Genomic DNA, 57671 nt, shown 5'->3' with positions numbered 1-57671 from the left:
CCAAAATTAATAAAGTTACCACGGTTACACTTAAATTTTTACTCCATCCCGTCGCTTGTTGAACTATTGAATATAAGGTTGATTGACCCAATAAAGCTATATTAGGCCGGCCGGTCATCACATGTAAATTAATGGAATACAACGCTGTTAACAGTAAAATACCGGTCAATAGAGCAGGGATTTTTAATTTCGTATGAATCCACCCTGCAACCACTCCGGCTAAGCCGCCTCCAAAGAAAGCCGCAATGGTTGCAAAAATGGGGTGTACCCCACTGGTGATTAAGGTAGCACAAATAGCCGCACCAAGAGGAAAGCTTCCTTCCGCAGACAAATCAGCTATATCAAGCAAGCGAAAGGTAATATAAACGCCTAAAGCCATAACGGCCCAGACAACACCTTGTGTAAAACTCGATGTAATAATTTCCAACATTTCTTTTTTCCTTCTTTCACATAGTAAATCATTCATTTAATAACTTAAACACAAAAAACGAAGCTGTTTTTATTTTTGGTAGCTATGCTATCTATAAAAAAGTTTTATATTCTATGTTTTATTGTAAATCATTTGTGGATTAAGTTTCAATATCGAATTGAGATTTTTCCTTTTATTTCATAATTCTCTCAACTTATGCACAACTTTTTCATAAAAAAGCTAGTTATACACAGGTTGTCCACAAGTTGAGAGTAAATTGTTCATAACTTATTTAATGGAATCTGGATCTACGCCAATCGCTTGTGCAAATTCCTCATTTACAATTAATTGTAACTTGTCAGCAGTCTCAATCGGCATATCAGCAGGTTTTAAATCTTCTGAAACTAACTTAATTAGCATATTTGCTGTTTGAATGCCGTAATCTTCATAAGAATTAGATAAAGTTGCTAAGCCATTTTTTTGCACCACAGAATCGGAAGAACCGATTGTTGGAATTCCGGCCTGTTTGGCTAAATCCCCCACTAATGAGATTGAACTATCAATGGTATTGTCAGTGACCATGAACATCGCATCGACTTTTTCAACTAGTGAGCCCATGACTTGAGCAATATCGTTAGTGCTAGTCACTGTCCCTACTTCTACCTTAACACCTTTGGCTTCAAATTCTTCAGTCGCTTTGTCGGTTAACACTACCGAATTAATTTCACTCGAATTAAAAATCATTCCTACAGTTTTAACATCGGGAAAATTATTGAGTAATAAAGCCACTTGTTCAGCAATCGGTGCCATATCGGTCGTCCCCGTTACATTGCGTCCAGGCTTTTCCAAAGATTCTGCTAATCCTGCTTCAACAGGATCAGTAACCGCTGCTATAAAAATAGGTTTAGTTGACTCAACCGTAGCTAGAGCTTGAGCTGCAGGAGTCGCAATAGCAAATAACAAATCATTTTCTCTTGCTAATTTTTCACTCATTGATTGTAAATTTGCCATATCGCCACTTGCGTTTTGCACATTGATTTCTACTCTATCCGCTAATTCAGAGTTATTTAAAGTTTCCTCAAACCCTTTTAATACCGCATCTAGTGCTTCATGTTCAACTGTTTGTAAAACACCAATTTTTATTGTATCCTCGGCGGTTACTCGTTGTAAGGGTAACACGGTTATAAAACTTAATAAAACTAACACCACTAAACTAAATCGACTGAAATTATTGTTTGTTTTCATCTTTATTCTCCTACTCTACTTTTAAATTTGTAATATCAATCCCTAATGCTTCCGCAACTTTTTCATTAATAATTAAATTATTTTCGCTCGCTGATTCTACTGGCACCTCTGAAACATTCAAATTTTCTTCTTGCTGTTTAACAACCATCGCTGCCGTTTGTTTACCTAAGTTATAATAATTTAATCCGTATGTTACTAATCCATTTTCATTAATCATGTCTTCTGAGCCACCGACGATTGGTAGCTTGGCTTCGATAGCTAAGTCACCTACTAAGGTCATTGCACTCGCAACAGTATTATCTGTTACAGTGAATATTGCATCCACTTTACTTACTAAAGAACCCATCACCTGACTAATATCATTAGTAGAGGTCACAGTTGCTTCTTCAACCTTTAGCCCTACTGCAGTTAATTGTTCTTTGGCGTTCTCTGCTTCTGATAACGAATTTGCCTCCCCAGAATTGTATAAAAGACCGATTGTTTTTGCTTCTGGGGCAACTTTTTGTAATAATTTCACTTGCTCTTCAATTGGGGCAGCATCGATGGTACCTGTCACATTTTTACCTGGTTTGTCTAAACTGTCAACCAAGCCAGCGCTGACTGGATCCGTTACAGCTGAGAAATATAATGGTTTATCTCCAGCTACATTGGCTAATGCTTGAGCTGCAGGAGTTGCAATCGCAAAAAGTACATCATTGTTATTCACTAATTTTTCACTCATAGATTGTAGATTAGCATTGTCAGCAGCCGCATTTAAAAAATCAATTTCAAGATTTTTGCCCTCTTCATAACCGGCTTCTTTTAATCCATCGATGAATCCTTGATACGTTGCATTTAGAGATTCATGTTCAACATATTGTAAAACACCAACCTTTAAAGTTTCTTCTGCAAGAACAGGTGAAACATATCCTAGCACCAAAGCTAAGATTCCTAATAACTTCATTAAGTGCACATAATAATAACCTTTTTTCATTTTATTTCCTCCTAAAAATTAAAAGACCTGTTTAGTTAATCTAAACAGGTCTTTTAAGACTCACTACCAAAACAAAGATGCTTGGATGCTCTCTTATTACGTCCCGCTTAGATTTTTACAACATCTATGCGGGCATCAAAATTTTTCAGCTCCCATAGATACAAACTTTCGTTTCCGGTTTGTACCCATAGTAGATACAAACACTATCTAAAGTAGCTGTAAAAATATGATACGTTTTGTAATAAGTGCGTATTCATCGTTAACATCACCTTTCTTTTGATTTCTTATCCATAGTTTATTAGATAAAATGATAAAAGTCAATAGGTTTTTAACATAAATCTCATTTTATTTTAATTTTGTTTCATAAGAGCTCTTTTTCATTCGTTAAATCACCTGAATCTCTTAAATTAAACCCATAATTTAATTCGGGTTGCGGTAATTCATATTTAAAATAGACAACGAAGAAATCTTTAACTCTAGCTAATAATTCTCGTGTTTCTCTTTCGAATCGTGTTGAACTTGCTTCATCAGCTGGTATACCAATCGCTTGCATACCAAATCCTTCTGCTAATAATAACGCTCTGGACAAATGATACCCTTGAGTAATAATGATAACTTTTTCTTGATTTAAAACATGCTTTAATCGATATAAACTGTCATAAGTAGAATAGCCTGCATGATCTAAATAGACTTTTTCACTCTTGACCCCTTTACTAACTACATACTTTTTCATTACGGCAACCTCGTTATAGTACATATCCATATGATCACCACTCATAATAATCGGATTATTCGGAAATGCCTGGTGAAACGCCACTGCTTTATCTAACCTTAACTTTAAAATAGTGCTAGGAGTGTCTGCATCAATAATCCCAGCCCCTAATACTAATACCGGAACAGATTCATCTTGCATCAACGGTTCTTGTTGAAGAGTATCAATTTCTTGAAAATTCGTCATTCCCTTTATAATGACCAAGCCATTTATCAAGATTATGCCTAATCCAACTGCTATCATTCCATATAAAATCAATTTAATAATCCCCTTGATTAATTTCCATACTGTTTTCATCTTTTTCCCCTTATTATTAAAAACGCACCTTTTCAAATAATAATAAAAGTGGGTAACAAACGAAAATATAAATTCCGCTCTCGCTACCCACTCCCTTTTTGATTAAGGCCATTTCAATAGGCATAATTTTATTCAATCTTTAAGTTTAATTAAACCAAAGTTTTATCTTTATCACTGCTAACATCATTGGAGGTGGACCAGAAGTTGAAAAGCGAATGATTTTCACTTCGTCTGTCCACCCCCGCAAAGTTGGGAGTAGACCAGAAGTAGAAAATCGAATGATTTTCGCTTCGTCGGCCTACCCCCGCACAGTTGAGTAGGCCTCAAACAAGTCGTTAAGACGCAGGTTGAGACCACTCAACCACTGCGCTTTTAATTAACGAACAATAACTTGATTGAGAATAATTTATCAAGGTTAACCCCAACCTCGTTAAGACGCAGGTTGAGACCACTCAACCACTGCACTTTTACTTAACGAACAATAACTTGATTGGATTTATCCAGTTGATGTCCTGTCTTAACTTATGATAATTTTAGCACTCACTTGATTTCCCTAAACCCTCAATCAATTCACGACTTATCGCAATGAACTGCTCTAACTGTTCTTCTTTAACGTTTTTAAAGCCTGCTTCAATATGTTTATTAAATCTCGCATTCGTCACCTCATAGATTTTACGCCCTTCATCAGAGATTTTAATAATTCCATTGCGGCGGTCTTCCTCTAAGGTTTCTCTAAACAACCATCCTTTAGCTAACAAATGTTTAATTGTTCTTGAAACGGCAGCGTTAGAAATATTCAACTCCGTTGCAACTTCAGAAATGGTTTGTTTTTCGTCTTTTTCTTCCAATTCCACTACATAATCTAATAATACAAATTCACTACGAGACATTTCATAACTACTATCAAAAAATTTTCTTCTCAATCGGCTAATGTCTAAATTTAATTTAAATGCCTCTTTAATTAATTCTGCTTTCATGTAATACCTCCAGAATTCCTTCGTCCTTAATAATAAGTTAAAAGTAGGTAAATTTCAAGTAAACTCATATATTCTGACATCAGACTGTTACATAAATGTGATACAAGTCTCGTAAATTTCTGTTAGAATATAGTGTGATACATAGATAGAAAGGTGTTATTATGAAAAAACTTATTTTATTACTGTTAACGGTTATCTTAGCCGGTGTATTATATATAAACTTTATTCCTCAATCATTCAATTCAAATAAAATGAAAGAGGAACAAACCACATTAAGCGATAATACCAATGGACCGCAGGTCGAAATTGTCTCTGACAACCAAGCAGAATCTGAGACCACTATAGCATCTACTGAAGTTGAAACGACCAGTCCATCTGAAGCTGAAACGACAGTGGATTCTTTATTTAACGAAGCGATTATTAATAATCGGGATTATCCTCAAGCAAATGTGCCAGAAGAACTGCTAAACGTTGATATTTATACCGCTATTAACGAATACTATATCGCTAATTATTCAGAAGAAGAAAAAGCTGCCAACCAAACAGCCTTAACAGACGTTGAATTAGATAACCTAACAGAAGCATTAAATCAAAAAGATGCATTAAATGGCTTAGATTTAACCGTTGACCAAGTCACTATGAATCTTGACGACGAAAAAGTTTATATACCTAGAGTCATTGTTCCTGTAACATATGAAAATGCTCAAAGGATTGCTGAGGATAATGATATTAACATCCTATCAGACGTTATGACGGAAATTGGTAATCGATTAATAATGATTGCTTATTATAATCCTCAAGAGAAAGAACTCTATGTTTATCATTTAACCAATTGGACTAAACCACTCTTTACATATACTCAAGAGTAACTCTGGATATAATAAAGACCTTAAATGTTAGAATAAAACTAACATTAAGGTCTTTTTCTATCTACTGATTTCGAAGTTTTATTTAGCTAGACTATCCACTAAACTATTCTAAAGCCTTACGATAATCCGCTACTAATTGTTCACTCATAATAATTTTTTGGGCTGCTAACTGGGACACTATTTCATTATCTGAAAGTTCTTGTGGTGAATTCTCAATAATATTAGCCATAATTTCTTTAATATTAACAGTATTAAGCCCTCCACGTCCTTGATGATGAGTAACATTAATTAAATCAGTTAATGGAATAATGCCAAATTTCATTTCAAGGTTTTTATTCGTAACGACTAAGTGAGCTAGTGCCTCGGGTATATCCAAATCTCTCGCTAAATCTTTAATTAAATAAGGACGCTTCTCGTTTTTAATTTCCGTTAAATAATCTTTTTGGGCCAATACTAGTGCTTTAACTGCTGCTAAGACTAATTGTTCGCGAACACGAAGATTATAAGCTAATACTTGAAAATTTTGTCGATGAGTTGTAATGTATTCGAATAATTGCGTATCATTTTGGAGAGCCATCTCATCGTAATATTTTTGATTAAAAATAATTCTTGGATAATATTGACGATTATAACGTAGTTCAATATCATCTTGATTATAACGAACCGAAACATCTGGGATAAGATTCACTTTATCCGCTTTGTCAAAAACGGCTGCTGGTAAAGGTCTTAAAGAATGAAAATAATTTAAGCTGGCTTCAATTTCCTCATTAGGTAATCCACTCACTTGATGAATGCCTTCAACATCTTGCTTTGAAACTAAATCAAAATACTCTTCTAATAAAAGGTATGCAATATTAGGAGCATGACTATCTTGCTCTGTTTGCAACATTAAGCATTCTTGTAAATCATAAGCACCTACACCTGCTGGTTCTAACTGTTTAAACAAAGTCATCGCATCAAGAACTAAAATATCATCTTCATTCAGTTTGGTTGCTAACTCTTGATAACGATAAGGTAAATAACCTTTCTCATCTAGATAGTCGACTAATCTTACCATAACATCACGTATCGGTGTATGGCGATACATCATAATTTGTTCAAATAAAAACATAATCAAGCTCTGTGCCATCCCAGGTGAATTACGCTCTACCTCATTTTCTATATTTTGGTAAATAGCATTTTTTATTGTGGATACTCTTGTCTCAAGTGCATAATCAATTTCTATAAAAGGATTTTCTATAATGGCTTCTTCAATATAATAGGTTAATTGTTCTGCATTCAAATCTAAAATTTCATATAACTGATCTGTATTTGGACTTTTCTCAATATTGTCTTTTAATAGCTCGTTTGTCGTGATTTTTGATAAACTTTGCCACTTTTCTTTTAATCTTTTTTCCAATCATAACACCTCTATTCCATAATTATATTTTCTCAATCAAAAAACCAGTTTCCCAGCGTTAAGGCTATCTCCCTTTCACTTGGAAAAACCGGTTATTAGCTGTTTTACACATAATAACGAAGTTATTAAATATCTGTATTAAAAGTATCTCCATGTTGGAAGTCAGCATATTCAAAACCTCTTAAAAACCAAGTTCTTCTTTGCTCTGAACTTCCATGTGTAAAGCTATCAGGCACTACGTATCCATAAGCTTCTTTTTGTAAAGTATCATCGCCAACACTATGAGCAGCTTGTAATGCTTCCTCAATATCGCCCATTTCTAGTAAACCTTCTTGTTTTACATAATCTGCCCATGCTCCCGCATAATAGTCTGCTTGTAATTCCAAACGCACTGTTAAATCATTAGCTTGTTTGGTAGACATTCTTTGACGAACACTATTATAATCATCCATCGTACCCACAAGTTTTTGAACATGGTGTCCTACTTCATGCGCGATGACATAAGCCATTGCAAAGTCACCGGGTGCATTGTACTTAGTGGTTAAATCCCGATAGAACTGTAAGTCAATATATACCGTTTCATCAGCTGGACAATAGAAGGGACCTGCTTGAGTACTACCTACACCACAACCACCAGTAGAAATGCTGTCTGTATAAATAACCAGACTAGGCTCACGATAAGTTTTACCCATTGAGTCAAACATACTATGCCAGTAATCTTCCGTCGTTGCTAGAACCGCTTGGAAAAATTGTACTTCGTCATCTGAAGCATTTAATGTCTGGCTATCCGTATTGGTACTATTGATTGAGTTATCAACACTCACTTCTTCTGAAGGTATGATATCACGATTATAAATCGTACTATTATTTAGATTTCCCAATCCACCTGACCCTAAAAACGTAAGGAATAAAAACAAGGCTAACAATATGAGTTTCATCTTTCCTGAAGTACGAGACAATAATAACCATATTAGGCCGCCACCTAATCCCCCGCCAGAAGAACGTCCTCTACTACCTGAGGTGCCTGGAAAAGAACTTCCTCTAGATTGATTACGGCGGTCCTGGACATTCTTACTCTTTCGAACATCTTCCCATTTCATATTAATTTCCTCAATTCTTTAAATATTCCTTTATCATCATTTTACCATATAAGCTAAGCGTATACTAACTTTTTAAGACTTTTTCATAGATAAAGTCATTCATTATATACCCTTCGCCAATATCTACGTATCGTTCACCCACTTTAGTAAAACCACGATGCTCATATACAGCAATAGCCAAATGATTCCCTTGATTAACATTCAAAAATAATGTTTTTCCTTTACCTAATGTTTCGTACCAATCAAAAACGGATGACATTAACCCCTTACCGCGAAAAGATTGACTTAAATACAATTTACTAATATAAATTTTTTCTCCTTGGTCTTGAAATGCGGTATAACCTACGGGCTGGTTATTATACTCTAAAAAATAATAATGCACATCGTCTTGAATTTCTTGCGTTATATTATCGATTGATTGGTAGTGTCGCATCATATACGCCACCTGTTCCTTCCCAATGATTGGAGTGAATACTTCCTTCCAAATTACCGAGAGTAGCTCAAATAATTGTTCTATTTCTTGTGGTGTCTTAACTTCTTTTATTTGTAACATAACCCTTTCAAGTCCTTCCTTTGTTAGATTTCTTCTTTCAAATAATCCATAAAATAATTCACCATCACTAACCCTTTATTCGTGATCACATTCATTAAAGGATGGAGTATTCTTTCGGTTACTATTGAAATCATCATCGTGATAACAAAAACTAATATAGCTGAAAGTATTCCCCCACCTATCATTTGGAAAAAACCATTAAAACGTTGATTGTCAACGACGCCCCAAATAATTGGTCGCATTATCGGATGTTCGTGAATTAAATAGACGGTAAAGGTTAATCCACTTAAATAATTAACAACAGGCGAAATAAAAACTTTACTTTCCTTGGCAAATAAAAATAAACTGAAGCTTAAAATAACAGTGAGCAAGCCATTTTGTCGCAATTGTATGAGCACATCATTTAGCTTTTCCGGAATAAAGTGACTCACTAAGTGAAACCAAATAATTGATAAAATTGTTATTGCGAGTGTTGTTATCCCGACCATCCCCCAAGGTATTTGCGATAATTTATCATCTGTATATAATTTTATATAACTTACAGCTAAATATAAAAACGCAAACCAAGTAAAATTATTTAAACCGAAAGTCGCTAAATTTAAACTCGGTAACACTATCCACAACATAAAAAGTGTCGATAGAATGAATTCTAACCCGTTTTTCCCGACTAAACTGATGAGTTTATTTAAAACAGGGATGAAAAGTAAAAGTAAAATATAGGTTGTAGCAAACCAATAGGCATCGGGAAAGGGAAAAATAGATAAATAAACATCTTTTTTATCTAAATGAAGAAAATAAGCCGCAATCGCTAGAATCCCAATGGAATATAGCCAAACCTGAACACCAATTCTGATTACTCGTTCAAATTTGAAGTTTTTACCGACTAAAAAATAAGCACCAATCATCACAAAAACATTTGAACCTAATTTCCCACCAATTCTTAAAATATCTAAAGCTGTTTGTTCAATCGTTGAATAATCAGGTGACTCATACGTCCCATGTACTGCGAAATGGCTACCAACAATTAAGAACATTGAAAATATTCTTAATAGTTCAAAATTTGATTGTCTTTTTTGACTCATGCTATGCCTCCTTAAATCCTGTCCATTATATCAAAACTTCATTCTGATTACCTTTTAAAAGCATTCTGTCCTCAATTATGTAAAAATTAATAATACTTTTATAAGAAATTTTCACTACTATGCGTGATAAAAAAGGTCATTGCTCACTTGAGATAATGACCTTGTCTTTATTTTATGGAAAGGATTGGAATTTTTGCCCAGCCCCCTTGTCTTTACGGAACGGATTGGACTTTTTTTCTAATTGCATGACTTTTGTATTTACATTTTTAACGAAAATGGCAATGGATATCATGATCATTCAGGATACCAATTGCCTGCAAATAAGAATAAACCGTCACACTGCCTAAGAACTTAAAGCCCCTTTTCTTCAAGTCTTTCGTCACTTCATCACTTAAGTCAGACTGAGCCAGCATAGGTTGACCTTGTTCTCGAACAAGGGTTTTGCCATTTGTAAAAGACCAAATGTAATGATCGAAACTACCAAATTCATTTTGAATTTTTATAAATGCTTGAGCATTATTAATAGCGGCTCTAATTTTTTGTTGATGACGTATAATACCTTCATTGCTCATTAAAGACTGAATTTTCGTTTCATTATAATGAGCGATTTTATGATAATCAAAGTAATCAAAGGCTTGGTCAAAATTATCTATTTTTGATAAAACGAGCTGCCATGATAAGCCGATATGAAAAAGTTCTAATACTAACCAGCGAAACAATTGTTGATCATTGTGCTCTGGCTTTCCCCAAACCTCATCATGATATTGAACATAATAATCGGGCTTTCCTTCAATCCAATGACACCTTGAAAGATTATTTGTTGTCATGCTCATTATGGTTCATTTCTGCTAAAGCTTCCTCATCGAATGAAAACTGATTCGCCAAATCATCCTGTTCTGCTATTTCTTCCTCTTCAAAGCTAATCCCTAAGTTATGAATAGCTTCTTCTAGTTCACGCTTACGTTTCATTAATGTATCTTCATCTTTTAATGCCATTTTATCACTCTACTTTCACATAAAAATTTTGTAAAACTCCGTCACGATAATATAAATAATATAAAATACACTGACTTCCTTTGTTAATAATAAGATTGCCAAAAATTCTCTTACCACTGCATAAGGCCATGATATTATGGCGGTTTTTGACCCTATATACTGGGCAGGTACTTGGTATTTTCTGGCGAAAAACGAAGTGCGAGGTAAATGATAAGTGCTCGTCACAATGACAAGTGATCGGTCCTTACCCAAATGTCGGATTAACGGCTTGGTAAATTGAATATTTTCAGTTGTATTACGAGCTGATTTTTCTAAAATAATTTGAGACTTGTTGATGCCTTGTTTCATTAAATAATGGGCCATCACTTCCGCTTCAGTCATCCCATTAGCTGCTGCATTGCCACCTGACACCAAAAAATAAGTTTCATTTTGTATTACTGAAGATAAAGAGCGATAAAAAGTAATCGCTGAATTTAAACGATGTTTTAAATCAGACTTTACTTGCCCTTCATCATTAATATCCGTCCCTAATACAAAAATTAAATAGGGCTGCTTCTTTTTATAACTGACTTTTATTAGCCAACTAATCAATAAATAACTAATAAAAAAAGCTGTAAAATAAATCGCAATGGAACTATATAGACTAATAATAATTGTTAATTGAACATCACGGATATTAACAAGATTATACAAGCTATAGACAAAAAATGTCAAAATGACACTCGCTAAAATAGTACTAAGTGCACGTCCAAAATAGGATATCGATTGTTTCGTTTCCCGTAGTAAAATTAAAATGCCTAATGCTAATAAGATAAAGGGAACGATTGCTAACAAAACTGCACTTACCAAATATAGAAAGTACCTTAGTATAAAAATAGGCAACCAATTACTCATTTGAAATAATGCCATAATCAAACTTGTCAAACTAAAAATAGCACAAAAAGCAGGTGAAATCGATGATTTTTGATGAGAAAGTGCATATATTCCAATAACTAAAAAAATAAATGCATTAATCCAGTATAACACTTCCTCCCTCCTCTAATGATTGACATCTGTAGGATTATGATACGCTTGGTAGACCAATTGTTTTCTTACCCCATTTAATTTCGCAACCTCTTTAATAGCTTCCTTTGATGAAACCCCATATTCCGCTATCCATTGGTCCACTTGTTCTTTTAAAGGCAATTCAAGATCAATGACAGCAGAATCAACCACTGTAACGCCTCGTCCACCTTCAACTAATAAAACAAATTCTCCCTTTATTTCATTATGTTCTAAAAATTCCAGTATCTCAGACAACTTTCCTCGTAAATATTCTTCATATTGCTTTGATATTTCACGCGCTAACACAATTTGAGTGTCTGCTGATAAATATTCAGCTATTCTTTTGACGGTTTTTTTTAAACGAAAGGGGGACTCATAAAAAATGGCTGTTTCGTTTCTTTGGCCAATAAGAATTGTTAAATCCTTTTGTTCCTTAGTTTCACGGGGAAAAAAACCATAATACGTAAATCTTTCCGCATTAAGTCCTGAAGCAACAAGAGCGGTAATCGCAGCATTCGCACCGGGTAGCGCTATGACCGAAATATTATGTTGAATAGCTGCTTGGACGAGCGGATGACCCGGGTCATTAATTAACGGCATCCCGGCATCCGAAACAAGCGCTAAGTTTTCGCCTTGAACTAATCGCTCAATCAATTGTATGACTTGATTTTGACTACTATGCTCATGAAAACTCATCATAGGTTGTTTAATTTCAAAATGATTTAACAGTTTAATTGTACGACGAGTATCTTCAGCTAAAATTAAGTCAACCTGCTTTAATGTATCGATGGCTCGAAAAGTCATATCTTCAAGATTACCAATAGGAGTCGGAACTAAATATAGTTTGCCGCTACCATCAAGATAGCTCTTTTGTTGATTCATCTTCTGCTTCCTCCTGACCGTTAACTAAAACAAAGGTGCCATTGCTATAATCTTGTACACCTGCTGCTTTTAAATACTGCTCTTTTTGCATGCGCGTTTGTTTTTTAAAATGATATTCTTGCGACATTGCTTTCTGTTTAGTTGACCATCGTTCTGCATAAATTAGTTTTACAGGTTGCCTTTTTTTAACGCGTGTATATTTTGCGCCCTTACCCGTTTGATGTGCTAAAAGTCTCTTGGACAAATCATTTGTATAGCCACCATATAGCGTATTATCTTGACAATATAAAACATAGAAAAAATGTGTTTCATTCTCCAAAATAAATAGCCTTCATTTCTGGAGTATATTCTCCGTTTTCTTGATGAACAATGAGGGGTGGCTCAATCCGAACGCCCCGTCGTCCGCCTCGATAAATTGCTTCAATCAACACAATGTTCGCTAACGCTCCGACTTTGGGATACGCAAACTTAATCCTTTTTACTGAAAAACCATGTTGTAACAAGCCCTCCATTAAATCATCCAAACGTTCGGGACGATGGACAATATATAAACGCCCTTTGTCTTTTAATAGTTTGCTCGCTTTAAATAACCATTGATCCATTGTGAGCGACACTTCATGTCTAGCTAGATGGTGACTGGTTAAACGATGGATTTCTTTGGAATTTTCTAATAAGAAATAGGGAGGATTGCAGGTAATAAAATCATAATCCGCATTCCCATGTGGAAATTCATTTAAATCGCCTTCGTGTATCGTAATCTGATTTTCAAGTTGATTGATTTCAATACTTCTACGAGCCATTTCGACTAATTCTGATTGCAATTCAATGCCCTCTAGTGGATTAGTTGTTTTAGCACTTAAAATAATCGGGATAATACCATTGCCTGAACAAAAATCAAGATATTTAAATTGTCGCTTTTGCGGCAGATTAACAAAATCTGCTAAAAGAACAGCATCTAAAGAAAAGGAAAAAAACCTTTTGCTTTGAATGATTTTTCTATTTTCTCTAAATAAATAGTCTATTCGTTCAAATTCTTTTAATTCAACCAATCATGTCACCCTTTTGTTAATCGCATTAATACATCTTGACAGAATAAACAATCTTCTGAAGACTGACGACGTTTTCCAAATAATTCATGACATACATGAATACCATCATCATAAAAACCTTGTAGACGGTCTTTACCACTAATATGCTGTTCCTCGATTGGGGTATCTTCCTCTTGAGTTGTTGATTCATTTACAAGCTTTTGTAACTGATCTTCAAGATTATGATTCAACATCCGCAATCGATTATTCTCTTCTTTCAACTCTAATACAACTTGTGTCAATTGAAGAATATTATTTTGATATTGTTGCTGTTGGTTTTGAACATTATTAATTAATTCTTGTATATCTTGATGTATCATCATCCTCCCCCTCTCTATTTAATCAGATTTAAAACAATTCGTTCTAATACTAATTGAGATGAAACATTCGCATTTAGATATTCTTTGGCTTCAATTAACTGTTGATTAATGGCCAACAAGTCTTGTGTTGAAATCGCATGTTTTTCAATAATTGCTTGTAACCAATTCAGTGAAACACTTTTTTTAGTTGAATTAGAAAAAGTGTGTAATAAGGATTGATGATTTAATAAGGTTAAATAGTCTAAACCTAAATCAATTTTTTGAGTGGTTAAAATAGACTTCATGCGTATAGGAATTAGCGCAAAGGCTAAAGGTGATTTCGTTAGCAGTAACTGATAAAACTCATTGAGCCCCTTAAACCATTCTTCTAATTCTACTGGATCAAACTCTCTTAACACCTGACTCGTCGTCCCTGGTAATAAAGACAAGATTTTTTGATAATTTTTGGCTATTTGTACATCTGAAAAATCATCTTGAAAGTAATTCGTAAAAATTATATTTTGTGCTCGTGAGCGAATAGTTGGCAATAATGAATCCACTTCAATCACATCTAAAATAATGTAAATTTCACTATTTGGTTCTTCCAATATAGTTAACAGCGCATTTGAAGCAGACGGATTCATTAAGTCAGCTTGATGGATGATTGCTATTTTAAAATCAAATTCAACCGGACTGCGATTAAGCCAATTACGCAACTCTCTGATTTGATCAACTTTAATATTTCTACCATCTGGTTCTAAATATAAAACATCCGATATCTGGTTATCTATTACTCTTTGACATTCATTACACTGACAACAAGGTTGCCCCACTTCTGAGAAGTTAGGGCAGACCATCGCTTGAATCAAAGATTCTATTACTGTATTTTTTGCCTGTAAATTATCTCCCGAAAAAATATAGGCATGGCTTAAATGCTGCGACGATATTTGACGAAAGAAATAGTGGCTAAGTTGCTCCTCCACCTTCATTAGAAACGATGGAACGCATCAATCGGTAATACAAATACCGTTGCGCCTCCTACTTTCACTTTTACTGGATAAGATGCTGTCACATCTAAACTTACATCCAAGTTGACTGGTGAAGAAATAAATTGCTCACGCGATTGACAACTATTTTTGATAATATCTAATACATCATCCACACGATCTTCTTCAATCCCTACCATGAAGGTAGTATTTCCAGAACGTAGAAATCCACCGGTTGAACTTAATTTAGTTGCCCGAATATCCGCTTCATAAAAAGCATCACTTAAAATATTCTTATCTTGATCTTGAACGACCGCAATCACTAATTTCATCATATTAACTTCCCCCTTATTGTTTTTCGACTAATAACTTTTCAATTTTTTCTAAACTATTTTTGACAACCGCCTCTATTGTTTGAGTTCCGTCAATAACTTGAATTCGTTTGTGCTCTTTTGCTATTGTGAGAAAAGCATTACGAACTTTATGATGAAAATCGACAGCTTCTCGGTCTAAACGGTCAAATTTCTCTTCTTTACGACCTTGGTGTATGCGCTCTAATCCAACTTCTGCTGGAACATCAATTAATAAAGTCAAATCTGGTAAGTGGCCTTCGATAGCAAATTGATTAATTTCCCAAATAGAGGCCATTGCAATATCTCTGGCTAAACCCTGGTACGCTAAGGAGCTATCAATGAAACGATCACAGATGACAATTTTATCTGCTTCAAGTGCTGGTAATACAATTTCTACTAAATGTTGTCTTCTAGCTGCAGCAAATAATAATGCTTCCGTACGTTTATCCATCTCTATATTGTTAACATCAAGAATGACATTCCGAATTTGTTCAGCTATATTACTGCCACCTGGTTCTCGTGTCACCACAATATCCTGATGACCTTTTGCTTCTAGTTCGCGAACCAAATGTTGAATAACTGTTGTTTTTCCCGCACCTTCAGGTCCTTCTAATGTAATAAAATATCCTTTTCTCAATGATACTCTCCTTATAACTCTCGACGACCCTCAATAGCCCTAAACAAAGTCATTTCATCAGCGTATTCAATGTCACTACCTACTGATAACCCATGAGCTAATCGTGTCACTTTAATTCCTGCTGGTTTTAATAATCGTGATAAATACATAGCCGTTGCTTCACCTTCTGCTGTAGCATTGGTTGCCACAATCACTTCTTGAACTGTATCATCTTGCAATCTTTGAATCAACTGAGTGATATTTAAATCATCGGGCCCAATCCCATCCATCGGTGACAAGACGCCATGTAAGACATGATAAACCCCACGATATTCTTGCATTCTTTCTAATGACATAATCGCTCTTGTATCTTCAACTACCAAAATCACCGAACGATCCCGTGTTTCATCCTGACAAATCGGACATGGATCCGAATCTGTAATATTGCCACAAATACTACAATACATTAAATCACGTTTAACACTGATTAAATTTTGGGCAAACTCCGTTACTTCTCGCTCATCCATTTCAATTACATAGAATGCTAACCGTGCTGCTGTCTTCGCACCAATTCCTGGTAATTTAGTAAAACTATTAATTAATTTAGCAATAGGTGCTGGGTATTGCATTGATGACATCCTCTCTAGAACGGTAAGTTCATTCCTTTAGTATATTTACCTAAACGTGCTTCTGTCGTTTCATCAATTTCATTCATTAATTCGTTCAGTGTCACAATCAATAAATCTTGTAACATTTCTGGATCGTCTGGATCGATTAAGTCGGATGAAATTGCTAAATCCGTTACTTCTTTTTTGCCATTCATTTTAATAGTTAATAAACTATTGGCATCACTTTTTTCAAAAATAGTTTCTTCAATGTTTTTTTGTTCTTTAGTCATCTCTTTTTGCATTTTTTGGATTTTCTGCATCATTCCTTGCATATTTCCCATATTGCCCATTCCTCTTGCCATTATTCGGCCTCCTTTACTTATTAATATTATATCAAATTATTGATTATATATTGCTTTAAAACACTTATTTTAATCCAATAACGATAATATTAGTCTTCTTAAAAATTATATCATAGTCTATGACTTAATAAAATTACCTTCCGACTTAAATTACAAAGAGAACGATTTTATAATTGAATCAGCATGCAATTTATCGTTAAGCCTGCAGCCGTGCCGATAAGTAAGATTAAATCCCCTTCTTTTATTTCTCCTTGATCCATCGCTAAACCTAATGTATAAGGAACTGAGCCCGAAACCATATTGCCTAGCTCTTCAAAATAATTTATAAGTTGTCCTTTTTTTAATTTTAATTTTCTTTCAACGATGAACAGAGCACGAGAAGCTTGATGTGGAACGATTTTTGAGATATCTGACAATTGAATATTATTATGTTGCAACGTTTCCTTTAACATCTTAGGTAACTTATCTAACGTCAGCATTAGAACAGATTTTCCATCCATATCAAATAAAAAATCTTCTTTAGTGTCTTCAGAATAGAGTGAAGGTCCATAGGCCGTGAGCCCTCCTCTAATTTCAGTAGTATGAGCACCTTCAGACCATGTCTCTTGTTTAGAATATAAGATGCCTTTATTTTCTTTAGTGGTTTCGACAATAAAGGCTACTCCACTATCACTAAACAGGCGAAAACTTTCTTCTTGATTGGGATTAATAAAATGGGATACTAAGTCCCCGGACACAATTAATATTCTTTGGTATAGCTCCGTTACTAAAAAGGAACTCGCTACGTCTAGAGCAGTGATAAAAGAGGTACAAGTCGTATTCACATCCATACAAGGAATACCAGAATTAGGAGCAATTCTCTCTTGTAATAAGGCTGCCGTGCATGGAATCATTTGGACCATCCCCGCACTGGCAACAATAATCAAATCAATATCACTCATCTCAATGCCAGCCTTTTCAACCGCTTCCCGACTGACTTTTTCATACATATCTAATTGATACGAATTCTTGACACGATAAGGATGCCGCCATCTTGAACCATCCTTGAATTTTATTTCATCAGGTCCTTTAGTGTAAGCATAACTTCTAATCTTCATTCTTCTCATAAGTAATCTCTCCTCTATATTGGACTTGAGCTAATTTTTGTGATCTAATCCCTCTTTCAAAAGGATAAATCAAAACTTGTAAGGGTTGAACATTAAACTTTTCAAACAAGTTATTAAATTCTTGTTGAATCGCTTGATCGATAACCTTACATTCATTAGGTTGTTCATATTCAACTTCACAAATAATAACATTTTGATATTGAGTGACTCGATAACGACTAATCCCCTTAACAAACAACATTAACCTACGAATAAAATCAGCGTATATTTTAACTTTGTCTCCTTGTGAGTTAAATAACCAAAACGCATCATCTTCACGTCCTTCTATTTTTTCAATCACCGTCAACGGCGAGCCACATGAACAAGGTTCACCTATATGGAGGATGTCATTTAATCGATACCGAATCACTGGTTGAACTGTTCGATGTAAATCGGTAATGATTGGGATAAAGCGCTGTTTAACTAACCATTCTTTTTCAAAATAGACGATGTCTTCACATAAATGAAAACTACCATGGGGACAAGTATAGGCTAAAAAACCTTCTGTACATTGATAAACTTGACTAATAAAAGGCACTTTAAAAAATTGTGCTAACAATGCTTTTTGTTGTTCTTCTAATACTTCGGCTACGCTGATTACAAGATCTATTTTTTTGAAAGGTGATTTCCCAAAATAATGACGAATATCATATAAAACAGATGGTGGTGCAATAATAATATTAGGGTCTTGCTTTTTCAGATGCTTCATTAACAGTTTAAAATCTTTTTCTAAATCATAGTAATCTAATCTCAGACCCGGTTTGTTTAAAGAAGAATATAAATTATTATTGGCTCTCATAAAGAATGCAATATTATTGCCTAACCATTTCTTTTTAGGTAGTAATTTTGCTAGTGCATTAGCCGCCCACAAAGCTTCTTCTCCTTTAGATAAGGTGTATAGCCCACGATGCCCACTCGTTCCAGATGACAGTCCTACTGAGATTCCTTGATAACGCGATTCAAATTCACGGGTCTTTTCACCCTGTAAAGCCAACTTCATGGCTAGGTCCTTTTTTAGACCCCTAGTATTTATTTGATCAAAATGTGACATCCAGTGTTGTTTTTTCATAACTGGAAAATCAAGCAAAACACTCCCTTTATATGGTTGGTAATAAGGAGATTGTTGCGTCACTTGCTCGAGTTGTCGCTTTAATTTAGCTTGCTGCAATTGTTCTAATTGCTCACGTTTTAAATGTGACAACTGGTACCTAGTAAAAATGAATTCTTTAATATATTTCAATAACATCTTCTTCTCCTAAAACAAGCGTGATTCCGACTGATTATCATGCGTCAGCTCAATCTGATACCCCTTTTCTGACAACAGAGATAATTTTTGGTTTGTCTCTTGATATTGTTGCCAATTGTTCTGTACCATTCGTGCTGCAAATGTATATCTTTTCAATGCTTCTGATGACATCCAATCTTTGCGCCAATTAGCATCAATCGCTAAAATTAATTTTTTTTGCGGAAAGAATATTCCCATCATTTGGCGACTGTGACCACTCAAATCTAATGCAATCATCTCAGAATTTAAAGGAAAAGCATTAAAAGATACACCTTCGATCTCTAATTGCTTTGAATAATTAATGGTGGTAATATTGGAGGATATAGAACCTATCATCGCTTCTTTCATTGGTTTAATCCGTTGCCATCTTAATAATTGACGATAGGCTACCTCTGTCATGATCCAATGGGCATGGTGAAAACGATAAAGATGTCCAATATGATCTGGATGCACATGAGTTAAATAAACTGTCTTGATATCCGCAGGTGTTATGCCCAATTTATCGAAAGCACTGATAAGATCTAACTGATAAGGTTCGATCGTCATAATTTTGCGATAAATCGCCAAACCCCAGTGCCGTTTTAAAATCCCCTCACTATAACCACAATCCACCATCGACCATTGTTTTTGCGTTTTAATTAAAAAACAACTGGCTGGAAAAAATATGGGTGTGGGAGTTGCTTTGTAGCGAATAAGATTTTCTTTGACATAACAGCCACCAATATGCACTCTATAAATAGCGTCGATACCACTCACTGTACTCACCTATTCTCTCTTCTAATCTCACAATGGGTTGATAACCCAATTCTTTTTTTGCTTTTTCAATGGATAAAGTTTGCGAAAAAGCAATGGTTGATAATGTATATAATGTTAACGGCGGTTCTTTTGATTCAGGATATAACGCTTCTAACAATCTCGCTAATATCGACAAAAATTGATAAGGAAATTTACGGAATCTAGGTGTTAAATCAAATTGTTGGTAGAGCATCTCAATAAGGGCTTGAAAGGTTATCGGATTGCCATCCGTAATATTATAAATTCCGTTATCCACTTTTGATTCAAGCGCTAAAATACATGCATGAACCACGTTTTCAATACAACTCACATCCATTAAATTTTGACCACTATTAAACAACGGAATGCCTAGTTTTTTCTCAACTTTAATTAATCTCGGCACAACACTCGTATCTCCCACTCCAATCAATGCTCGCGGTCGAATGATGTTGAATGATAAATTCGATTTTTGCACGATCATATCAGCTTGTTTTTTCGTTTCAATATAATAATTTAAGGGTCTGATTGAGGTGATGTCGGTGGTTTCTTCTACAAAGGTTTGATCTTTTAACTGGGCATAAACACTAGGCGAAGAAATATGTACAAAGCGCTTCACTTGATGCTTTTGACTTTCTATCATTAAATTTTCAGTTGCTAAAACATTTGAATCATAAAATGATTGATACGTGCCCCATGCTGAACTTTTAGCAGCACAATGAATAACATATTTGATTTCATTTTGATTAAATAGAGATGCTACCTGTTGTTTATCACTTAAATCGATTGCTTGATACGGTATCATATCGTATTTCGGTTGCGTTCTTGAGATACCGAGGATGCTTGCTCCATTTTTTACTAGTGTTTTGGCTAGCTCTCCCCCTAAAAATCCGGAAACTCCTGTTATTAATATCATCATTTTGCTCCTCTTAGAATACCTTCCACTATGTTTAATAAATTCTGTTCTGTGTCATACTCCATTAATTTATTTTGAAGTTGATAAAGCCTTGTCCAATCATAAACATTTGCTTGTCGTATCGCTTGCGTCATCTCTTCTGCATCTTTTATGCGGATACTGGCACCAAAATAATCTAATCTAGCAGCAAAGTCAAACTGATCCCACACTTGAGGAAAGACAATACTAGGAATCCCCCATTTGATGCAGTCATAAGCAATCCCAATACCACCATGATGAATCACCAAATCAAATTGGCTAATATTTTCAGAATAGGATAAATAACCAAATCTAATTAAATTATCACCCATCCAAACAGGCTCATTTTCTGATAAATCTAAATTACCATCTGAAAGGACAAATAAGTATTCCGGAAACTGTTTAATGAGGGGAGCATATTGTTCCTTTAACTGATCGTTCATCCCTTCCAATATCGTGCCAAATGTAAAAAAGATGTATTTTTCAAACCCACTAGGCAATTTACGCTCGCCATTTTTCACACTCACTGAGGGAATACTCGGCCCAATATAATGAAGATACGCTGGTAAATGAGCATTAAATTCGATTTCTTTCATCCCTAGCCCCAGCACCAACTGATTTGAATAATAATTTTCACTGCCATCTGAGCGATAGACGCGCCAACCATGCTCTTTAAAAATACGCCTTCTGCCGTACCAACGTTTAATGTTTTTTAATATTAGCCAACCCATTCGATTACGTATTGTTACTAACCATCCTTTTTGTGGGTAAAGTCCTCCCAAAAAATAGGGAACATCTTGCCAAGGATTATTCGATTCGATAATTTGATGTGACGGTAAATCTGTTATAAATGGAATCTTTAATGATTCGCATGCATAACTAGCAAATAAAGTCGAAAAATCATGAATACACAATGCGGGTTGTTCTTTCTTTAATATCGTTAAAAATTCAATATAGGCTTCAATCAAGAAAGTATCCATAGCACTTAAAGTATTAAACATTCTTGATAGCGAATGTTTGATTCGCTTATCTTGGGCAATTTTGATAAGAGCATGGAACTCATCCTGAAAATCGTCTAATATCGTAACACATCTAAGTCCAAGGGATTCAATCAACTTTTGCTTTTCTTTCGTTGTGACCATTACTACTTCATAACCATCCCTTTGCAGTATTTGCGCCAATCCAATTTGTGGATTTAAGTGACCTGCTAAGGGAATACTAACAAAAAGTATTTTCGCCAAACGGATTCACCCTTTCTGTTTCTTTGTATAAAAAAAGAGTTAAGTAAATAATACCCAACTCTTAATCTAAACTAATTTTAGTCTTGATTTGTCATCTCAATATAACTAGTTCAATAAGTTTTTGACTTAAAATTGAGGTTTTTGCTTTTGAATCATTCATTATCTACTTAACATTCACTACAAATAACATTACTCAATATTCCTTATAAACTAATTTTAGCATATTATATTCATTGAATTCCAAGATTAACTCCGACCAACAAGTATCGAATATTTTTTAAGTTATTTAATTTAAAGAAAAAAATTACTTGAGTGAGATCCTAAACATTACACCTCATACTTAAATAGAGTAACCACAAATGACTCACACATCTAACCATAAAGGAATAAATTTGAATAAAGGTATATATGCAAAAATAACCAAGAATATCTCATTATTTTGAAATATGTCTCGGTTATTTTGGGACTTTTCCTAGTCTCTCTTTTAATATTATTCAGTTTATTTATCATAATAGATATTAATATTATCTTCGCCAAAAATTTGAATAGCCTGAGTGACTGAATGTGGTATTTGTGATTCCGCTTCATCTTTTGCTAAATCGTCTTCGTTCGTTTTTGTTTCTGATAGGCGTTTTTGTTTAAACGCATCTTGAATTGAAACGGCTGGTTCACCTAGTTCGGCTTCTCTTTGAGCTAATTCATCTTGGGTTAATGGTTGTGACTCCTCATCCATTTGGTCAAGGTAATGATCAACCCTCATCGGTTTCTCTTGTTCAGAACGCGACATAGTTACAGGGTCATTTTGTCCGACATTCTCTAGTGAAGATTGATTGTCAGAATCTGCTTGTAAATGTTCCACACTCTTTGATTTTATTTTGGATATGGGTTCTGAGTTCATTGAATGTTCTCTTAAGGGTTTACCACCGTTTTTTTCTCTTAAGATTTTATAATCATTGCGAACGGTTCGCCATTCACTTTCAATAATATAGACAAAAACCATTGATTCGCCTAATCGTTTCTCTGCCACATTAATTAGTTGCTGTTCTAAAGCTTGATCATGTTGTACTAAACCACAAAAAGCAATATTTGAAAAACTAATTAAGGCAACACCTGGACCTGCCGCCAGTGGTACGGTACCATTAAACTTCACTCTCTCTTGAGGAGCAATCATTGATAAAATCATCGGCCATTCCTGTTTTAATCGAGTAATATGTGCACGAGTTGCTTGGTCTAATACGTCATAAATTTTTTCTGTCATTTGCTGATATTCTTGTTGTGCTATTTGCGGACGTACTCTTGGTGCTTCAAAGCGATTTGGCTGTGGTGTTGGTAATGGCGTTTGTTTTAATTGTTGCTCTAACACATTTATTTTTTCTTCTAAGGCTATAATTTTATTGTTTAATTTTATAAACGCTTCAGAATGGGTGCCCTCATCACTCTTTATTTCAGCATTTTGAGCTAATTGAACTGTGATTACTTCTAAATATAAATCGGGTTGGTTGCTGAATCGCATTTGATTTTGTGCTTGATTCAACTGGTCAATCATTTTGAAATAAAAATTAACATCTACTTTTGCTAACAAATCCGTTAATTCTTCATTTGGCAATAGGGTATAATTTTGTTTGGTGTGAGCTGATAATAAAATATCTCGAGCAAATAAAATTAATTCCTCAATAAAACGACTTGCTTGCTTTCCTTTTTGACTCGCTTCTTGAACTATTTTTAGTGCATCATACCCTTCACCGACAAAAACATCTTCAATGTAGCGGACATACTCTTGATGACTGATGCTGCCAGATACTTGTAAGGCTGACTCGATTGTTAAATCTTCACGGTATGATAATGCTTGGTCTAATAAACTTAAACTATCCCGCATCCCACCATTCGCTGTTCTAGCAATAATTTCTAAAGCTTCAATTTCATAGTTAACCTGATTATGATTTAATATGTATTCCATTCGCGCGATTAAATCTTGATTATGAATGCGTTGAAAATCAAACCGTTGTGTTCTTGAAATAATGGTTGCCGGAATTTTATGTGGTTCTGTCGTAGCCAATATAAAAATAACATGACTTGGAGGTTCTTCTAATGTTTTTAATAAAGCATTAAACGCTCCTGTCGTTAGCATGTGCACCTCATCGATAATGTAGACCTTATACTTCGCAATCGTTGGCGCATATCGAACTTTATCACGAATATCACGGATTTCTTCTACACCATTATTACTTGCCGCATCTATTTCAATCACATCGGCCGCTTGACCTTGTGTAATAGCTTTACACACTTCACATTCATTACATGGATTCCCATTTTGAGGATTTAAACAGTTGACGGCCTTTGATAATATTTTTGCCGCACTCGTCTTACCGGTTCCTCTTGGTCCAGTAAACAGATAAGCATGACTCAATTGTTGATGATTTACTGCATTGGCCAGTGTTTCGGCTATCATTTTTTGTCCTACCAATTCATCAAATGATTGTGGGCGCCATACCCTATACAGGGCTTGATAACTCATCTATTTTCCTCCTCTTTGATTATTACACCTTCTCATTATATCGAAACAACCGTTTAATTTCTAGTTAATTAAAAAGGAATAAAGTATAATATAATCAAAAAAGGAGAGATTTAAATGACCTTATTCGAGAAAATTAAAGAAAAATATGCTCAACATCCTGAAATGCCCTATATTAGTCCAAATCGTGACTTAGCAACTTGGCTTAAAGAAGTCGAAACATCCAGTAATAAATTAGTACCCAAACGCAATATGATTCGGTTAGATGAAGGGTATTTACCAGGCCATATCATTATTCTTTGGCGTGTACAATTTGGCACCTACACCAATGAAACTGTTATCTCAAAATATTTTGAATATACATATGGGATAGATGCGAAAAAAGAAATGAATAACTTAATACATGATGGCTATGTGATTGAGTTAAGCGCAATGGATTCTCTTGATTTCCAAACAGCTGGTCAATTAAAAATCTATTTAAAGAATAAAGGCATTCACGGCTATAGTAAGATGACCAAAGCACAATTAATTGAAGCCATACACCAACACTATTCTGAAGAAGAATTAGGAGAATTATTTACGATTAGAAAATATAAATTAACTAATAAAGGAGAAAAATTACTAAATAAATACCCTGAAATCATTGATAAACACCCAAAGAAAAAGTTTTAATATAAAAAGTTTCGATTCTACTTTGAGGTTTCCCAGAAAAAATAAACTAGTAAATAATTTCATGCCTGTTCATGAAAAATCAAAGTAAATCGAAACTGTTATGTAAAAGTGCTTTAATATATTTTAACGAATAATATTGCCTCCACTAGTTTTCATAAACTGTTCAACTTGCTCAGTTGTAAACCAATTAGCATCTCCAAAAATAGTATGTTTTAGAACAGACGAAGCCATTGCAAATTCTACCACAGATTGAGGGTCTCTATGTTTTATTATACCATCAATAATTCCGGCAGCGTATGCATCACCTGCTCCTACTCGGTCTACTACGTATTGAATCTGGTGTTTTTTTGAATGGAAAACTTTTTTCGTCTCAGTATCATAATAAAAGCCTGTCAACTGGTAAGCATTAGGTGTCATTGAAATGCGATTTGTCCCAAAAATAGCTTCTACATTTGGATATTTTTGGGCTATTTGCTCCAAAAAGTTTTCTGAATTTGACTCATCTGCTATTTCAATATCCATAAAATGTTTCGCATCTAATTTATTCGCAGATAAAACATCTACATATGGTAACACTTTTACAAATGCCTGTTTTGCTTCTTCTTGACTCCATAAGCCACTACGATAATTCATATCAAATACAACTTTAATTCCTTTAGATTTAGCAAATTTTATTAATTCTAATAAATATTCATGCCAAAATTTACTTAGCCCCAGAGTGATGCCAGTCGTATGAAAAATATCGATTCCATCAAATAGACTCTCCAAATCCCATTCTCGTTCCTTCATATTAGCAATTTCAGAAAAAGCTCGATCATAAACAACAGTACTAGCTCTTAAATCTGAACCAACCTCAACATAATAACTTCCTAACCTACCACTACCTTTGGAAATAATATATTGAGTATCGACACCTACCGCATTTAATTCATAATAAATATTTTGAGCTAATTCATTAGCGGGTACTTTGGTAGCATATCTGACCTTATTTCCTAACATTGCTAAATTGTGAGCAACATTCGCCTCTGCTCCACCAAAAACAACTCGTAATTCTGATAAGTGTCGCAGGCGTTCATTGGGGGTTGTGGAAAGTCTTAGTAAAGATTCGCCCAGAGTTAACACTTTGACCATTAATTCATCACTCCTCATCATCTTTTTAATTCCATTCATTTCCTTTTTGGAAATTTATCTTTTTATAAAAAATATATGAATTAAGTATACTCAATTGTAAACGCTCTTTCAAGATAATGTATAGAAAAAGAGTGGATTGAGAGATAAAACAAATTTTACCCTTTTTCCACTCTTAATAAAATATGATTAAGATTTACTTCTATTGTGTTGAGTAATTTGGTGCTTCTTTTGTGATGCTCACATCATGAGGATGAGATTCAATTAACCCAGCACCACTCATACGAATAAATTGAGCTTCTTCACGTAATTCACGTAAATTAGCTGAACCAGTATATCCCATTCCGGAACGTAAGCCACCTATCATTTGGAAGACAATATCGGCTACGCTACCTTTATAAGCAACTCGCCCTTCAATTCCTTCTGGAACTAATTTGTTTGCCTCGTTTGTCGATTGGAAATAACGATCACTTGAACCTTTTTCCATAGCAGCTAAGCTACCCATACCACGATACGTTTTAAAACGACGACCTTGATAAATTTCAAATTCTCCTGGAGATTCATCAGTACCTGCTAACATACTACCTAACATGACAGCATGACCACCTGCTGCAATTGCTTTTACGATGTCACCCGAATATTTAATGCCACCATCAGCAATTATCGCTTTATTGTATTCTTTAGCTGCTGACGCACATTCATAAATAGCAGTTAATTGAGGAACGCCAACACCTGCTACGACACGTGTGGTACAAATCGAACCTGGTCCAATTCCCACTTTAACAATGTCAACACCTACTTCAAATAATTCTCTGGTTGCTTCAGCGGTTGCGACATTGCCGGCAATAATCGTAACATCTGGAAAGGCTTGACGAATTTCTTTAATCTTACGAATTACCCCTGCACTATGACCATGAGCTGTATCAATAACTAATGCATCGACTTGTTGTTTAATAAGGGCTTCTGCTCTTTCAAAGGTATCACTTGTAATTCCTACAGCAGCCGCTACTAATAATCGTCCATGTTGATCTTTCGCAGCGTTCGGAAATTCAATTACTTTTTCAATATCTTTAATAGTAATCAGTCCAGATAATTTCCCATGATCATCTACTAATGGTAGTTTTTCAATACGATGTTCATATAATATTTTCTCTGCTGATTCTAAAGATGTTCCAATTGGTGCGGTCACTAAATTATCTTTCGTCATATAATCTCCAATTGGTAAATCATAATCTTCAATAAACTTCATATCACGATTGGTAATAATACCCACTAACAATTTATCTTCCATCGATTTGACAATTGGAACCCCACTGATGCGATATTGTGACATTAAATTTTCTGCTTCCGCTAGTGAATGACTGGGTGTTAAGTAAAATGGATCTAAAATAACGCCATTTTCCGAACGTTTAACTTTACGTACTTCATGTGCTTGATCGCTAATGGACATGTTTTTATGGATAACACCTAAACCACCCTGACGTGCCATCGCAATTGCCATTTTTGAGTCGGTCACAGTATCCATACTTGCACTAATAATCGGAATATTTAGCTTTAAATTAGGAGCTAGCTCCACCTTTAAATCGACATCATTTGGTAATACTTCGCTCTTTGCTGGTACTAATAAGACATCATCAAATGTATAACCTTCTCTAGTAAATTTTGTTTCCCAATTGGACATTTTATACCTCCTCGAGTTTATTGTATTATAGACTATCACTCACGGATAATTTTTTCAAGACTTTTTTATCAAATAAACGAATTTTAATTTAATTTTAATGATTATCTTTCGATTTTGCAAAAACCATTTTCCATTCTATATTGAACATAATCTATAAATTTTTCTTAGCAAATACTTTCATGAGTGGGCAACAAGTTGAAAATTAAATAATTTTCGTTTGTCCACCCCAACATAGTCGAGAGTGATCAGGAAGTAAAAAGGATTCATCGCATGTTTGGATGTCCTTTTCATTCAAGCAAATTTATAGGAAACATCCATATTTTATACTTCTCACCCTCTTCATTTAAATAACAAGATGAGACCAAGCATAAACTTCTGTTTCTGCTTAGTCTCATCATTCATGCGTCTTTAGAATACGCCACCTTTAATATTCAATACTTTTTTAATGTAAAATCGCGCTATCATAGTAACGGCACCTATTGTTAATAAGGCAACAGGCGGTAAAATAGGATTAATGATACTTGGCGCAAAAGCTGTTACTAAACTGACTGCAGCCACCCAACTAATCATTGCTAAAGTTGACATTCCAAAATATTTAAAATATCCTTTTTCTCCCTTAGGTGCATCAGGTTTTGGTAAATTTCTTGCAATTAATAACATTGCAAACCCAGCTACAATATAATTCACAATTAAAGTTAATAAGCCAATCCCAGTAATACTTGGAGTTTTAGAAGTCATCAATGATAAACCGGTCATTAAGGTATAAATCGATCCTAATAATAAGGCTCCGTCAAGTCCAATTTTCCAAGGTTCAGATGGTGTATTGTCATCAACTTTTTCAGTTGGAAAATGTTGTTGTTTAATAATTTCAACACATTCGGTTGGCGTTCCATACAAATGTTTCGCAGTTTGTCCGGTTTTTTGACCTTGAATTAAAGTATCCGCAATTTCATTAATAACCGCTTTAAAAGTAGTTCCCTCTTTATCGATACTGGCCAATTGTTTTTCAACAGATAATAAATATTGTTGATTTTTCTTAGTCATTTGATTAAATGTAGCTAAGTTTATCCCCTGAATAATTGACGATTGATTTTCGTCGGTATCAGCTGATTGTTCTTTATAATCTGATGATAACTCACCATTTTGTTGAACTTCTTCCATTACTCCTGTTGGCTCTAACACTGCCTGGGAGGTGTCTTCAGTGATTGCTTCTGTTACATTTTCTTTCATTTCAGATTCTGACTTTTGATTTAATTTTTCTGTCATCGATTCTTCCTCCATTATACGTTAAAGCGGAAAAGCATAATATCGCCATCTTGGACGACATATTCTTTACCTTCCGAACGATATTTACCTGCTTCACGTGCTTTTGCGACACTTTGATATGACATTAAATCATCGTAAGATAATGTTTCTGCACGGATAAAACCACGTTCAAAATCAGAATGAATAATGCCTGCTGCTTGTGGGGCTTTCATTCCTACTTTAAAAGTCCAAGCTCTTACTTCTTGCTCACCTGCTGTAAAATAGGTTGCTAATCCTAATAAACTATAGGCTTTTTTAATTAGACGATCTAAACCAGATTCCGTCATACCATAATCTTCTAAGAAAATTTGTTTTTCTTCATCATCTAGCTCCGCAATTTCTTCTTCTAATCGCGCACAAACGGGTACAACTTCAGCGCCTTGAGTTTTAGCTAATGCCACTACTTGTGCTAAATATGGATTACCAGTAGGATCAGCTACTTCATCTTCACCAATATTTGCGACATATAACATTTTTTTACGTGTTAATAAAAAGAGGTTACGGACATATGGTAATTGCTCATCATAAAATTCGACGGTATTAGCCAACTGATTGTTTTCTAATGCCTCTTTTAATTTTTCTAAAACTTCCATTTCAGCTACGGCATCTTTATCTTTAGTTTTAGCAATTTTAGCGACTCGAGCCATCCTCTTTTCAACAGTATCTAAGTCAGCAAAAATTAATTCTAAATTAATGGTTTCAATATCGGAAATCGGATCGACTTTTCCGGATACATGAGTAATATTGCCATCATCAAAACAACGAACTACTTGACAGATAGCATCCACTTGTCGGATATGACTTAAAAATTTATTGCCTAAGCCTTCTCCCTTACTTGCTCCTTTAACAATCCCAGCAATATCTGTAAATTCAAATGTTGTAGGAACAGTTTTCTTAGGCCGTACTAACTTAGTAATATCATTCAAACGATGATCGGGCACTTCTACCATACCCACATTAGGTTCAATAGTAGCAAAGGGATAATTTGCGGCTTCTACTCCCGCTTTTGTAATTGCATTAAATAAGGTTGATTTACCAACGTTTGGTAATCCAACGATTCCAGCTGTTAAAGCCATTCTTTCACTCTCTTTCTATTCACTCACTTGTTCTTCATGTTTTTGAAGAATTTTTTTCATTTTTTTCTCAAAATCGCGTCGTGTCATCGTCACAATATGTCCACAATGTTCACATTTTATACGGATATCCATGCCTATACGAATGATTTGCCAACGATTCGTTTGACAAGCATGTGGTTTGCGCATTTCAACGATGTCTAGTTTATCATATACTTTATTTTCCATTCAATGCTCCTATAAATGAATATTTAATAAATCTAAAATTCTGATCAAATCGGACTGAGATAAAAATTCAATTTCTATTTTACCACGGTCCCCCTTTTGATGCACAGTAGCTGAAGTCCCAAAATATTCTTGCATTCTTTCTTCTACTGCTAAAATGTGTGTTGGCTTACTTACTGGCTTATTTTTTTCGTCTTTTTTTTCTGGTTCATCTTTTTTCTCATTTAAACTTTGAACCAATTCTTCTAATTGTCTCACCGTTAACTGATCTTTTACTACTTTTTCTGCAATAGCCACCACTTTACTTTTATCCTTTAAAGCAAGTAATGTTCTGGCTTGTCCCATTGAAAGTGAATTATCATTTAACATTTTTTTTACTGTTTCTGGTAGTGCTAATAGACGTAAATAATTGGCTATATAAGGGCGACTTTTACCCATTCTTTCTGCCACTTCCGCTTGCGTTAATTTCAATTTTTCCATTAACACATTATATGCTTCTGCTTCTTCCATTGGACTGAGGTCTTCACGTTGTAAGTTTTCCAAAACAGCAATTTCAATCATTTGCTCTTCATCAATTTGACGAACAATGGCAGGTATAGTTTCTTTACCAGCTAATTGGCTAGCGCGGACTCTTCGTTCTCCTGCAATCAATTCATAGCCTTTAATAGTTGAACGACGTACTATAATCGGTTGAAAAACACCAGACTGTTTGATTGAATCTGCTAATTCCTGTAAAGCTTTCTCATCAAAATTTTTACGAGGTTGATAAGGATTGCTTCGAATATCAGAAACTTTTAATTCAACGACTACTTCATTATCATTAGGTGTTTCTTCAAAAGTTGAAAACAAGGCATCCATTCCACGGCCTAACCCGCCTTTTTTAGCTTTATTAGCCATTTGCTAAAACCTCCTTTGCTAATTCGGTATACATCTCTGCTCCTCTTGAACGTGGATCATAGTCAATAATTGATTGTCCATAAGAAGGTGCTTCTGATAAACGAATATTTCTTGAAATAATGGTATTATATACTTTTTCTTGGAAATATTTTTTGACTTCTTCAACCACTTCATATCCCAGATTGGTGCGCGCATCTAACATTGTCAGTAAAACACCTTCAATACGAAAATCAGGATTATAGCTACGTTGCACTAAACGAATCGTATTGAGTAATTGGCTTAAGCCTTCCAATGCATAATATTCAGCTTGAACAGGTATTAATATCGTATCACTTGCTGTAAAGGCATTAATCGATAATTGTCCAAGAGAAGGTGGGCAATCTACCAATATAAAATCATATTGATCACGAAGGGGTTCGACCGCATTTTTTAATCTTGATTCACGGTTGGGAACACTCGCGAGTTCTAATTCTGCTGCTGCTAATTGAATGGTTGAAGGTACAATATACAGTCCTGCTCTGGATGTTGGAAGAACACATGATTCCATTGGGATTTCATCGACTAATATCTCGTAAAGACTATTAATAACATCTGCTCGCTCTACTCCTAACCCACTGGTAGCATTTCCTTGGGAGTCTGAGTCAATAATCAAAACTTTTTTCCCTAATGCAGCTAAAGCTGCTCCTAAGTTTACGGTAGTAGTTGTCTTACCAACGCCACCTTTTTGATTACCCACTGCAATCATTTTTCCCATTATGTATTTCCTCCTTTATTTAATTGGTTGTTTCAATGGTTTTCCTGGTTTTCTTGGATATTTCTTCGGCGTCTCCAAGGTTTTTCTTATTTTAATAAAGGTTCTTTCACTCTCTTCAAAAGGCAAAAGATCCTCTACAACTGTTTCTAATTTAGCACCTAAAACAGCAATGGCTTTTTGAGCTTCTTGTAATTCAGTATCCGATTTGGCCGCTTTTAATGCAATAAAATAGCCACCTTTTTTTACTAATGGTAAACAAAATTCTGATAGAACATTCAATGAAGCGACTGCTCTAGCTGTTGCGATATCAAATTGTCCTCTAAATTCAGGATTTTGTCCAAAATCTTCGGCTCTGCCATGTAAAGCTTTAACGTTTTCCAAACCGAGTTTTTCTGTTAGGATTTTCAAAAAATTAATTCGTTTATTCAAAGAATCAATAATCGTAATGTCGAGCTCAGGTTTAATAATTTTCAATGGTATACTTGGAAATCCAGCGCCTGCTCCGACATCTACTAGCTTAATTTGATAATCTGCTAATGGCATTTCCCAAAGTACCATAATACTATCAAAAAAATGTTTGAGGTAGACCTCTTCTTTTTCGGTAATCGCTGTTAAATTAATTTTTTCATTCCACTCAACTAATAATTGATAATATGTTTCAAATTGGTCAATTTGAGTAGGTGTTAATTCAATCCCTTTGTCCTTTAGCATCGCGATAAATAATTCTTGGTTCATCAAAATAACCCCTCTCTTTTCGTGAAACATTTTATGTTCCACACCATTATAACTTTAACTGAAATCAAGATGAATATCAACCTCTTTATTTTATCTATATTCATTTTAAATGTAACTATTTCTTTATTTAAAAGCTAGCTTAACTTTATATTCAAATATCGAAGATTTAAACTACAAAAATAAAGAGTCAACCATCAGTGTTCTTATCCACATAGGAGTGCGATTTAATGATTTAAATAAAAAAATAGAGAGTCAGCAATCTTCAAAATCCTTACTAACTCTCTCATTTTGTAATTTTTCTACTCAAGGTTCAATTGATATCCTTGTCTTTGAACAACACGTAATAATTCCGTTCTCAATTTTGGTGCGGATTGATATTTGGCTACCACTTGATTGGTAAAACTATCTACCCTGCGATTTTTATCACGAGTATCGTAATATTCTTGCATCTTTTGATCATAAGCCGCTAAATCAACTACTATATCATCTCGTTGTGGATACTCATTTTCACCTAATTTTAGCTTAAGATTCATTCTAGGTTTTAATTGTGGTTCATCATCTGGATAACCAAAACCAAGTCCTAATATAGGAAAAGTTAATTCTGGTAAATTAAATAAATTAACAACTGCTTGCGCATCGTTTAAAATACTTCCAAAATAAACAGCCCCCATTCCCAATGCTTCAATAGCATTGGTAGCATTTTGGGCTGCTAAATAACTATCGGCTGCTCCTTGAAAGAAAAAGTCCATTGAACGATAGCTTTCTCCTTGATATCCTTTGGCTTTGGCAATAGTAGCATTACGATAGTTATCAATTACAAAAATAAATAATTCTGGTACTTTTGTAATATAGGCTTGTTTAGTAATTTCAGCTAGCTTAGATCGCTTTTCTTGATCAGTTACTCGAATAATTGAAAAAGCTTGTAATGCATTACTACTAGCGGTTTGATTGATCACTTCTAAAATAGTATTCAATTGTTCTGGCGCTACTTGCTTATCTTTAAAAAAACGAATTGTCCGATGATTTAATTGCTTTTTAATCATTTCATTCATATTCTTCACCTCATAAAATGAGTGTAAACTCTCGCATGTTGAACTGTCAACTACAAGCGCTCCGCTATACTTATAATGTTTTTAATGGTATATTACTTGTATCAGTCATCAAAAATACTATAACAGAGTAGAGAAATTGCGTTAAGTGCTATCAGATGGAATGTTGCTGTTAGACGAAGAGTATACTCGCGGTAATTTCTCGCATTCGCTGCTTAATTGTAGCTCTCTGTCTCAAAGGAGAGTTTTTATGGAAAAAATATTTAACAATAAGCGACATCAATTGTCTGCTTTTCAAATTTCACTCTTAGGAATTATTTTAGGCCTAAGAATCGCATTAGGATTTTTACCGTCAGTGAGAATTGAACCTTTTGTTCAAATTGGCTTTGGTTTCATTGGTGCTGGTTTATCAGGTATTCTATTTGGTCCATGGTACGCCCTTATTATTGGGATTTTCAACGATATTATTGGTGCACTCTTGACCGGCCAAAACTTCTTTTTTGGTTACACACTTAGTGCAGCCGTAGGAGGTTTTATTTATGGTTATGGTTTTTGGCGTCAAAAGATCACTTTAAAACGAGTCTTTTTAGTAGTGCTTGTGATTACTTTATTCGTAAATTTAGGTCTCGGTTCTTTATGGGTTCGGATGATGACTGGAAAAGCTTGGGAAGTATTCATGGGAATGCGTATTATAAAAAATGCTATTTCTTTATTTTTAAATACTGCCATCCTTTATTCCCTATTTAACCATCCGATTATTAAAAAATATATTCAACAATATCAATTTTGACAATCTATCCGGTGACTGATAATTAACATTCAAAAAATGGGACGAGAGTAGACAATAGGTAGAAAATTAGCTGATTTTCGCTTCGTCTGCCTCCCCCGCATATTAAGTGGTCTCAAACTGCGTCTTAATGACTCGTTTGAGACCTTTTATCTTTTATGCTATCAAGTAAAGAACTGAAAACAAACAAAATTTTTAAGTTTTTGACCAGCCTTTATGATAAAATATACCTAACTATTAATAAAGGAAGAAGGCAAAATAATGAAACAAATTGCCATTGTTGGTGGTGGTATTGTTGGATCTACCGCTGCATATTATTTAACGAGGGCTGGTTACCATGTCACACTCTTCGATGAAGGGACAGGTCAAGCTACCAAAGCGGCTGCCGGCATTATCTGTCCATGGTTTAGTCAAAGACGCAATAAACCTTGGTATCATCTTGTGTCAAAAGGTGCTGAATTTTATCGTCAGCTTATAGCGGATTTATCCAGTGATTCATTTAATGTGGCTAACATTTTTGAAGAACAAGGAACGTTACTCATTCGCAAATCAGAAAAAGCCTTGAATCGTGACCAAAAAGCTGCGAAAGAAAAAAGAAAAGACTCCCCAGCTATTCAAGAAGTTAAGACTGTCTGGAATGACAATCTAAAAGATTACTGTCTCCTATTGGAAACAGATTTAAATGCTACGTTTGTGACAGGTGGCGCCCGTGTAGATGGACTTGGTTTAATCAACACCTTACATGCCGCTATTCAAAAATTAGGTGGGACGATCTACTATGAAACAGCTAAATTAAGATCACCCGATACACTCTACTCTCCTTCTTTAGGACAAAAACAATTTCAAGCAATCTTATTAGCAGCAGGAGCTTGGTTACCCAATTTATTAAATCCTTTAGGCTATTCAGTCGATATTCGACCTCAAAAAGGACAGCTCTATACGATTCATAATGATCAATGGCAAAATAATCAATGGCCTGTTATAATGCCCCCAGGAAAAATAGATATTATCCCTAATAAAAAAGGAGAAATTGTGCTCGGTGCTACTCACGAGGATGATCAAGGTTTTGACCTATCCGTTGATGATTCAAAATTAAAAGAATTAACGGCTGAAGCGAAATTATGGATACCTACTATTGATCAATATCAGATTAAATCCACACGTGTTGGAACACGTGCTTATACGTCTGATTATTCCGTTTTAGTGGGACAAGTACCCGAAACCCATACTTTATGGGCCATTTCTGGACTCGGATCATCTGGTCTCACTAGTGGTCCTTATTTAGGATATCAATGGAGTCAATTGATAATGAATGGACAATGGGATATTAATCCCAATGACTACCCTATTGAAAAATATATTACAAAATAAATTTATAATCTTTTTTTATAGTGATTGACATCCTTTTGAAATTATTTCAAATTTATGGTATACTTGACACACATTGAAATTAGGAGGGAAAAATAATGTGGAAAGAGTTTAAAGAGTTTATTGCTAATGATAATATTTTACAATTAGCAACTGCTGTTATTATGGGTACTGCTTTTACTGCAATTATTACTAGTTTAGTTGAAGATATTTTTATGCCAATCATTGTAGCCATCACGGGTCAAGCAGACGTTTCAGGTATTGCTTTAAAAATTGGTAACACTACTTTAGGTGTTGGTAACTTTATTCAAGCTATTATTAATTTTGTTTTAATCGCTGCTTTCTTATTCATGGTTATTAAAGGTTTAGAAAAAGTTCAAAGACCTAAACCTGTTGAAGAAGGTCCGGCTGCACCAACTGAAACTGAATTATTACAAGACATTTTAACCGAATTACGTAAAAAATAATTCTATAAAAAAACGTTGTGAACCATTTTCTGCTTCACAACGTTTTTTATCTTATATTCTTAAAAATTGGCGCATTGAACGACGGGCTCCAAAAATACCTAAAATTATTCCTATAATCAATATGCCGATTCCAATATATAGTAGTAATGGCATCGTTGGTAAAAATTGGATATTTACCATTCCGAAAATTTGTCCTGGTACGCGACGAACAGCTTCGTAAATAGCATAGAGTATACCAAAGGCAATGCCTGCGCCCAAAATACCGATAAAAGCTCCTTCGTAAGCAAAAGGTGCACGAATAAAGCTATTTTTCGCTCCTACTAAACGCATAATCTCAATTTCTGTCTGTCTCGCGAAGATTGTAAGACGAATCGTATTACTAATTAACAAGACCGCTACTACAATTAAAATAGCCGCAATCACAGCGAGAATATAACGTAAGACATCAATCTGCTTAAATAAATTATCTGCTGTTAAGGCACCGTAAGTCGCTTCTGAAACATACTTTAAGTCATTAATTTGATTAGCAACTTGGCTAATGTTGTCAACATCATCTACGTCTACAACGTATACATTTAATAAAGGATTTGCATCGCCTTCATGGAGAGCAAATTCTTCCCCTACATTTTCGATTAAGGCTTCTAGTTCTTCATCTTTAGTCCGATACGTAATCGTCTTAACATGCTGTATCGCTTGAATTTCTTCTTTTAACAATTTTTCATCTTGCTCATTGGCGGCAGCATCAATCATAACGCGAATTTGAATACTGGATTCAATATCTGAAGTAATCTTTTCAATATTGGTTAATAGTAAGACGAGTCCTCCTATCATAAACAAGGTTAAAGCCATTGTAAAAACGGAAGCGGTTGTCATCCAACCATTTCTAAATAAATTCCGGATACCATCACGAACATGACGGAAGAAATTTCTAATGATGATCATCGTATTCCCCCTTATAATCATCGCGAACCAAGTATCCTCGGTTCAATTCTAATACACGATGACGGTAGTCATTAACGAATGTTTCGTTATGTGTTCCCATGATAACAGTGGTGCCTAAATTATTGATATCTTCCAATAATTTCAAAATTCCTAGAGCGGTCTCTGGATCTAAATTACCAGTCGGTTCATCGGCAATTAGAATAGCGGGCTTGTTAACGACTGCCCTAGCAATCGCCACTCTTTGTTGCTCACCACCAGATAATTCTTCTGGTAGCTGATTGACTTTCGTTCTTAAACCTACTTGCTCTAACACTTCATTAACTCGATGCTTAATATCTTTACTTTTCTTACCAGTGACTTCCATTGCATAAGCAACATTTTCATAAACAGTTAGTTTGGGTAATAATTTAAAATCCTGAAAAACAACGCCTACATAACGTCTTAAAAAAGGGACCTCTTTGTCCTTCATTTTAGGCATTTGATATTTACCTACTTGAACGCGTCCTTTCGTAGGAACTTCTTCGCGATAAAGTAATTTCATAAAAGTTGATTTTCCTGAACCACTCGGTCCAACTAAATAAACAAATTCGCCTTGCTCAATACGTAAGGTGATATTGTCTAATGCTTTAATACCATTAGGATATTGTTTCGTTACATTCATTAGTTCTATCATCATTTTCTCCTTTTCAGGTATTTTCTCACCTAGTTTAACATAAAAATATTATTATCTTTTGTCAAACGAGTATCAAATCATTGTCATTCTTCTCGATGATCTTGAATACGCCATTTTAAATAGGCATCAATAAACTCATTTAAATCGCCATCCATGACTGCTTGAGTATTGCCTGTCTCATAATTGGTACGGTGATCTTTGACCATTGAATATGGATGAAAGACATATGATCTAATTTGTGAACCCCAAGCAATTTTACTTTGTTCTCCTTTTAATTCCGCAATTTCTTGGGCCTTTTTTTCTTCCTCCAATTGATAGAGTTTTGCTTTTAATAATTTCATCGCCAAATCACGGTTTTGGAATTGTGAGCGTTGAGATTGACTTTGTGTCACAATGCCAGTTGGAATATGCGTGATTCGGATTGCTGAACTGGTTTTATTAATATGTTGACCCCCAGCTCCCGATGCTCGATAAGTATCAATCCGTAAATCATCTTGATTGATTTCTAATTCAATCGTATCATCAATCATCGGTGTGACTTCAACTGAACAAAACGAGGTGTGTCGACGACTGTTCGAATCAAATGGCGAAATCCTTACTAAACGATGGACACCTTTTTCTGATTTCAAATATCCATAAGCATTATGACCTTCAATTTCCAGGGTCACACTTTTAATCCCGGCCTCTTCACCATCTTGATAGTCTACCATACTGACATTAAAACCATTTTGGTCTGCCCAACGTTGATACATTCTTAATAACATACTACCCCAATCTTGTGATTCGGTCCCACCCGCACCGGGATGAATCTCTAAAATAGCATTAGAGGCATCATGTGGTTCTGATAATAATAATTTCAATTGATAATTCGTTAAACTTTTTTTCAATTGACCTACTTGCTCAATTGCTTCTTCCATTAAATCATGATCATCAGATTCTTCAAATAGTTCGACTGCCATTGAAATCTCTTCAAACTGTCCTTCTAATCCTTTAAAAGTTTGATAAGTAGATTTTGCTTCATTCAATAAACTAATTGTCTTTTGAGCTTGTTCATTATCATCCCAAAAATTGGTGTCCGTCATTTGATGCTCATAATCTGCAATATCGGCTTCTAATGCATCAAAGTCAAAGAGACCCCCTAAAACTATTAATCTGTTTTTCGGCTTCTGTCATAAATTGTTTTATCTCATATAATTCCATCGGTAATTAATATTCCTTTCTTTAAAAAAGAGAGTGGACCAGAAGTTGAAAATCTGTGATTTTCGCTTCTATAGCCCACCCCTCACAGTTGACTCGTTTATAAAACCAGTCCAACCGAACTTTGTTTTAAGTCAGTCAACCACTGCACTTTTAAATTTTTAAGAAGGTCGTGAAAAACATAATCTTAGTATTCTCCATCTATCTTCAAATAATAATATTATTTAATCGCATCTTTTGGTGCTGAACTAGGTGCTGGACGAGCTGCAGGATTATTTACTTGTTCACGTTCCACATTTTGTCTAATTTGAGCCTTCATGACAAAACGTGTGATATCCGCTTCAATTGCAGCAATCATCTCTTGGAATCGTTCATAACCTTCAGTTTGATATTCCGTTAATGGGTTTGTTTGTGCATAAGCACGTAATCCGACACCTTGTCTTAAATGATCCATCATATCGATATGATCTGTCCATTTCGCATCTACCACTTTAAGTGTAATTACTTTTTCAAACTCATTGACTTGTTCCGGTGTTGCTAAGGTTTGAATCTTTTCATCATACGCTTTAGATGCTTTATCGTATAAATAATCAACCAATTGTTTTGGTGATTTACCTTGTAAGTCCGCTAATGAAATTTCGTCTGGATGGAATAATGAATTGTGGGCGAATTCTAATAAGCCTTCTAAATTCCATGTTTTCTTTTCACCTTCAGTAGCATAATCTACTTGGGCTTGAATCGTACGTTTAATCATTGCTTTAATATAAGGTGTTAAGCTACCTTCTTCTTGAATAACTTGTAAACGTTGACCGTAAATAACTTCACGTTGTTCACGCATGACTTCATCATATTCTAGAACGTTTTTACGGGTATCATAGTTATTACCTTCAACGCGTTTTTGAGCTGATTCAACTTGACGTGATAACATCTTACTTTGAATTGCTACATCCTCTTCTTCATCTTCAGTCATATTTAATTTTTGCCAAACAGCTTGAACACGATCTGAACCAAAGCGACGCATTAAGTCATCTTCTAAAGATAAATAAAATTGAGAAGCACCTGGATCTCCTTGACGTCCTGCACGCCCACGTAATTGATTATCAATACGACGTGATTCATGGCGTTCTGTTCCGATGACACATAAACCGCCTATTTCTGTAACACCACTACCTAATTTAATGTCAGTACCACGACCAGCCATGTTCGTTGCAATCGTGACAGCACCACGTTGCCCTGCTTGCATCACGATTTCCGCTTCTTTAAAGTGATTTTTAGCATTCAACACTTCATGTGGGATGCCTTCTTGTGTTAGTAAGCGCGATAAGTATTCACTGGTTTCCACCGCAACTGTCCCCACCAAAATCGGTTGTCCTTTTTCATGGCGTTCCTTGATGTCTTTAACGACTGCGCGGAATTTGGTTTTTAAGTTTGGATATAATAAATCGGCTGCATCATCACGAATAACTGGACGATTGGTCGGTATTGAAACAACATTCATATTATATATCTCGCGGAACTCTTCTTCTTCTGTTTTCGCAGTCCCAGTCATTCCAGATAATTTTTCATACATACGGAAATAATTTTGGAAGGTAATGGTCGCCATTGTTTTAGATTCATTTTCAATTTCGACGCCTTCTTTTGCTTCAATCGCTTGATGCAAGCCATCAGAATAACGACGTCCTTCCATAATACGTCCTGTAAATGGATCGACGATTTTCACTTTACCTTCATCAACTACATAATCAATATCATGAATCATGATGTAGTTGGCACGTAACGCTTGATCAATATGGTGAACTAGAGCCGTATTGTTAACATCATAAAGATTTGGTAAACGGAAGACGCGTTCCGCTTTATCAACCCCAGTATCAGTTAAAGCAATCGTTTTAGAAGTTAAATCAATAGTATAATCTTCTTCTTCTTTTAATCCTTTTGCAAAATAATCAGCACGTGAATAAAGGGCTGTTGAACGACCTGCTTGACCTGAAATAATTAAAGGTGTACGAGCCTCATCAATTAAAATAGAGTCTACCTCATCCACTACCGCAAAATGTAAAGGACGTTGAACCATTTGATGTTTATAAACAACCATGTTGTCACGTAAATAGTCAAAGCCTAATTCATTATTAGTCGAATAAGTTACATCACAATTGTAAGCAGCGCGTTTTTCCGCCGCTGACATACTGTTCAAGTTTAAACCAACTGTTAAGCCTAGGAAACGGAAGACTTCCCCCATCTCCTTTGAGTCACGTGTTGCTAAATAATCGTTAACCGTTACAACGTGAACCCCTTTTCCAGTTAAAGCATTTAAATAAACAGGCATTGTTTCGGTTAATGTTTTACCTTCACCGGTTTTCATTTCGGCAATATCGCCATTATGGATAACAAGTCCACCTTGAATTTGTACCTTATAAGGGAATAACCCTAAAACACGTCTTGCTGCTTCACGGGTCACCGCAAATGCTTCAACGGTAATATCATCAAGGGTCTCACCTTTAGATAAACGTTCTTTAAAGATATTAGTTTGACCACGTAACTCTTCATCGGTCATATCCTTGTAACGTTGTTCTAATTCCATTACTTTATCAGCAATTTTTGCTGTTCTTTTCAATTCTGCTTTGTCATTTTCAAACATATTTTTCAGAATATTCGCCATTAATTCATAGCTCCTTTGTCAATCAATCTTTATCTTTTATAATCTCAATTAAAATTATATATTCACTCTCTCATTATATCATTAAAGCCTTATAAATAGAAACATTTTTTCTATTTTAAACATATCTTAGCGCATCATTTAGCTTTTGGCATTTTTTATGCTTTAAAACAGATTAAATAAAAAAACTAACGATGCCAGCAATCAAATAACCGACTAAAATGATAGGAAAGTAATCTACTGGTTTACCCATAGAGTGGGTTTTACCTATATTCATCACATCATGATGATTTTGACCAAATAAAATTATAAATGATAAAATGAGACCGATAAAATAAGCCATTGGTACGTTAAGAACCAGAATTAGCCCTATTATCATAGCGAAGATAAATGTCACAATTTTCTTTTGACTTTGATGCATAAAATCCTCCTAATCTTCATTATCATTTTAAATTATAACATAAGAAAAGGATGGAAAACGAATGAACTCCTATGAATTCTTTCGTTTTCCCATCCTTAATTAGTTAATTTACTTACATTGAAGCTGTTTCAATTAAACCATAACGTCCATCTTTACGACGGTAAACAATGTTAATTTCATCTGTTTCAGCATCAGTGAAGATAAAAAAGTCATGTCCAAGCATATTCATTTGTAATACTGCTTCTTCACTGTCCATTGGTTTTAAATTCACACGTTTTGAACGCACAATCTCTAATTCAGTTTCTGATTCTGGTTTTACATCTTCTGCAACAAATTGTGTTGCTAATCCATCAAATCCACGTTCTCTAGATTTGCGATGAATTTTTGTTTTATATTTGCGTACTTGTCTTTCTAATTTATCCACAACTAAATCAATACTTGCATATAAATCTGGAGTGGTTTCTTCTGCACGCAATACTAAAAATGATAGTGGAATCGTTACTTCAGCCTTTGCAGTTTTATCAGGATAAACTTTTAAATTAACATACGCTGTTGCTTCAGGTACATCATCAAAGAAACGTTCTAATTTTGAAACTTTCTTTTCTGCATAATCTCGTATTGCTTTAGTAACCTCAATATTTTCTCCACGAACATTATACGTAAACATATAAATCCCTCATTTCATATAAAGTTACAATGAGTAAATCCATCATTTTGATTCCGCTAAAAATAGAAGCATTCTTCTCAATGATTTCTTTTACTATTGTTAAAAAGCATTGGCTAGCTTTTAACATATTATACCACATTTTTATTTTTTTTGGAAACGTAATCAAATATTTTATTGTATAGTTTCAAATATTTTCATAATATTATTGCTTATATTAAACTGTCACGTGCCAGAGTAAGACTTAAACATCGTTCAATTGAATGTTGAAATAACAATTCTTTCGCTCTAATTAAGGTGGTTCCCGTTGTATAGACATCATCCATGATTAAAATATTTTTTGTCTCTAACTTTTCTTTGTTGATTATAAAGGGTTGTACTAAATTCAATCGTTCTGTTTTATTTTTCTTAGCCTGACTTTGCCCTAGCTGATTTATATTATAATCGAATAATTCTTGATAAGGAATACCGGCTTTTTCAAACAATACCTGGATTTGATTAAAACCTCTTTTTTTATAATTTTGTGGTGAACTAGGCAAATAAGTCCATGTATAATTTGAGTATTGATAATAGTATTCTTTCATAATTGGTACCATGACTTGTGCTTGTCTTATGTCTCCTAAATATTTATAATCACGAATCCAATCTTTAAAAAAATCGTTATATTCAAAAATAGAACGATGATTTAAATAGTGTTCATCATATAACTTTAACCATTGTTGGCAATCGAAACAAATTGTTTCATCAGCTTTTATTAGCGGATGTTGACAGTAGCGACAGACTTCTTTAGTAGCACATTTTTTAAATTTTGACTGACAGCTTTCACAGCATGATGGCCAATCAATGGTAGTAAAACTCCAAATTTGTTGCCAACTTAATTGTGAGCGTAACGGTTCTTGGCATCTTAAACAATGAGTTATTTCATCAATCATTAAGCAGTCCCATCTTTCTAGCAAGACGATTCATTTTTCTAATATTATGTCGTGCTTTAATCATCGATAAACTAATACCATAATGCGCATACCATAGTGCTCCGGTAGGATAATTCGGTTTTCGGCCTACTCGACCACTCATTTGAATAATCGCTGAGCTACTATATGCTCGGTCCTCACTGCCAATGATCATTACCTGGCAATTTGTAAAAGTCACGCCTCTTTCTAAAATCGTGGTACTGATTAAAGTTGATAATTCTCCTTGTCGTAACTGGTGAACTTTTTCTTTGCGAAAATTATCTTTCGCATGAACAACAGCCATTTTGTTAGCGAGTGCTTCTGCTTGTAGCCATTCATATAAAGCTTCAGCTAAAAGAATATCTGGCATAAAGATCAATTTTACACCCTTTAATATTAAAAATTGTTTTATTTTAACCATTAAGGGTCCTGATGTTTTTTTGGACTTTATTTGTTGACGCCAATCCCCAATCCAAATAAATTTCGGTTCTGGAAGTGGATAGCGATGATAACGCGCTGGTAAAATCGTTCTTTCAGCCTTTTTTTGTCTAATTAACTTCTCAATATAACTATCTGGTGTTGCTGTTAAATAAATTAATTTCCCTTGCTTTTTCAAAGCATTTTTGACCGCAAAATGTAAGCTATCATCTCCTGCTAAGGGAAAGGCATCCACTTCATCAACAATAATTAAATCAAAAGCATGATAAAATTTCCATAATTGATGAGTGGTCGCGATGACAATTCGAGTATAATGATAGGCTTCTGTCATGGTCCCATGAAGTGTGATAACTTTTACGCTCCTAAAAGCTTCTTGTAGACGTGGTGCCAATTCTAAGCATACATCAATTCTAGGTGAAGCCATCGCTACTCTGCCACCTTGCTGTAATACTTTCTCGATAACTTTAAAAATCATTTCTGTTTTTCCCGCGCCTGTAACAGCTTGAATAATATGGATTTTTTGATACTGATGAAGCTTATTACACATAGCTGTTGATGCTCGATGTTGTTCATCAGAAAGTTGCCCGTGCCAAGTAAGGAGTGAACTATCGTCAACTTGATGTTGATAGGCTGGAAAACGGTACAAAAATTCTGCTGAACTTATTCTTCCTAATTGTAAACAATTTATACAATAAACGCTCTCTTTATTAAGTTGTTTAAACTCTGTTTGATTCCCACAGCGCTGGCATTGCCAATGATTGCTCTTTAACTTTATTATAGCTGGGATTTTTTCAAAAAGAGTCACTTGGTGTTCCAACTCTGATGCCAACAATTGAGATTTTTCTAAATCAGACACACTTAATTGTCTCCCGGCTAACGCTAATTCCATTTTTTTCACCTTCTTTATAAGTAAATACGTGAAAAAAATAAAAACTCTTGAATCAATGAATGATTTCTTCATTTCATCGAGACAAGAGTTTTATCTTATTTAGTTGTATATTTTTTTACTTCAGGAAGTACTTTTTCGCCCAATAAGGTAATCGTCCGTTTAACTTCTTCAAATGGCATGCCACCAAAATCAATTTGTCCAATATAGCGAGTCATTCCCAATTCTTCATACTGTTTAATTAATTTTTCTACTACCAATTCCGGGCTTCCGACATTAATGACTGAATCAAGATTTTTAGCTTTTTCAAATTGATTTCTCTCAATTCCTTGTTCATTCACCGTAATGGAACCTTCATTGACAAATGGATAGTAATCATCAATTGCTTGTGATGTGTCTGGTCGCACAAATAAGTAGCTTGCAACAGCTAATGGGTACTGACTTGGTTCAAAGCCTTCATGATTTAGCGACTGACGATATTGGTCAATTAATAATTGATAATGTTTTAAATCCCCACTAAAGTGCGACACATAAATTGGATCCCCCGCCTGACCAGCCTGTTTAGCTGACTCTAAGCTGCCGCCAACAGCACGCCAAATCGGTAATCCTTGTTTCTGAAGAGCACGGGGTAACACAGGGACATTATTTAAAGGTGCACGATGTTCACCAGTCCAGTTAACAATCTCACGTTGATTGATTAATTTTAAAAGTTCAAATTTCTCATTAAATAAGGCTTCGTAATCAGCTAATTCAAATCCTAATGTCTCATAAAGACCCGTCCGAGCAGACCTGCCACATACCAATTCCATTCGACCATCCGACAATAAATCAATGGTTGATGCGGCTTCGTATACCCGTACCGGATCAGCTACGCCTATAATGGTGGCACCTGAAGCTAAGCGAATCGTTTTCGTACTTTGAGCAATCGCACTTAAAATAATTAAATGAGCTTGGCTAATAAAATTACGTTGATGAGATTCTCCTACTTGAAAAATATCAAAACCAGCTTGTTCGGCTAATTGTGCCATTTCAATGATATTTTTAATCCGTTCTTGTGGCGTAATCAATTGTTTGGTATGAGGGTTTACAACATGTTCTCCTAAAGTATATAAACCTAATTCTAATCCTGTGGACACACAATCCCTCCTAAGTATCTAATCCATTTAAAATGATGCTTTTATTTACCTTTTCATCATACCTTAAAGTGGTAAAAAATTCTACCGCTAGCTAAAATATAAAGATAAAAAATAAAAAAGGAATGAGAGTGAAGTAATAAAACTAACTTACCTTCAACTAACCCACTCCCGAACTAAACAGCTCTATGCAATTCTTATAAGTTCAACATGAAGATCATGAGTCGTTTACTATGACGAGGATAGAAAGAGCATTAGAAATTATGATGTTAATTCAGCGCTGTTATATATTATAAATAATTATCAATATGTGGAATAATGGCAATACCTTTGGTTCCTCGTCCCGTATGAGTTCCTACGACAGGTCCCAAAGCGGAAACCGAAGACGTAATTTCTGGATGCTCAGCAACAATTTGCATCTCTACCTTTTTAATTTCATCATAAACATCGGCATGAGCAAAAGCAATACTAATCCCTTTAGGATATTTTTCGAGTGCTTCTTGAACTAATTCAGACCACCGCTTAAATACACGTTTATTGGTTCTAATTTTTTCAAACAAAACAATCTTACCATCTTGATCAAAATAAAGTAATGGTCGTATTTGTAATACTCCACCTAAGAGGGCACTTGTAGCACTTAATCGGCCCCCTTTTACTAAGTTGGTTAAATCTTCAACCATTAAATAAATACGACTTTCATTACCCAACCAATTTAATTTATTCGCAATGAGTGAAGAGTCTTCTCCTTGATCAATCATTTTTAAAGCCGCTCTTACTAGACCTTCCATCGTCACAGAAGCTCCCTTGGAATCAATACAATAGGCTTGTATTTTATCTTGATACTCACTGGTAACCATTACCGCGGTTTGATAAGTACCACTAATCCCAGCTGATAAATGAATACAAAAAACGGTTTGATAACCCTCAGCTACTAATTGATCAAGCAATTCATAATATTTACCTACTTGTGGTTGCGATGTGGTAGGTAGTTGATTTTCTTTACTTAAACGATCATAAAATGATTTTAATTGTGCTGGCGCACAGGTATCATTGATGACAGTGCCATCACTAAAATTAACTGTTAAATCAATTGTATAAACATTTGTTAGTGAATTTAATTCGTCAGACAGATAGCCTACACTATCGACAATTAATGCAGTTTTCATTGATTACCTCCTCTTCATAATTTATTTTTTATTGGAATATAGACCGTGTCTTCACCAACATTTTTCCAAGTCAGTTGTCCATTAAATAATGAAATTAACTCTTCTTCTACTGTTTTAACACTTTCGATATTAACAGCTAATTGATAGTTGACTTGGTCGGTATATATTGTATCAAGAATAGTAATAGGATGCTCGGTTTTATTGAGAAAATAATTAAAAGTATCTACTGAAGGGTATCCAATAATTAAAGAAATCCGCATTTGACTTATATTAGCGACGATTTCTGCCTCTTTTAAAGCTTCACTTACTGAATTACCATAAGCCCGAATTAATCCGCCAGTTCCTAATTTGATACCTCCAAAATAGCGAACCACCACAGCCAATATATTAGTTAGCTGATGATGCTTTAACACCTCTAACATGGGTACCCCCGCCGTGCCACTAGGTTCACCATCATCACTCATTCTTTGAATGGAAAAATCTTCCCCTATGACAAAGGCTGAACAGTGGTGATTCGCTTTATGATGTTCTTTACGAATAATTTTCAAATTTTCTTCTACTTCGCCCTCAGACTCAACTGGGACCAAGTAAGTTATAAAGCGTGATTTTTTTATTTCCATTTCAAAAACAAACTCTTTTAAAATAGTACGAAAATTCTCGGACAATTGATCCCTCCTAATTAATTGCATCAGGAATTATCGCCATTCCTTTGACACCGTTTCCGCCGTGTACGCCTACTACCGGTGTCAAATAACCTATGCCAAAGGATTTTATTTGAGGAAATTTCTTTTTCATCTTTTCTTGAACAGCTGCGACCGCTTCATAAGCGTCTCCATGAGCAAATCTTAAATGGATGCCATTAGGAAACTTTTGCAATGCATTTTCAACAATTTCTTCCCAACGCTTATAAACTTTCTTTTCGGTTCTAATTTTTTCAATCACTTGAACTGCTCCCGTATCAGTAAATTCTAATAACGGTTTTATTTGCAGCAAGGATCCTAAAAAAGCATTCGCAGATGATAAGCGCCCTGATTTGACTAGGTTATTCAAATCTTCAATCACCATATAAATATGAGATTCTTCTGCTAACCAATTTAATTTTTCATTAATCTCTTCAAAAGTAAGTCCCATATTTTGCATCTCTAACGCCTGTTCTAACATATTTTCAATTACAACAGAAGTCCCTTTTGAATCAATCGCTGTGACCTTTAAACGATCTGAATATTCGTTTAAAACCATTTGCGATGTTTGAAAAGTGCCGCTTAACTGACTAGACAAATTAATAACAATAACTGCTTGGTAATTATTTGCTATTAATTGATCCATTAATTGATAATATTCACCAAGTGACGGTTGAGCAGTAGTGGGTAATTGCTTTTCTTCCTTTAAACGTTGATAAAAAGCTTTTACTTTTGAATTTTCTGTTGAATCCTCATAGACATCGCCATTCGAAAAATTAATCGTTAAATTTAAAACATTGACATCTGGATGTTGTTTTAATTCATCTTTTAAGCCAGCGGTACTGTCTACGATATAAGCTATTTTCATTCTATCATCCTTTCCTATTTATTTTGTTTAGACAATTTATTCATTGTTACCATTAAAATAATTAAAATGATTCCGGTTACGATTAACCAAATTACTCGATAATTAGGCCATATATGTGAAAAGATTGCAATTAAAGAAAAGATTATCGTGATACAAATCATTGATAAAACCACTTGTCTCTTTGAAAAACCAAATCTTAACAATCGATGATGTAAATGCTCGCGATCAGCTTGACCAATCGGTTTATTCGTTAAAAATCGTCTCATCATCGCATAACTTGCATCAAACAATGGAACCATATAGATTAAAACAGGTACTATTAATGAAAATAAACTAGCATTTTTCAAATTTGAAACCGATAAAGCAGCATACATGAAGCCAATAAATAAAGCCCCAGTATCCCCTAAATAGATTCTTGCCGGTACCCAATTAAAGGGTAAAAAGCCTAAAATAGCACCTGTTAATAAGATTAACATTGTCAGGAAAGCCATTCTAATGGATAAACTAAAAAAGTAAGTTGTAATAATTAAGGTAATTAAACTCACAATGGATACTGAGCAAGCTAAACCATCAACGCCATCAATCAGATTTACCGCATTAGTCACCGCATAAATCCAAATAATCGTAGCGGAATAGGATAATATTTCAAAAAATAATGGGCTAGCTTCAGGTAATAATGCTGAAGAAAATTCAATGCCAGCTTTAAAATACAATAGATTAGCAGCTAATAGAATCCCAATTGTTTTTTGTATCGGATTTAATTCAATTGTATCATCAATAATCCCCACGATTAGGATGACAATCGAGGCAATGAACAACCAAAATTGATTACTTGACGACAATAATTGGGGAATTGTGAAAATAGACCCGATCCAAAAACTTAAAAAGATGGCAATCCCACCATAACTGGCAACTTTTTTTTGACTCTCTTGAATTTGATGTGGGTCCTTATCGAGCCACTTTTTTCTTTTAGCAATATGTAATAGTACAGCTGTTAGTACAAAAGATAAAAGAGTTACTTGTAAGAAGGCCGTTCCTATTTGGCTTAGCATCTCACTGTCTCCTTTCTACCAACTTATTAATTTTTCCAAAAATCATCGAAAATGGTAATAGGTAAATGACGTTTATGTTGCGATTTAAGGTACCATTTTTCGATTGTTGCTGCGTCTTGTTCTGGTACTTCTTTACCAGTTAAATAATCATCAATGGCTTGATATGTTACCCCTAAAGCAACTTCATCAGCAATCATCGGTTTATTTTCTTCTAAATCCGCTGTGGGAACTTTTAAATATAATCGTTCTGGTGACTGAAGTTCTTTCATTAATTCACGTCCTTGGCCTTTAGTTAAGCGCCATAATGGTGTGATATCAGCTGCGCCATCGCCAAATTTGGTATAAAAGCCGGTTACGGCCTCCGCGGCATGATCGGTACCAATCACTGCCCCAGCCATTTGCCCGGCAATCGCATACTGGACAATCATTCTTTGACGAGCCTTAATATTTCCTTTATTGTAATCACTAATCTCTAACGGATTCATTTCCAATGCTTTAACCATCGCATCGGTGCTCTCTTTAATATTAATGGTCATGATTTGATCAGGTTGAATAAATTCAAGCGCCGCTATAGCATCCGCTTCATCATTTTGAATCCCATAAGGTAGACGAACTGCTATAAATTGATAACTTTCATCACCGGTTTCTGCTCTGATTTCTTCCATTGCTAATTGAGCTAAACGACCGGCTAGACTTGAATCTTGTCCACCACTAATTCCTAAAACATAAGTTTTTAAAAATGGGTGTGCCATTAAATAGTCTTTTAAGAAATCAATGGTTCGTCTCACTTCTTGCTTTGGGTCGATCGTAGGAGCAACATGCAAAGCTCTAATAATTTCCTGTTGTAAAGGACGCATTATTGATCACCTTTTTCCATTTTTTTAACTTGACTGTCGATTTTCGAACGAATATCTTTAATGCTAGCCATTTTTTCATCATATAATTTTTGAGATAAATCGACTGGATATTGTTCAGGGTTTAAAATCCGTTTGTATTCATCCCATAATGCATGGATTGATTTATTAGCATAGTCTTTCACTTCAGATAATGAAGGAACTTCATATACTAACTCACCCTCCTTAAACACCTCAACTAATAATGGCTTAGCAGTAAAGTCTTTAACTGTCTTATTGATATAAGTGTGTACCGGATGGAACATAAAAAGTTCATCTAATAAATCGGGACGTTCATCAATTAAAGCAACATAATCGCCTTCGGATTTACCATCACGATTACGCGTAATACGCCAAACTTGTTTCACACCTGGAGTCGACATTTTTTCAGCATTACTTGAAATTTTCATTGTTGGTACCATTTCACCATTTTCATCTTCAATGCTGACTAATTTATATACCGCTCCTAATGAAGGTTGATCAAAAGCAGTAATAATTTTAGTCCCAACACCCCAATCATCAATTTTTGCCCCTTGCATTCTTAAGTTAAGAATCGTTTTTTCATCTAAATCGTTCGACGCAATAATGTGAGCATCTGGGAAACCTGCCTCATCTAGTTGTTCACGAATCTTTTTGGATTGATAAGCCATGTCACCAGAGTCAATTCGAACTCCTAAGAAATTAATTTTATCCCCCATCTCACGGGCTACACGGATAGCAGTGGGCACACCTGAACGCAATGTATCATAAGTATCCACTAAAAATACGACATTTTTATGTGATTCGGCATATTTTTTAAACGCGGTATATTCATCACGATAGGCCTGTACTAAAGAATGAGCGTGAGTACCGGAAACAGGAATACCGAATAATTTTCCAGCACGAACATTACTAGTCGAATCAAAGCCTCCAATATAAGCAGCACGCGTGCCCCATATAGCTGCTTCCATTTCTTGAGCACGACGAGTTCCAAATTCTGATAATTTATCATTCTCACCAATCACACTACGCATACGAGAGGCTTTAGTGGCAATCAATGTTTGGAAATTTAAAATATTGAGTACCGCAGTTTCAACGATTTGACATTGACCTAAAGGCCCTTCAATTTGAATTAAAGGTTCGTTTGCAAAACATAGTTCTCCTTCAACCAAACTTCTCACGGTACAAGTAAATTTGAAATCACGTAAATAATCTAAAAATTCCTGTGGATACAAGTCTAAGCTTTCTAAATATTCAATATCGGTTTTTGAAAAACGCAAATTACTTAAATATTGAACAATTCGTTCTAATCCTGCAAAAACAGCATATCCATTTTCAAAAGGATTTTTTCTAAAATAGGCTTCAAATACTGCATGACGATCCGCTGTATTGTCATCCCAATACGTTTTTAACATATTTATTTGATATAGGTCAGTATGTAATGATAAACTATCATCCGTATAATTAAACATAATATACTCCTTCATTATTAACGTCAATTTAATCTTTATTTTGACTTTTACTTTTGTTCATTATACCACATATAATTAGTCAAGTTCCATGGAGAGCCTTAGTTTCTATAGAGAAAGCCTTGCTAAAAATTTTCAATTACACTTAATTTTTTATCTCGATTGGTTTGTATATTAAATTATTATTGAGTTATCATTAAATAACCCCCCCTTACTCCCGACGATTGATACTTCATCGTCTACCGCAAATATTAACTGCCAAATTAGCCAATGCTTTTGAGTTTCGAGTAGGAGAGTGTCAACTAGAAGTAGAAAATTAAATAATTTTCGCTTCGTCGGCCTACCCCCGCAAAGTTGAGTAGGTCTCAAACAAGTCGTTAAGACGCCATCTGAGGCCACTCAATCACTGCGCTTTTAATGAATAAGCACAAATTTGACTGAATTTTTCAAATTTATGTTCAATCTTGTTAAGACGCCATTTGAGATCACTCAACCACTGCGCTTTTAATTAATGAATAATAAACTTAACTAAATTTATCAAGTTTATGCCCAGTCTCAGATGCGTTAGAAGGAGCGAACTTAAACTGCCAAGTTAATGCCAATGTTGGACGCACTGAAAAAACCTTTCAAACTTCGTAAATTGGTTTGAAAGGTTTTAATAATGGATTAACTGTTTAACTCAAATTAATCCAAAATATTGAATTTTTCGCTAAATAATGGACTGACAGAACGATTTTCATGGATACGACGAATGGCTTCTCCCACTAACTGACTAACGGAAATAATTTCAATTTTATCAATTCTCTTTTCTTCCGGTAAGACAATTGAATCGGTAATAATCACTTTTTCAACTGGCGCTGCTTCTAATTTTTCTTTTGCATTGCCTGATAAAATAGCGTGAGTACAACAAATATAAACTTCTTTAGCACCTTTTTCTTTTAAGGCATTGGCGGCTAAAGTAATAGTTCCAGCTGTATCAATCATGTCATCAATAATAATACATTTTTTACCTTCAACATCCCCAACGATATTCATGATTTCCGCAACATTTGGACGTGGACGACGTTTATCAATGATCGCAATCGGAGATTTTAAAAATTCTGCTAATTTTCTAGCGCGAGTAACACCACCATGGTCAGGGGAAACGACTACACAATCATCCCCATGTAAATTATTTTCTAAGAAATAATTTGCTAATAAAGGTGCTCCCATTAAGTGGTCCACTGGAATATCAAAGAACCCTTGAATTTGAGCTGCATGCAAGTCTAATGCTAAAATACGAGAAGCTCCGGCCATCGTTAACATATTCGCTACTAACTTAGCTGTAATCGGCTCTCTTGATTGGGCTTTGCGGTCTTGTCTCGCATATCCATAATAAGGAATTACAATATTAATTGTTTTTGCACTTGCACGTCTTAAAGCATCAATCATAATCATTAATTCCATTAAATGATCACTTACTGGGAATGAAGTCGATTGGACGATATAAACATGATCCCCACGAACACTTTCTTCAATATTTACTTTAATTTCACCGTCAGAAAAATGAGAAATTGTTAATTGTCCTAATTCAATTCCTACTTCTTCTGCAATTTTTTCTGCTAAGGGTCTATTTGAACTTAATGAAAAAATCTTCAACTTTGGATCTTTATAATGTACTTTTGTCACGAAATGAACCTCCAATTAATTTTGATCTATTTTCTGACGCTTATTTTTTTTGTAATTTTTCCCAATAGCCTGGAATATTTTTTTGTTCAGATCTTGAAATGACTAATGATTCTGATTCAACATCTTTAATTACCGTTGTGCCGGCCGCAACAAATACTTTTTCGCCAATATTAACAGGTGAAACAATATTCGCATTACATCCAATAAAGGCATCTTTTCCAACATGTGAACGATGTTTATGTTTACCATCATAATTCACAAAAATAGTACCGCATCCCACATTAATATTTTCTTCTAAATCAGCATCCCCGATATAAGTTAGATGACCTGCTTTGGTTCCTTCACCAATCGTACTATTTTTTACTTCTACAAAGTTTCCAATATGGACATTTTTATCCAACTTACTATTTGGACGAAGATGAGCAAACGGTCCAATCGTCACGCCTTCTGCAACGACTGATTTTTCAATAACAGATTGGGTAATTTCAACATTATCTGCGATTTCACTATCTACTATTTCACTATTTGCACCAATTACACAGTCAGAACCAATGACAGTATTTCCTTTTAACATGACACCTGGCTCAATAATGGTATCGTTGCCGATTTTAACACTCGCTTCAATAAAAGTGGTGGCTGGATTCACAATTGTGACACCATTACGCATATGCTCTAAATTAATTCGTTTAGTCATTAATCCATTGGCTTGGGATAATGCTACACGATCATTAACTCCTAATGCTTCTGACATATCATCCATAATATAAGCGGAAATTTTACCGCCTTCAGCCTTAATCAATTCAATCACATCTGGTAAATAATATTCACCTTGAGCATTATCATTTTTGACATTTGCTAGAGCTTTAAATAAGGCTTTATTATCAAAAACGTAAGTACCTGTATTGATTTCTGTAATTTTTAATTCGGATTCTGAAGCGTCTTTTTGTTCGACAATTTTTTCAACATCTTCACTCGTAGAACGTACGACACGCCCATAGCCCGTTGGATCTTCAGCAATAGCAGTTAAAATAGTAGCACTTGCTTGATTTTCAGAATGATATTTAAATAGGTAATTTAAAGTGTCACTTGAAAGTAACGGCGTATCTCCACAAATAACCAATGTTTGTCCTTCTAAATCACCAATTAAATCTTTAGCTTGTAGGACCGCGTGACCCGTCCCTAATTGTTCTTCTTGCAATGCGTACTTAGATTGTTCACCTAAAACTTCTTTAACTGTTTCAGCACCATGGCCAACAATTGTAACAATTTCATCTACACCCGATGATTTCACTGAATTTACCACATGTTCCACCATCGATAAGCCACATACTGGATGCAATACTTTGTATAATTTTGACTTCATCCTGGTTCCTTTTCCGGCTGCTAGAATAACAGCTAAACGATTTTCCATCAAAACACTCCTCTGTGTATTTCTTACCACCTAATTATAGCATAACAAGAACAGAATATTGATAAAAAAACTGCATTTACTCAAAAAAAGTTCCAAGTTCTGATTGAAGTTCAAAACGTGATTCTTCTTTATTATAAACGATCTCGACCTTTAATAAAGAGTCATAATTCGGGATGGGTTCATGGTCTCGATACGTACTCTCGACAAACACGCAAATACCAACAGTTTTACAATCAAATTCTTCAATTAAATTCATTAAACCAATCATTGTGCCACCATTTCGTAGAAAGTCATCAATGATTAATACTTTACTTCCTGCTTTTAAACTCACTTTTGAAAGTTCCATTTTAGAAACTCTTTGGTGAGACCCTGACACATAGTTAACAGAAATAGTAGAACCATCCATCTCAGAAGAACTTCTACGAACAACTACATGTGGAACATTTAAATATTTAGCAACCGCAACACAAAGTCCAATTCCTTTAGTTTCAATCGTTACGACAGCATCAATCTCTTCTCTTTGATATTTAACAGCAATTAGTTTCGCAATATTATCTAATAACCTCGGATCTTGTAATAAATCCGCCAAATATACATAATTTCCGGGTAAAATTCTCTTTCCTTCGGTTAATCTTTGACGAATTTCATCCATTAATTCATTTGTCTTAACGTCTGAATAAGCCGGTCTAAAAATCATGCCGCCTTGAACACCCGCTATTGTTTCAATGACACCAATCTCTGTTTCTTCAAAAATCCCTCTAACAAAATCAATGTCTTCACTGATGGAAGATTTAGCAGAGTTAAAATAATCAGAAAAATATGATAAACCAATTAATTCATTTGGATGAGTCACAAAATATTGACTAATATATACAATCCTCTGATTGCGTTTCATTTTATTCGACATTGTTGCCATAAAAAAACCTCCAGTCTCTTAATAAATCTATTATAGCAAAAAAACAAATGATAGCTAGCAAATAAATGTTAATGTTCGTGAAAAATAATAAAATTAACCAAGTTTCAATAAGTAAAAAACTTGCTCAACCCTCAAAGTGCATAAAAATTACTAAAAATATTCATCTGTCATAGAGGCGAAATTCAAGCTCCACAACATTACTTGACATAGAGCAAATAAAAATAGACTAAAAATTCATAGGCATACAAAAAACCTTAGCGCTACCAAGCAACTAAGGTCTTCAAAACTAATGTCGTTATAAAAAGATGCCGATGGTCGGGGTCGAACCGACACGCCCGTGAAGGCACAGGATTTTGAGTCCAGCGCGTCTGCCAATTCCGCCACACCGGCCTAATTGTAAGGCGGTAACCGGATTTGAACCGGTGATCGAGGTTTTGCAGACCCATGCCTTACCACTTGGCTATACCGCCATATCTTTTATAGTTATGCTTCTATTTAAATTAAAAAAACTGGGGTAGCTGGATTCGAACCAACGAATGACGGAGTCAAAGTCCGTTGCCTTACCGCTTGGCTATACCCCAATAATATAAAGAGGCGACTGAAGGGAATCGAACCCTCGAATGTCGGTGCCACAAACCGATGCGTTAACCACTTCGCCACAATCGCCATTATC

At 34.8% G+C, this 57671-nt stretch carries 59 protein-coding genes, 4 tRNA genes and 1 riboswitch (1 of these 64 running past the window's edge); of the genes, 5 read left to right on the top strand and 58 right to left on the bottom strand.

Features of this window, described 5'->3' with window-relative positions:
• The 5 genes from B5D12_RS03165 to B5D12_RS03145 all read right to left on the bottom strand — a co-directional run.
• A protein-coding gene (locus B5D12_RS03165; protein WP_234982904.1) for an ABC transporter permease crosses the window boundary here: on the bottom strand, positions 1–430 show its 5' portion. Its footprint begins 485 nt before the window's first position; only the first 430 of its 915 coding nucleotides appear in the window; it begins with the start codon at positions 428–430; the stop codon falls past the left edge of the window.
• 267 nt (positions 431–697) lie between these two features.
• Positions 698–1654 (bottom strand): ABC transporter substrate-binding protein, encoded by a 957-nt coding sequence (locus B5D12_RS03160; RefSeq protein ID WP_066126702.1) that lies wholly within the window; start codon positions 1652–1654, stop codon positions 698–700.
• A gap of 10 nt (positions 1655–1664) precedes the next feature.
• The gene (locus B5D12_RS03155) at positions 1665–2627 is read right to left on the bottom strand and encodes an ABC transporter substrate-binding protein (RefSeq protein WP_078755461.1); all 963 of its coding nucleotides are present in this window, start codon (positions 2625–2627) and stop codon (positions 1665–1667) included.
• A 361-nt stretch (positions 2628–2988) separates the two neighbouring features.
• Positions 2989–3696: a SanA/YdcF family protein gene (locus tag B5D12_RS03150; RefSeq protein WP_078755460.1), complete on the bottom strand. Its 708-nt coding sequence runs from the start codon at positions 3694–3696 to the stop codon at positions 2989–2991.
• A gap of 533 nt (positions 3697–4229) precedes the next feature.
• Positions 4230–4673, bottom strand: a complete 444-nt coding sequence (locus B5D12_RS03145) for a MarR family winged helix-turn-helix transcriptional regulator (protein WP_078755459.1) — start codon at positions 4671–4673, stop codon at positions 4230–4232.
• Positions 4674–4834: 161 nt separating this feature from the next.
• Between B5D12_RS03145 and B5D12_RS03140 the strand changes: the two genes are divergently transcribed.
• Positions 4835–5542, top strand: a complete 708-nt coding sequence (locus B5D12_RS03140; protein ID WP_078755458.1) for a hypothetical protein — start codon at positions 4835–4837, stop codon at positions 5540–5542.
• Between the two features lie 103 nt (positions 5543–5645).
• Here the strand turns inward: B5D12_RS03140 and B5D12_RS03135 are convergent, their stop codons facing one another.
• The 22 genes from B5D12_RS03135 to dnaX all read right to left on the bottom strand — a co-directional run bounded on the left by B5D12_RS03135 (position 5646) and on the right by dnaX (position 24801).
• Positions 5646–6941, bottom strand: a complete 1296-nt coding sequence (locus B5D12_RS03135) for an RNA polymerase factor sigma-54 (RefSeq protein ID WP_078755457.1) — start codon at positions 6939–6941, stop codon at positions 5646–5648.
• Positions 6942–7066: 125 nt separating this feature from the next.
• Positions 7067–8041 carry a KPN_02809 family neutral zinc metallopeptidase gene (gene ypfJ, locus B5D12_RS03130; protein WP_078755456.1) on the bottom strand — a complete coding sequence of 325 codons (975 nt, stop codon included), beginning with the start codon at positions 8039–8041 and terminating at the stop codon, positions 7067–7069.
• A gap of 64 nt (positions 8042–8105) precedes the next feature.
• A complete protein-coding gene (locus B5D12_RS03125) occupies positions 8106–8594 on the bottom strand; it encodes a GNAT family N-acetyltransferase (RefSeq protein WP_078755455.1) in 489 nt (162 codons plus the stop codon).
• A 23-nt stretch (positions 8595–8617) separates the two neighbouring features.
• On the bottom strand, positions 8618–9676 hold the full coding sequence (locus tag B5D12_RS03120) for an acyltransferase family protein (RefSeq protein ID WP_078755454.1): 1059 nt from the start codon (positions 9674–9676) through the stop codon (positions 8618–8620).
• 266 nt (positions 9677–9942) lie between these two features.
• Positions 9943–10503, bottom strand: coding sequence for a DNA-3-methyladenine glycosylase I (locus B5D12_RS03115; RefSeq protein WP_078755453.1), 561 nt, complete (start codon positions 10501–10503; stop codon positions 9943–9945).
• Complete coding sequence (locus B5D12_RS03110; RefSeq protein ID WP_078755452.1) at positions 10490–10672, bottom strand: hypothetical protein; 183 nt, start codon at positions 10670–10672, stop codon at positions 10490–10492. The genes B5D12_RS03115 and B5D12_RS03110 overlap by 14 nt, the downstream gene beginning before the upstream one ends.
• A 15-nt stretch (positions 10673–10687) precedes the next feature.
• The gene (locus tag B5D12_RS03105) at positions 10688–11698 is read right to left on the bottom strand and encodes a YdcF family protein (protein ID WP_078755451.1); all 1011 of its coding nucleotides are present in this window, start codon (positions 11696–11698) and stop codon (positions 10688–10690) included.
• A gap of 12 nt (positions 11699–11710) precedes the next feature.
• Positions 11711–12598, bottom strand: coding sequence for a 16S rRNA (cytidine(1402)-2'-O)-methyltransferase (gene rsmI, locus B5D12_RS03100; RefSeq protein ID WP_078755450.1), 888 nt, complete (start codon positions 12596–12598; stop codon positions 11711–11713).
• Positions 12573–12917 carry a GIY-YIG nuclease family protein gene (locus B5D12_RS03095; RefSeq protein ID WP_078755449.1) on the bottom strand — a complete coding sequence of 115 codons (345 nt, stop codon included), beginning with the start codon at positions 12915–12917 and terminating at the stop codon, positions 12573–12575. Before B5D12_RS03095 ends, rsmI begins: the two co-directional genes overlap by 26 nt.
• Entirely contained in the window at positions 12907–13647 is a 741-nt protein-coding gene (locus tag B5D12_RS03090; protein ID WP_078755448.1) for a tRNA1(Val) (adenine(37)-N6)-methyltransferase, read from the bottom strand. The genes B5D12_RS03095 and B5D12_RS03090 overlap by 11 nt, the downstream gene beginning before the upstream one ends.
• A gap of 5 nt (positions 13648–13652) precedes the next feature.
• The gene (locus B5D12_RS03085) at positions 13653–14006 is read right to left on the bottom strand and encodes an initiation control protein YabA (RefSeq protein WP_159443846.1); all 354 of its coding nucleotides are present in this window, start codon (positions 14004–14006) and stop codon (positions 13653–13655) included.
• A gap of 14 nt (positions 14007–14020) precedes the next feature.
• The gene (locus B5D12_RS03080) at positions 14021–14968 is read right to left on the bottom strand and encodes a hypothetical protein (RefSeq protein ID WP_159443845.1); all 948 of its coding nucleotides are present in this window, start codon (positions 14966–14968) and stop codon (positions 14021–14023) included.
• Positions 14969–14973: 5 nt separating this feature from the next.
• Positions 14974–15303: a cyclic-di-AMP receptor gene (locus tag B5D12_RS03075; RefSeq protein WP_078755547.1), complete on the bottom strand. Its 330-nt coding sequence runs from the start codon at positions 15301–15303 to the stop codon at positions 14974–14976.
• 16 nt (positions 15304–15319) lie between these two features.
• Entirely contained in the window at positions 15320–15961 is a 642-nt protein-coding gene (tmk, locus tag B5D12_RS03070; protein WP_078755445.1) for a dTMP kinase, read from the bottom strand.
• Positions 15962–15972: 11 nt separating this feature from the next.
• Entirely contained in the window at positions 15973–16569 is a 597-nt protein-coding gene (gene recR / locus B5D12_RS03065) for a recombination mediator RecR (RefSeq protein WP_078755444.1), read from the bottom strand.
• Between the two features lie 14 nt (positions 16570–16583).
• Positions 16584–16898: a YbaB/EbfC family nucleoid-associated protein gene (locus B5D12_RS03060; protein WP_376713552.1), complete on the bottom strand. Its 315-nt coding sequence runs from the start codon at positions 16896–16898 to the stop codon at positions 16584–16586.
• A gap of 179 nt (positions 16899–17077) precedes the next feature.
• Positions 17078–18016 (bottom strand): 3-oxoacyl-[acyl-carrier-protein] synthase III C-terminal domain-containing protein, encoded by a 939-nt coding sequence (locus tag B5D12_RS03055; protein ID WP_078755442.1) that lies wholly within the window; start codon positions 18014–18016, stop codon positions 17078–17080.
• A complete protein-coding gene (locus tag B5D12_RS03050; protein WP_078755441.1) occupies positions 17997–19301 on the bottom strand; it encodes a F390 synthetase-related protein in 1305 nt (434 codons plus the stop codon). Before B5D12_RS03050 ends, B5D12_RS03055 begins: the two co-directional genes overlap by 20 nt.
• Before the next feature lie 9 nt (positions 19302–19310).
• On the bottom strand, positions 19311–20105 hold the full coding sequence (locus B5D12_RS03045) for an MBL fold metallo-hydrolase (RefSeq protein WP_078755440.1): 795 nt from the start codon (positions 20103–20105) through the stop codon (positions 19311–19313).
• Positions 20071–21030 (bottom strand): NAD-dependent epimerase/dehydratase family protein, encoded by a 960-nt coding sequence (locus B5D12_RS03040; protein ID WP_078755439.1) that lies wholly within the window; start codon positions 21028–21030, stop codon positions 20071–20073. Before B5D12_RS03040 ends, B5D12_RS03045 begins: the two co-directional genes overlap by 35 nt.
• Positions 21027–22286, bottom strand: coding sequence for a glycosyltransferase (locus B5D12_RS03035; protein WP_078755438.1), 1260 nt, complete (start codon positions 22284–22286; stop codon positions 21027–21029). The genes B5D12_RS03040 and B5D12_RS03035 overlap by 4 nt, the downstream gene beginning before the upstream one ends.
• 499 nt (positions 22287–22785) lie before the next feature.
• Positions 22786–24801 (bottom strand): DNA polymerase III subunit gamma/tau, encoded by a 2016-nt coding sequence (dnaX, locus tag B5D12_RS03030; RefSeq protein WP_078755437.1) that lies wholly within the window; start codon positions 24799–24801, stop codon positions 22786–22788.
• A 114-nt stretch (positions 24802–24915) separates the two neighbouring features.
• Here dnaX and B5D12_RS03025 point away from each other — a divergent pair, with 114 nt between their 5' ends.
• Complete coding sequence (locus B5D12_RS03025; RefSeq protein ID WP_078755436.1) at positions 24916–25470, top strand: hypothetical protein; 555 nt, start codon at positions 24916–24918, stop codon at positions 25468–25470.
• Between the two features lie 123 nt (positions 25471–25593).
• Here B5D12_RS03025 and B5D12_RS03020 read toward each other — a convergent pair whose 3' ends face one another.
• The 9 genes from B5D12_RS03020 to B5D12_RS02980 all read right to left on the bottom strand — a co-directional run bounded on the left by B5D12_RS03020 (position 25594) and on the right by B5D12_RS02980 (position 34320).
• Complete coding sequence (locus B5D12_RS03020) at positions 25594–26601, bottom strand: sugar kinase (RefSeq protein ID WP_159443844.1); 1008 nt, start codon at positions 26599–26601, stop codon at positions 25594–25596.
• A 199-nt stretch (positions 26602–26800) separates the two neighbouring features.
• On the bottom strand, positions 26801–28279 hold the full coding sequence (gene guaB, locus B5D12_RS03015) for an IMP dehydrogenase (RefSeq protein ID WP_078755434.1): 1479 nt from the start codon (positions 28277–28279) through the stop codon (positions 26801–26803).
• 408 nt (positions 28280–28687) lie between these two features.
• Positions 28688–29545, bottom strand: a complete 858-nt coding sequence (locus B5D12_RS03010) for a DUF1129 domain-containing protein (RefSeq protein ID WP_159443843.1) — start codon at positions 29543–29545, stop codon at positions 28688–28690.
• 14 nt (positions 29546–29559) lie between these two features.
• Positions 29560–30660, bottom strand: coding sequence for a redox-regulated ATPase YchF (gene ychF, locus B5D12_RS03005; RefSeq protein ID WP_078755432.1), 1101 nt, complete (start codon positions 30658–30660; stop codon positions 29560–29562).
• A 15-nt stretch (positions 30661–30675) separates the two neighbouring features.
• Positions 30676–30885, bottom strand: coding sequence for a DUF951 domain-containing protein (locus B5D12_RS03000; protein WP_078755431.1), 210 nt, complete (start codon positions 30883–30885; stop codon positions 30676–30678).
• 9 nt (positions 30886–30894) lie between these two features.
• Positions 30895–31779 (bottom strand): ParB/RepB/Spo0J family partition protein, encoded by an 885-nt coding sequence (locus B5D12_RS02995; RefSeq protein ID WP_078755430.1) that lies wholly within the window; start codon positions 31777–31779, stop codon positions 30895–30897.
• Entirely contained in the window at positions 31772–32533 is a 762-nt protein-coding gene (locus tag B5D12_RS02990) for a ParA family protein (RefSeq protein ID WP_078755429.1), read from the bottom strand. Before B5D12_RS02990 ends, B5D12_RS02995 begins: the two co-directional genes overlap by 8 nt.
• 15 nt (positions 32534–32548) lie before the next feature.
• Entirely contained in the window at positions 32549–33268 is a 720-nt protein-coding gene (gene rsmG, locus B5D12_RS02985; protein WP_078755428.1) for a 16S rRNA (guanine(527)-N(7))-methyltransferase RsmG, read from the bottom strand.
• Between the two features lie 299 nt (positions 33269–33567).
• Positions 33568–34320, bottom strand: coding sequence for an NADPH-dependent oxidoreductase (locus B5D12_RS02980; protein ID WP_078755427.1), 753 nt, complete (start codon positions 34318–34320; stop codon positions 33568–33570).
• A gap of 121 nt (positions 34321–34441) precedes the next feature.
• A riboswitch (THF riboswitch) is annotated at positions 34442–34533 on the top strand.
• A 34-nt stretch (positions 34534–34567) separates the two neighbouring features.
• Here B5D12_RS02980 and B5D12_RS02975 point away from each other — a divergent pair.
• From B5D12_RS02975 to mscL, 3 genes are all read left to right on the top strand, one after another.
• Complete coding sequence (locus B5D12_RS02975; protein ID WP_078755426.1) at positions 34568–35107, top strand: folate family ECF transporter S component; 540 nt, start codon at positions 34568–34570, stop codon at positions 35105–35107.
• 258 nt (positions 35108–35365) lie between these two features.
• Complete coding sequence (locus B5D12_RS02970) at positions 35366–36475, top strand: NAD(P)/FAD-dependent oxidoreductase (RefSeq protein WP_078755425.1); 1110 nt, start codon at positions 35366–35368, stop codon at positions 36473–36475.
• A gap of 95 nt (positions 36476–36570) precedes the next feature.
• Entirely contained in the window at positions 36571–36939 is a 369-nt protein-coding gene (mscL, locus tag B5D12_RS02965) for a large conductance mechanosensitive channel protein MscL (protein ID WP_078755424.1), read from the top strand.
• A 51-nt stretch (positions 36940–36990) separates the two neighbouring features.
• Here mscL and ftsX read toward each other — a convergent pair whose 3' ends face one another.
• The 22 genes from ftsX to B5D12_RS02855 all read right to left on the bottom strand — a co-directional run bounded on the left by ftsX (position 36991) and on the right by B5D12_RS02855 (position 57664).
• On the bottom strand, positions 36991–37881 hold the full coding sequence (gene ftsX, locus B5D12_RS02960) for a permease-like cell division protein FtsX (RefSeq protein ID WP_234982903.1): 891 nt from the start codon (positions 37879–37881) through the stop codon (positions 36991–36993).
• On the bottom strand, positions 37868–38554 hold the full coding sequence (gene ftsE / locus B5D12_RS02955) for a cell division ATP-binding protein FtsE (RefSeq protein WP_078755423.1): 687 nt from the start codon (positions 38552–38554) through the stop codon (positions 37868–37870). The genes ftsX and ftsE overlap by 14 nt, the downstream gene beginning before the upstream one ends.
• An 83-nt stretch (positions 38555–38637) precedes the next feature.
• A protein-coding gene (prfB, locus tag B5D12_RS02950) for a peptide chain release factor 2 (protein WP_143412029.1) occupies positions 38638–39754 on the bottom strand; the annotation gives its coding sequence in 2 pieces (ribosomal slippage) (positions 38638–39681 and positions 39683–39754; 1116 coding nt in all).
• Between the two features lie 217 nt (positions 39755–39971).
• Complete coding sequence (gene secA / locus B5D12_RS02945; RefSeq protein WP_078755421.1) at positions 39972–42407, bottom strand: preprotein translocase subunit SecA; 2436 nt, start codon at positions 42405–42407, stop codon at positions 39972–39974.
• A gap of 172 nt (positions 42408–42579) precedes the next feature.
• A complete protein-coding gene (locus B5D12_RS02940; protein ID WP_078755420.1) occupies positions 42580–42825 on the bottom strand; it encodes a hypothetical protein in 246 nt (81 codons plus the stop codon).
• 112 nt (positions 42826–42937) lie between these two features.
• Positions 42938–43492 (bottom strand): ribosome hibernation-promoting factor, HPF/YfiA family, encoded by a 555-nt coding sequence (hpf, locus tag B5D12_RS02935; protein ID WP_066126250.1) that lies wholly within the window; start codon positions 43490–43492, stop codon positions 42938–42940.
• A 209-nt stretch (positions 43493–43701) separates the two neighbouring features.
• Positions 43702–44421 carry a ComF family protein gene (locus B5D12_RS02930; protein ID WP_078755419.1) on the bottom strand — a complete coding sequence of 240 codons (720 nt, stop codon included), beginning with the start codon at positions 44419–44421 and terminating at the stop codon, positions 43702–43704.
• Positions 44414–45766, bottom strand: coding sequence for an ATP-dependent helicase ComFA (locus tag B5D12_RS02925; RefSeq protein WP_159443842.1), 1353 nt, complete (start codon positions 45764–45766; stop codon positions 44414–44416). Before B5D12_RS02925 ends, B5D12_RS02930 begins: the two co-directional genes overlap by 8 nt.
• 95 nt (positions 45767–45861) lie before the next feature.
• Positions 45862–46899, bottom strand: a complete 1038-nt coding sequence (locus B5D12_RS02920; protein ID WP_234982902.1) for an LLM class flavin-dependent oxidoreductase — start codon at positions 46897–46899, stop codon at positions 45862–45864.
• A gap of 287 nt (positions 46900–47186) precedes the next feature.
• On the bottom strand, positions 47187–48062 hold the full coding sequence (locus B5D12_RS02915; RefSeq protein WP_078755416.1) for a DegV family protein: 876 nt from the start codon (positions 48060–48062) through the stop codon (positions 47187–47189).
• A gap of 14 nt (positions 48063–48076) precedes the next feature.
• Positions 48077–48751, bottom strand: a complete 675-nt coding sequence (locus B5D12_RS02910) for a YigZ family protein (RefSeq protein ID WP_143412028.1) — start codon at positions 48749–48751, stop codon at positions 48077–48079.
• Positions 48738–49610, bottom strand: coding sequence for a DegV family protein (locus B5D12_RS02905; protein ID WP_078755414.1), 873 nt, complete (start codon positions 49608–49610; stop codon positions 48738–48740). The genes B5D12_RS02910 and B5D12_RS02905 overlap by 14 nt, the downstream gene beginning before the upstream one ends.
• Positions 49611–49624: 14 nt before the next feature.
• Complete coding sequence (locus B5D12_RS02900) at positions 49625–50662, bottom strand: MraY family glycosyltransferase (RefSeq protein ID WP_078755413.1); 1038 nt, start codon at positions 50660–50662, stop codon at positions 49625–49627.
• A gap of 26 nt (positions 50663–50688) precedes the next feature.
• Positions 50689–51519 (bottom strand): ammonia-dependent NAD(+) synthetase, encoded by an 831-nt coding sequence (nadE, locus tag B5D12_RS02895; RefSeq protein ID WP_078755412.1) that lies wholly within the window; start codon positions 51517–51519, stop codon positions 50689–50691.
• Positions 51519–53006 (bottom strand): nicotinate phosphoribosyltransferase, encoded by a 1488-nt coding sequence (locus tag B5D12_RS02890; RefSeq protein WP_200802988.1) that lies wholly within the window; start codon positions 53004–53006, stop codon positions 51519–51521. Before B5D12_RS02890 ends, nadE begins: the two co-directional genes overlap by 1 nt.
• Before the next feature lie 681 nt (positions 53007–53687).
• On the bottom strand, positions 53688–54671 hold the full coding sequence (locus B5D12_RS02885) for a ribose-phosphate diphosphokinase (protein ID WP_078755411.1): 984 nt from the start codon (positions 54669–54671) through the stop codon (positions 53688–53690).
• A 40-nt stretch (positions 54672–54711) separates the two neighbouring features.
• A complete protein-coding gene (gene glmU, locus B5D12_RS02880; RefSeq protein ID WP_078755410.1) occupies positions 54712–56082 on the bottom strand; it encodes a bifunctional UDP-N-acetylglucosamine diphosphorylase/glucosamine-1-phosphate N-acetyltransferase GlmU in 1371 nt (456 codons plus the stop codon).
• Between the two features lie 76 nt (positions 56083–56158).
• Positions 56159–56998 carry a pur operon repressor gene (gene purR / locus B5D12_RS02875; protein ID WP_234982901.1) on the bottom strand — a complete coding sequence of 280 codons (840 nt, stop codon included), beginning with the start codon at positions 56996–56998 and terminating at the stop codon, positions 56159–56161.
• Between the two features lie 306 nt (positions 56999–57304).
• Positions 57305–57388, bottom strand: a tRNA-Leu gene (locus B5D12_RS02870).
• A 9-nt stretch (positions 57389–57397) separates the two neighbouring features.
• Positions 57398–57468: transfer RNA gene (locus B5D12_RS02865), tRNA-Cys, on the bottom strand.
• Positions 57469–57507: 39 nt separating this feature from the next.
• Positions 57508–57579 (bottom strand) — tRNA-Gln (locus B5D12_RS02860).
• 12 nt (positions 57580–57591) lie between these two features.
• Positions 57592–57664, bottom strand: a tRNA-His gene (locus B5D12_RS02855).
• Positions 57665–57671: the final 7 nt, after the last annotated feature.

Source organism: Globicatella sulfidifaciens DSM 15739, assembly GCF_900167405.1.
Lineage (GTDB): Bacteria > Bacillota > Bacilli > Lactobacillales > Aerococcaceae > Globicatella > Globicatella sulfidifaciens.
Note: the sequence above shows the minus strand (reverse complement) of the source record. Positions and strands in the feature narration are given on the sequence as shown.

What these genes read in the sequence shown, in the direction of transcription:
- B5D12_RS03025 (WP_078755436.1), top strand. Translation starts at nt 24,916, where the DNA reads ATGACCTTATTCGAGAAAATTAAAGAAAAATATGCTCAACATCCTGAA.
- B5D12_RS03140 (WP_078755458.1), top strand. Translation starts at nt 4,835, where the DNA reads ATGAAAAAACTTATTTTATTACTGTTAACGGTTATCTTAGCCGGTGTA.
- B5D12_RS02930 (WP_078755419.1), bottom strand. Translation starts at nt 44,421, where the DNA reads ATGATTGATGAAATAACTCATTGTTTAAGATGCCAAGAACCGTTACGC.
- B5D12_RS02980 (WP_078755427.1), bottom strand. Translation starts at nt 34,320, where the DNA reads ATGAATGAAATGATTAAAAAGCAATTAAATCATCGGACAATTCGTTTT.
- ypfJ (WP_078755456.1), bottom strand. Translation starts at nt 8,041, where the DNA reads ATGAAATGGGAAGATGTTCGAAAGAGTAAGAATGTCCAGGACCGCCGT.
- dnaX (WP_078755437.1), bottom strand. Translation starts at nt 24,801, where the DNA reads ATGAGTTATCAAGCCCTGTATAGGGTATGGCGCCCACAATCATTTGAT.
- B5D12_RS02925 (WP_159443842.1), bottom strand. Translation starts at nt 45,766, where the DNA reads ATGGAATTAGCGTTAGCCGGGAGACAATTAAGTGTGTCTGATTTAGAA.
- ychF (WP_078755432.1), bottom strand. Translation starts at nt 30,660, where the DNA reads ATGGCTTTAACAGCTGGAATCGTTGGATTACCAAACGTTGGTAAATCA.
- B5D12_RS02910 (WP_143412028.1), bottom strand. Translation starts at nt 48,751, where the DNA reads ATGCAATTAATTAGGAGGGATCAATTGTCCGAGAATTTTCGTACTATT.
- B5D12_RS03145 (WP_078755459.1), bottom strand. Translation starts at nt 4,673, where the DNA reads ATGAAAGCAGAATTAATTAAAGAGGCATTTAAATTAAATTTAGACATT.
- B5D12_RS02990 (WP_078755429.1), bottom strand. Translation starts at nt 32,533, where the DNA reads ATGGGAAAAATGATTGCAGTGGGTAATCAAAAAGGTGGCGTTGGTAAG.
- B5D12_RS02890 (WP_200802988.1), bottom strand. Translation starts at nt 53,006, where the DNA reads ATGTTTAATTATACGGATGATAGTTTATCATTACATACTGACCTATAT.
- B5D12_RS02905 (WP_078755414.1), bottom strand. Translation starts at nt 49,610, where the DNA reads ATGAAAATAGCTTATATCGTAGACAGTACCGCTGGCTTAAAAGATGAA.
- B5D12_RS02995 (WP_078755430.1), bottom strand. Translation starts at nt 31,779, where the DNA reads ATGGCTAATAAAGCTAAAAAAGGCGGGTTAGGCCGTGGAATGGATGCC.
- ftsX (WP_234982903.1), bottom strand. Translation starts at nt 37,881, where the DNA reads ATGATCATCATTAGAAATTTCTTCCGTCATGTTCGTGATGGTATCCGG.
- B5D12_RS03055 (WP_078755442.1), bottom strand. Translation starts at nt 18,016, where the DNA reads ATGAGAAGAATGAAGATTAGAAGTTATGCTTACACTAAAGGACCTGAT.
- mscL (WP_078755424.1), top strand. Translation starts at nt 36,571, where the DNA reads ATGTGGAAAGAGTTTAAAGAGTTTATTGCTAATGATAATATTTTACAA.
- guaB (WP_078755434.1), bottom strand. Translation starts at nt 28,279, where the DNA reads ATGTCCAATTGGGAAACAAAATTTACTAGAGAAGGTTATACATTTGAT.
- secA (WP_078755421.1), bottom strand. Translation starts at nt 42,407, where the DNA reads ATGGCGAATATTCTGAAAAATATGTTTGAAAATGACAAAGCAGAATTG.
- B5D12_RS03155 (WP_078755461.1), bottom strand. Translation starts at nt 2,627, where the DNA reads ATGAAAAAAGGTTATTATTATGTGCACTTAATGAAGTTATTAGGAATC.
- B5D12_RS03085 (WP_159443846.1), bottom strand. Translation starts at nt 14,006, where the DNA reads ATGATACATCAAGATATACAAGAATTAATTAATAATGTTCAAAACCAA.
- B5D12_RS03050 (WP_078755441.1), bottom strand. Translation starts at nt 19,301, where the DNA reads ATGTTATTGAAATATATTAAAGAATTCATTTTTACTAGGTACCAGTTG.
- nadE (WP_078755412.1), bottom strand. Translation starts at nt 51,519, where the DNA reads ATGCGTCCTTTACAACAGGAAATTATTAGAGCTTTGCATGTTGCTCCT.
- rsmG (WP_078755428.1), bottom strand. Translation starts at nt 33,268, where the DNA reads ATGAACCAAGAATTATTTATCGCGATGCTAAAGGACAAAGGGATTGAA.
- B5D12_RS03060 (WP_376713552.1), bottom strand. Translation starts at nt 16,898, where the DNA reads ATGGGCAATATGGGAAATATGCAAGGAATGATGCAGAAAATCCAAAAA.
- B5D12_RS02940 (WP_078755420.1), bottom strand. Translation starts at nt 42,825, where the DNA reads ATGCATCAAAGTCAAAAGAAAATTGTGACATTTATCTTCGCTATGATA.
- B5D12_RS02915 (WP_078755416.1), bottom strand. Translation starts at nt 48,062, where the DNA reads ATGAAAACTGCATTAATTGTCGATAGTGTAGGCTATCTGTCTGACGAA.
- B5D12_RS03125 (WP_078755455.1), bottom strand. Translation starts at nt 8,594, where the DNA reads ATGTTACAAATAAAAGAAGTTAAGACACCACAAGAAATAGAACAATTA.
- B5D12_RS03120 (WP_078755454.1), bottom strand. Translation starts at nt 9,676, where the DNA reads ATGAGTCAAAAAAGACAATCAAATTTTGAACTATTAAGAATATTTTCA.
- recR (WP_078755444.1), bottom strand. Translation starts at nt 16,569, where the DNA reads ATGCAATACCCAGCACCTATTGCTAAATTAATTAATAGTTTTACTAAA.
- B5D12_RS03110 (WP_078755452.1), bottom strand. Translation starts at nt 10,672, where the DNA reads ATGGCATTAAAAGATGAAGATACATTAATGAAACGTAAGCGTGAACTA.
- B5D12_RS03010 (WP_159443843.1), bottom strand. Translation starts at nt 29,545, where the DNA reads ATGACAGAAAAATTAAATCAAAAGTCAGAATCTGAAATGAAAGAAAAT.
- hpf (WP_066126250.1), bottom strand. Translation starts at nt 43,492, where the DNA reads ATGTTTACGTATAATGTTCGTGGAGAAAATATTGAGGTTACTAAAGCA.
- B5D12_RS02970 (WP_078755425.1), top strand. Translation starts at nt 35,366, where the DNA reads ATGAAACAAATTGCCATTGTTGGTGGTGGTATTGTTGGATCTACCGCT.
- B5D12_RS03150 (WP_078755460.1), bottom strand. Translation starts at nt 3,696, where the DNA reads ATGAAAACAGTATGGAAATTAATCAAGGGGATTATTAAATTGATTTTA.
- B5D12_RS03040 (WP_078755439.1), bottom strand. Translation starts at nt 21,030, where the DNA reads ATGATGATATTAATAACAGGAGTTTCCGGATTTTTAGGGGGAGAGCTA.
- rsmI (WP_078755450.1), bottom strand. Translation starts at nt 12,598, where the DNA reads ATGAATCAACAAAAGAGCTATCTTGATGGTAGCGGCAAACTATATTTA.
- purR (WP_234982901.1), bottom strand. Translation starts at nt 56,998, where the DNA reads ATGGCAACAATGTCGAATAAAATGAAACGCAATCAGAGGATTGTATAT.
- B5D12_RS03160 (WP_066126702.1), bottom strand. Translation starts at nt 1,654, where the DNA reads ATGAAAACAAACAATAATTTCAGTCGATTTAGTTTAGTGGTGTTAGTT.
- B5D12_RS03115 (WP_078755453.1), bottom strand. Translation starts at nt 10,503, where the DNA reads ATGACAACAAATAATCTTTCAAGGTGTCATTGGATTGAAGGAAAGCCC.
- B5D12_RS03020 (WP_159443844.1), bottom strand. Translation starts at nt 26,601, where the DNA reads ATGGTCAAAGTGTTAACTCTGGGCGAATCTTTACTAAGACTTTCCACA.
- glmU (WP_078755410.1), bottom strand. Translation starts at nt 56,082, where the DNA reads ATGGAAAATCGTTTAGCTGTTATTCTAGCAGCCGGAAAAGGAACCAGG.
- B5D12_RS02900 (WP_078755413.1), bottom strand. Translation starts at nt 50,662, where the DNA reads ATGCTAAGCCAAATAGGAACGGCCTTCTTACAAGTAACTCTTTTATCT.
- B5D12_RS02975 (WP_078755426.1), top strand. Translation starts at nt 34,568, where the DNA reads ATGGAAAAAATATTTAACAATAAGCGACATCAATTGTCTGCTTTTCAA.
- B5D12_RS03075 (WP_078755547.1), bottom strand. Translation starts at nt 15,303, where the DNA reads ATGAAATTAGTGATTGCGGTCGTTCAAGATCAAGATAAGAATATTTTA.
- ftsE (WP_078755423.1), bottom strand. Translation starts at nt 38,554, where the DNA reads ATGATAGAACTAATGAATGTAACGAAACAATATCCTAATGGTATTAAA.
- B5D12_RS03000 (WP_078755431.1), bottom strand. Translation starts at nt 30,885, where the DNA reads ATGGAAAATAAAGTATATGATAAACTAGACATCGTTGAAATGCGCAAA.